The organism is Nocardia sp. CDC159, assembly GCF_023740735.1.
In the GTDB taxonomy this organism is placed as follows: Bacteria; Actinomycetota; Actinomycetes; order Mycobacteriales; family Mycobacteriaceae; genus Nocardia; species Nocardia pulmonis.
The window spans coordinates 111,110-154,484 of sequence record NZ_JAMRXH010000018.1; the positions used below are offsets into that span (position 1 = coordinate 111,110).

The 43,375-nt window shown below is 68.2% G+C and carries 44 protein-coding genes and 2 tRNA genes (1 of these 46 only partly in view); 37 read left to right on the forward strand and 9 right to left on the reverse strand.

Features of this window, described 5'->3' with window-relative positions; all coding sequences use genetic code 11:
• The 5 genes in view from NDR87_RS30600 to NDR87_RS30620 are tightly spaced (at most 37 nt apart) and all read left to right on the forward strand, a layout consistent with a single transcriptional unit that may run on beyond the window.
• Positions 1–529, forward strand: the 3' end of a protein-coding gene (locus NDR87_RS30600) for an enoyl-CoA hydratase/isomerase family protein (protein WP_251917299.1). 548 nt of this gene lie to the left of the window's left edge; 529 of the gene's 1,077 nt are visible here — the last part of the coding sequence; its start codon lies beyond the left edge, outside the window; its stop codon occupies positions 527–529.
• The gene (mmsB, locus tag NDR87_RS30605) at positions 526–1,419 is read left to right on the forward strand and encodes a 3-hydroxyisobutyrate dehydrogenase (protein ID WP_251917300.1); all 894 of its coding nucleotides are present in this window, start codon (positions 526–528) and stop codon (positions 1,417–1,419) included. Before NDR87_RS30600 ends, mmsB begins: the two co-directional genes overlap by 4 nt.
• Entirely contained in the window at positions 1,416–2,192 is a 777-nt protein-coding gene (locus tag NDR87_RS30610; protein WP_251917301.1) for an enoyl-CoA hydratase, read from the forward strand. Before mmsB ends, NDR87_RS30610 begins: the two co-directional genes overlap by 4 nt.
• A 37-nt stretch (positions 2,193–2,229) precedes the next feature.
• Positions 2,230–2,736, forward strand: a complete 507-nt coding sequence (locus NDR87_RS30615) for a DUF3558 family protein (RefSeq protein ID WP_251917302.1) — start codon at positions 2,230–2,232, stop codon at positions 2,734–2,736.
• A gap of 5 nt (positions 2,737–2,741) precedes the next feature.
• Positions 2,742–3,248: a DUF3558 family protein gene (locus NDR87_RS30620; RefSeq protein ID WP_251917303.1), complete on the forward strand. Its 507-nt coding sequence runs from the start codon at positions 2,742–2,744 to the stop codon at positions 3,246–3,248.
• 1 nt (position 3,249) lies between these two features.
• Here NDR87_RS30620 and NDR87_RS30625 read toward each other — a convergent pair whose 3' ends face one another.
• Together NDR87_RS30625 and NDR87_RS30630 are read right to left on the reverse strand one after the other, a co-directional pair.
• Positions 3,250–4,317, reverse strand: coding sequence for an Hsp70 family protein (locus NDR87_RS30625; protein ID WP_251917304.1), 1,068 nt, complete (start codon positions 4,315–4,317; stop codon positions 3,250–3,252).
• Between the two features lie 84 nt (positions 4,318–4,401).
• Positions 4,402–4,938, reverse strand: a complete 537-nt coding sequence (locus NDR87_RS30630; RefSeq protein ID WP_251917305.1) for a MarR family winged helix-turn-helix transcriptional regulator — start codon at positions 4,936–4,938, stop codon at positions 4,402–4,404.
• 96 nt (positions 4,939–5,034) lie between these two features.
• Between NDR87_RS30630 and NDR87_RS30635 the strand changes: the two genes are divergently transcribed.
• Positions 5,035–5,105: transfer RNA gene (locus NDR87_RS30635), tRNA-Cys, on the forward strand.
• Between the two features lie 87 nt (positions 5,106–5,192).
• Here NDR87_RS30635 and NDR87_RS30640 read toward each other — a convergent pair.
• The gene (locus tag NDR87_RS30640) at positions 5,193–6,575 is read right to left on the reverse strand and encodes a metallophosphoesterase (protein ID WP_251917306.1); all 1,383 of its coding nucleotides are present in this window, start codon (positions 6,573–6,575) and stop codon (positions 5,193–5,195) included.
• 274 nt (positions 6,576–6,849) lie between these two features.
• Between NDR87_RS30640 and NDR87_RS30645 the strand changes: the two genes are divergently transcribed.
• Genes NDR87_RS30645 through NDR87_RS30655 form a run of 3 tightly spaced genes read left to right on the forward strand, consistent with a single transcriptional unit; the run spans position 6,850 to position 10,516 of the window.
• Positions 6,850–7,866, forward strand: coding sequence for an iron ABC transporter substrate-binding protein (locus NDR87_RS30645; protein WP_372494341.1), 1,017 nt, complete (start codon positions 6,850–6,852; stop codon positions 7,864–7,866).
• Positions 7,863–9,410 (forward strand): iron ABC transporter permease, encoded by a 1,548-nt coding sequence (locus NDR87_RS30650; protein ID WP_251917351.1) that lies wholly within the window; start codon positions 7,863–7,865, stop codon positions 9,408–9,410. Before NDR87_RS30645 ends, NDR87_RS30650 begins: the two co-directional genes overlap by 4 nt.
• The gene (locus NDR87_RS30655; RefSeq protein ID WP_251917307.1) at positions 9,407–10,516 is read left to right on the forward strand and encodes an ABC transporter ATP-binding protein; all 1,110 of its coding nucleotides are present in this window, start codon (positions 9,407–9,409) and stop codon (positions 10,514–10,516) included. The genes NDR87_RS30650 and NDR87_RS30655 overlap by 4 nt, the downstream gene beginning before the upstream one ends.
• Here the strand turns inward: NDR87_RS30655 and NDR87_RS30660 are convergent.
• Positions 10,495–11,130 carry a bifunctional 2-polyprenyl-6-hydroxyphenol methylase/3-demethylubiquinol 3-O-methyltransferase UbiG gene (locus NDR87_RS30660; protein ID WP_251917308.1) on the reverse strand — a complete coding sequence of 212 codons (636 nt, stop codon included), beginning with the start codon at positions 11,128–11,130 and terminating at the stop codon, positions 10,495–10,497. The genes NDR87_RS30655 and NDR87_RS30660 overlap by 22 nt on opposite strands.
• A gap of 65 nt (positions 11,131–11,195) precedes the next feature.
• Positions 11,196–12,362, reverse strand: a complete 1,167-nt coding sequence (locus tag NDR87_RS30665; protein WP_251917309.1) for an NAD(P)/FAD-dependent oxidoreductase — start codon at positions 12,360–12,362, stop codon at positions 11,196–11,198.
• A gap of 106 nt (positions 12,363–12,468) precedes the next feature.
• On the opposite strand from NDR87_RS30665, the gene NDR87_RS30670 reads away from it, so the two are divergent.
• On the forward strand, positions 12,469–13,050 hold the full coding sequence (locus NDR87_RS30670; protein WP_251917310.1) for a TetR family transcriptional regulator: 582 nt from the start codon (positions 12,469–12,471) through the stop codon (positions 13,048–13,050).
• 92 nt (positions 13,051–13,142) lie between these two features.
• Positions 13,143–14,324, forward strand: coding sequence for a serine hydrolase domain-containing protein (locus tag NDR87_RS30675; RefSeq protein ID WP_251917311.1), 1,182 nt, complete (start codon positions 13,143–13,145; stop codon positions 14,322–14,324).
• A gap of 10 nt (positions 14,325–14,334) precedes the next feature.
• Here the strand turns inward: NDR87_RS30675 and NDR87_RS30680 are convergent, their stop codons facing one another.
• The 4 genes from NDR87_RS30680 to NDR87_RS30695 all read right to left on the reverse strand — a co-directional run bounded on the left by NDR87_RS30680 (position 14,335) and on the right by NDR87_RS30695 (position 16,790).
• Entirely contained in the window at positions 14,335–14,916 is a 582-nt protein-coding gene (locus NDR87_RS30680) for a nucleoside deaminase (RefSeq protein WP_251917312.1), read from the reverse strand.
• 281 nt (positions 14,917–15,197) lie between these two features.
• Positions 15,198–15,270, reverse strand: a tRNA-Arg gene (locus tag NDR87_RS30685).
• Positions 15,271–15,370: 100 nt separating this feature from the next.
• Complete coding sequence (locus NDR87_RS30690) at positions 15,371–16,036, reverse strand: DUF305 domain-containing protein (RefSeq protein WP_251917313.1); 666 nt, start codon at positions 16,034–16,036, stop codon at positions 15,371–15,373.
• 4 nt (positions 16,037–16,040) lie between these two features.
• The gene (locus NDR87_RS30695; protein ID WP_372494342.1) at positions 16,041–16,790 is read right to left on the reverse strand and encodes a DUF3105 domain-containing protein; all 750 of its coding nucleotides are present in this window, start codon (positions 16,788–16,790) and stop codon (positions 16,041–16,043) included.
• A gap of 272 nt (positions 16,791–17,062) precedes the next feature.
• Between NDR87_RS30695 and argS the strand changes: the two genes are divergently transcribed.
• From argS to murA, 26 genes are all read left to right on the forward strand, one after another.
• Positions 17,063–18,721 (forward strand): arginine--tRNA ligase, encoded by a 1,659-nt coding sequence (argS, locus tag NDR87_RS30700; RefSeq protein ID WP_251917315.1) that lies wholly within the window; start codon positions 17,063–17,065, stop codon positions 18,719–18,721.
• Positions 18,721–20,142: a diaminopimelate decarboxylase gene (gene lysA / locus NDR87_RS30705; RefSeq protein WP_251917316.1), complete on the forward strand. Its 1,422-nt coding sequence runs from the start codon at positions 18,721–18,723 to the stop codon at positions 20,140–20,142. The genes argS and lysA overlap by 1 nt, the downstream gene beginning before the upstream one ends.
• Positions 20,139–21,494, forward strand: a complete 1,356-nt coding sequence (locus NDR87_RS30710) for a homoserine dehydrogenase (protein ID WP_251917317.1) — start codon at positions 20,139–20,141, stop codon at positions 21,492–21,494. The genes lysA and NDR87_RS30710 overlap by 4 nt, the downstream gene beginning before the upstream one ends.
• Positions 21,491–22,573 carry a threonine synthase gene (thrC, locus tag NDR87_RS30715; protein WP_251917318.1) on the forward strand — a complete coding sequence of 361 codons (1,083 nt, stop codon included), beginning with the start codon at positions 21,491–21,493 and terminating at the stop codon, positions 22,571–22,573. Before NDR87_RS30710 ends, thrC begins: the two co-directional genes overlap by 4 nt.
• Before the next feature lie 25 nt (positions 22,574–22,598).
• A complete protein-coding gene (gene thrB, locus NDR87_RS30720) occupies positions 22,599–23,540 on the forward strand; it encodes a homoserine kinase (protein WP_251917352.1) in 942 nt (313 codons plus the stop codon).
• A gap of 323 nt (positions 23,541–23,863) precedes the next feature.
• Positions 23,864–25,831, forward strand: coding sequence for a transcription termination factor Rho (gene rho / locus NDR87_RS30725; protein ID WP_251917319.1), 1,968 nt, complete (start codon positions 23,864–23,866; stop codon positions 25,829–25,831).
• A 125-nt stretch (positions 25,832–25,956) separates the two neighbouring features.
• Complete coding sequence (locus NDR87_RS30730) at positions 25,957–26,262, forward strand: hypothetical protein (protein WP_251917320.1); 306 nt, start codon at positions 25,957–25,959, stop codon at positions 26,260–26,262.
• 240 nt (positions 26,263–26,502) lie between these two features.
• On the forward strand, positions 26,503–26,730 hold the full coding sequence (gene rpmE, locus NDR87_RS30735; RefSeq protein WP_251917321.1) for a 50S ribosomal protein L31: 228 nt from the start codon (positions 26,503–26,505) through the stop codon (positions 26,728–26,730).
• A 90-nt stretch (positions 26,731–26,820) separates the two neighbouring features.
• The gene (gene prfA, locus NDR87_RS30740; RefSeq protein ID WP_251917322.1) at positions 26,821–27,900 is read left to right on the forward strand and encodes a peptide chain release factor 1; all 1,080 of its coding nucleotides are present in this window, start codon (positions 26,821–26,823) and stop codon (positions 27,898–27,900) included.
• 3 nt (positions 27,901–27,903) lie between these two features.
• A complete protein-coding gene (gene prmC / locus NDR87_RS30745) occupies positions 27,904–28,776 on the forward strand; it encodes a peptide chain release factor N(5)-glutamine methyltransferase (protein WP_251917323.1) in 873 nt (290 codons plus the stop codon).
• A gap of 44 nt (positions 28,777–28,820) precedes the next feature.
• A complete protein-coding gene (locus NDR87_RS30750; protein WP_251917324.1) occupies positions 28,821–29,639 on the forward strand; it encodes an ATP-binding cassette domain-containing protein in 819 nt (272 codons plus the stop codon).
• Complete coding sequence (locus NDR87_RS30755; RefSeq protein ID WP_251917325.1) at positions 29,599–30,441, forward strand: ABC transporter permease; 843 nt, start codon at positions 29,599–29,601, stop codon at positions 30,439–30,441. The genes NDR87_RS30750 and NDR87_RS30755 overlap by 41 nt, the downstream gene beginning before the upstream one ends.
• 61 nt (positions 30,442–30,502) lie before the next feature.
• A complete protein-coding gene (locus NDR87_RS30760; RefSeq protein WP_251917326.1) occupies positions 30,503–31,168 on the forward strand; it encodes an L-threonylcarbamoyladenylate synthase in 666 nt (221 codons plus the stop codon).
• 11 nt (positions 31,169–31,179) lie between these two features.
• Complete coding sequence (locus NDR87_RS30765; RefSeq protein ID WP_251917327.1) at positions 31,180–32,373, forward strand: MraY family glycosyltransferase; 1,194 nt, start codon at positions 31,180–31,182, stop codon at positions 32,371–32,373.
• Between the two features lie 2 nt (positions 32,374–32,375).
• Complete coding sequence (locus NDR87_RS30770; RefSeq protein ID WP_251917328.1) at positions 32,376–32,837, forward strand: hypothetical protein; 462 nt, start codon at positions 32,376–32,378, stop codon at positions 32,835–32,837.
• Between the two features lie 240 nt (positions 32,838–33,077).
• Positions 33,078–33,926, forward strand: coding sequence for a F0F1 ATP synthase subunit A (atpB, locus tag NDR87_RS30775; protein WP_251917329.1), 849 nt, complete (start codon positions 33,078–33,080; stop codon positions 33,924–33,926).
• A gap of 71 nt (positions 33,927–33,997) precedes the next feature.
• The gene (locus NDR87_RS30780; protein WP_251917330.1) at positions 33,998–34,246 is read left to right on the forward strand and encodes an ATP synthase F0 subunit C; all 249 of its coding nucleotides are present in this window, start codon (positions 33,998–34,000) and stop codon (positions 34,244–34,246) included.
• A gap of 5 nt (positions 34,247–34,251) precedes the next feature.
• Positions 34,252–34,809, forward strand: a complete 558-nt coding sequence (locus tag NDR87_RS30785) for a F0F1 ATP synthase subunit B (protein ID WP_251917331.1) — start codon at positions 34,252–34,254, stop codon at positions 34,807–34,809.
• A 97-nt stretch (positions 34,810–34,906) separates the two neighbouring features.
• On the forward strand, positions 34,907–35,716 hold the full coding sequence (locus tag NDR87_RS30790) for a F0F1 ATP synthase subunit delta (RefSeq protein ID WP_251917332.1): 810 nt from the start codon (positions 34,907–34,909) through the stop codon (positions 35,714–35,716).
• Positions 35,717–35,765: 49 nt separating this feature from the next.
• Positions 35,766–37,403 (forward strand): F0F1 ATP synthase subunit alpha, encoded by a 1,638-nt coding sequence (atpA, locus tag NDR87_RS30795; RefSeq protein WP_251917333.1) that lies wholly within the window; start codon positions 35,766–35,768, stop codon positions 37,401–37,403.
• A 53-nt stretch (positions 37,404–37,456) separates the two neighbouring features.
• Positions 37,457–38,425, forward strand: coding sequence for a F0F1 ATP synthase subunit gamma (locus tag NDR87_RS30800; RefSeq protein WP_251917334.1), 969 nt, complete (start codon positions 37,457–37,459; stop codon positions 38,423–38,425).
• Positions 38,426–38,446: 21 nt separating this feature from the next.
• A complete protein-coding gene (gene atpD, locus NDR87_RS30805) occupies positions 38,447–39,895 on the forward strand; it encodes a F0F1 ATP synthase subunit beta (protein ID WP_251917335.1) in 1,449 nt (482 codons plus the stop codon).
• 6 nt (positions 39,896–39,901) lie between these two features.
• A complete protein-coding gene (locus NDR87_RS30810) occupies positions 39,902–40,276 on the forward strand; it encodes a F0F1 ATP synthase subunit epsilon (RefSeq protein WP_251917336.1) in 375 nt (124 codons plus the stop codon).
• Positions 40,277–40,599: 323 nt separating this feature from the next.
• Positions 40,600–41,022 (forward strand): DUF2550 domain-containing protein, encoded by a 423-nt coding sequence (locus tag NDR87_RS30815; RefSeq protein WP_251917337.1) that lies wholly within the window; start codon positions 40,600–40,602, stop codon positions 41,020–41,022.
• Positions 41,023–41,040: 18 nt separating this feature from the next.
• Entirely contained in the window at positions 41,041–41,646 is a 606-nt protein-coding gene (locus NDR87_RS30820) for a cob(I)yrinic acid a,c-diamide adenosyltransferase (protein WP_251917338.1), read from the forward strand.
• Between the two features lie 10 nt (positions 41,647–41,656).
• Positions 41,657–42,910 (forward strand): UDP-N-acetylglucosamine 1-carboxyvinyltransferase, encoded by a 1,254-nt coding sequence (gene murA / locus NDR87_RS30825; protein ID WP_251917339.1) that lies wholly within the window; start codon positions 41,657–41,659, stop codon positions 42,908–42,910.
• Positions 42,911–43,375: the final 465 nt, after the last annotated feature.

Sequence of the window (43,375 nt, forward strand, 5' to 3'; positions counted from 1 at the left end):
CGCGGGCTTCGCCGACTACTACGTTCCCTCCGAACAGATTCCGGCGCTGCTGGCCGCGCTGCACACCGTCGATCCGGAGGTCGCGATCGCCAAGTTCGCCCAGCCCGCCCCGGCATCGGAGCTCGCGGCCCAGCGGGATTGGATCGATGCCTGCTACAGCGCCGACAGCGTCGAGGAGATCGTGGCCCGGCTGCAGGCCCACGACTCGGCCGAGGCGAACAAGGCGGCAGCGGACGTACTCGCGAAATCGCCCGTGGCACTGAAGGTCACGCTGCGCTCGCTGCGACACGCCCGCGCGCTCGGCAGCCTGGAGGAGGCCCTGAACGAGGAGTACCGCGTGTCGGTGGCCTCGCTGTCCAGCCACGACCTGGTCGAGGGCATCCGCGCGCAGGTGGTCGACAAGGACCGCACTCCGCGCTGGCGGCCCGCCACCCTGACCGAGGTGTCCGCCGCACAGGTCGACGCCTACTTCGCCGACCTCGGCGACAAAGAACTGAATCTCGTAGCGCCGGAAGGACATTCCGCATGAGTACAAAGGTCGGCTTCCTCGGCCTCGGCCATATGGGCGGGCCGATGGCCGCCAATCTGGTGCGGGCGGGCCACGAGGTCCTCGCCTTCGACCCGATTCCCGCCGCCCAGGAGCAGGCGCGCGCCGACGGCGCCACCGTCGTCGAGACCGCCGTCGCGGCCGCCGCCGAGGCCGATGTCGTCATCACCATGCTGCCCAACGGACGCATCGTGCTCGACGTCTACCGCGAGGTCCTCGACGCCGCCAAGCCGGGCACCCTGTTCGTCGACTGCTCCACCATCGATGTCGCCGATGCCAAACAGGCCGCGAAACTCGCTGTGGCGGCAGGGCATCGAGCGTTGGACGCGCCGGTCTCCGGCGGCGTCGCGGGTGCGGCGGCGGGCACGCTGACCTTCATGGTCGGCGGCGCGGCCGAGGATTTCGCGGCCGCGCTGCCGCTGCTCGAGGTGATGGGCGGCAAGGTCGTGCACTGTGGCGACGCCGGGGTCGGCCAGGCCGCGAAGATCTGCAACAACATGATGCTGGGCATCTCCATGGTCGGTCTGTCGGAGGCGATCGTGCTGGGCGAGAAGCTGGGCCTGACACACGAGAAGTTCTTCGACGTGGTCTCCACCGCCTCGGGCCAGTGCTGGTCGCTGACCAGCTACTGTCCGGTGCCGGGACCGGTTCCGGCCAGCCCGGCCAACCATGACTACCGGCCCGGTTTCGCCACCGCCCTGATGACCAAGGACCTCGGCCTGGCCGCCAACGCGCTGCGCGACAATGGCGTGGACGGGCGGATCGGCCTGCTCGCGGCCGAGATCTACGAGCGGTTCAACCAGACCGATGCCGGACGGGACTTCTCCGCTATCGTGACCGACATCCGCCGCCGATCGGGAGAGGGACAGTGACCGACTTCGAGACCATTCTGCTGGAGCGCAAGGGGCGGGTGGCCCTGATCACGCTGAACCGGCCGAAGGCGCTCAATGCGCTCAACTCGCAGGTGCTCGCCGATATCACCGCGGCGCTGGACGAGCTCGAGGCCGATGCGGGCATCGGCGCGGTCGTGCTGACCGGTTCGGAGAAGGCCTTCGCGGCCGGGGCCGATATCAAGGAGATGCAGTCCAAGTCCTATATGGACATGTTCCTGGCCGATCATTTCGCGGGCTGGGATCGGCTGACGGCCTTCCGGAAGCCGATTATCGCCGCGGTGGCGGGATATGCGCTGGGTGGCGGGTGTGAGCTGGCCATGATGTGCGACATCCTGATCGCGGCCGATACGGCGAAATTCGGCCAGCCCGAGATCAAGCTGGGCGTCATCCCCGGCATGGGCGGCTCGCAGCGGCTGACCCGCGCGGTGGGTAAGGCCAAGGCCATGGATCTGATCCTCACCGGCCGCAATATGGATGCCGAGGAGGCCGAGCGGGCGGGGCTGGTCTCGCGCATCGTCCCGGCCGCCGACCTGGTGCCGACCGCCCTCGAGGTGGCCGAGACGATCGCGAACATGTCGCTGCCCGCGGTCATGATCGCCAAGGAGGCCGTCGACCGGTCCTTCGAGACCACGCTGTCGGAGGGGCTGCGGTTCGAGCGCCGGGTGTTCCACTCGCTGTTCGCCACCGAGGATCAGAAGGAAGGGATGACCGCCTTCGTCGAGAAGCGGGCGGCGAAGTTCACCAACCGCTGACGCGCGCGGCCGTCGGACGGCCGCTAGCCTGATCGGCATGTCGAAACGCCTCGTCATCGCGGTTGCGGCCGTCGCCGTGGCCGCGGTGGCGGGCTGTGCCGGTCCCGACGGCGGGCCGACGCCGGTAGCCACCTCCAGTCCGGTGCAGGCCGCGGGGGAGGCGCTGTCGATCGGCGAGTGCGGGGCGGCGAGCGATGCGGATATCGCGGCGGCCATCGGGTCGACGCGGGCGCGGCAGACGGTGCGCAATCCGATGCGATGCCGCTGGGAGGCCGCGGACGGGAGCGCGGTCACCTTCGCGTGGTTCCGCGGCAGTCCGATCGAGGGGCGCACGCCGAGTGGTGCGGGGGATCGGGTGAGCCGGGTGCGGCTGGGCGGGCACACCGGAAAGCTGTGGCCCGCGGACGGTTTCTGCGAGATCGCGGTCGGTTCCGGGGCGAGCGACTTCATCGACTGGCGGATCGACACCGCGCCGGGCGCTGGGGCACAAGCCTGTTCGGCGGCGCGCCGACTCGCCACCGGTACCCTGGACCGGGCGGAGTGAGCGCGATGCGGATGGTTCGACTGGCGGCCGTCGCGCTCGTGCTGTTCGTCGCGGCCGGATGTGCCTCGGGCGCACCGCAATCGGCGCACAAAGCCCCGGCCGAGGTGAATCAGCTGGACAACTGCGGTCCGCTGGCGGATACCGATATCGCGAAGCTGGCGCACGCCGAATCCGTACACCCGCAGGGCGGTCCGATCGTCTGCGGCTGGGAGGGCGAGTATCCGGACGGCGGCGGCATCGTCGATATCACCTATGCGTGGCTGGCCGGGGATTCCCTGCTGCGGGAGAGTCAGGTGGCGGCCGAATTCGGTTATCGCACCGAACATCTGGTGCTGAGCAGTTTCGGCGGGCTGCTGTGGCGGGATCCGCGCGATCCGGGCAGCTGCGGGGTCTCCGCGGCCGATTCGGGGACCGTCACCTACTGGGTGCAGAACCGCAGCCATGCCGCCGAACCCGATCCGTGTGCCGCCGCAACGGAATTGGTGCGGTCCACCGTCAAGCTCGACGGCTGACTCACCGGGGCGGCAGTCGATCGGGCGTTTCCGCGACCTCCAGCGGTGAGGCCGGGGTGCCGCCGTGGGTGGCCGGATGCGGCGATTCTCGGTCCGCCACCAGCAATCCCGCGACCGTGGCGCCCAATGTGGCGGTCACGGCGAGGGCGGCCACCAGCTTGCGCTTGGACACCGGCGACGCACCGGCCGGGCGCAGCGCGGGCACGTTCGAGAACCGCACCCCGCGCACGCGCCGTGCCGAGGGTAGCTGCGTCGCCATCAGCACCGCGCCGCGCGCGGACACGAATTCCGGTTCCGGATCGTAGATCTGGGGCATATCGAGCAGCTGGGCCAGCGAATCGCGAATGCCCGGATTGCGGGTGCAGCCGCCCAGCGGCGCCAGCACCTGCGGCGTCACCCCGGCCTCCTCGACCATCTGGCGCACGTACGACACCGAATGGTGGATCCCCGCGGCGGCCAGTTCGTTGAAATCGCTGCGGGTCAGCACCATTCGCCGTCCGGTGCGCGGATCGCCCGCGGTCACCACCGGTGAGTCGGTGAGCGCCTCCTTGTAGGCGCGGCTGGTCGGCTTGTCGATGTGCACCCCGCCGTGCGCGAGTTGCCAGCGCAGCAGGGCGTCGTGCGCGTCGCCGCCCAGCACGGTGGTCCGGCGGGTGGCCAGGATGGCGTCGGTGCGGCAGTCGGCCTCGGTGATGGTCAGGCCCGAGGCGCCCAGGTCATAGAGGACCACCGCGCCCTCGTCGGGGAGCTGGCCGCTGAACCGCAGATAGCGCAGCTGGGCCACCGGCTCGTCGACGATGGTCAGGCGGCTGCGCCCCGCGGCGTCTCGGACGGCGTCGGCATGCAGCGCGCAGCGGCAGGTGACGGCGATACCGGTGATGAATTCGTCGCGCCGGGTCGCGGCCTCGCGCATGAGCTCGATCGCCTGGAAGACGGGTTCCTCCACGCCGCCACCCGCCCGCCGCGGCACCGAGCACCGGTCGATCGGGGGCAGATGCGGCTGGTCGGAGTGCGTGAGCATCGCGCGTGCGCCACCAGCGCCCGCCGACACCCCCAGGACCAGCACCATGGCCTCCATGGTGAACCTTTTGCGGCCCGTTGGGAAGATGACGGAACGGTAATGTCGCTGGCCGGATGCTGAAAGGTTATGCCATCAGGCCCATCGCGTCGGCGTGTCGCCCGTGTCGAAGTCGCCCGCTTCCCGGCGGAACTCGGCCAGCAGGCGCAGCAGCGACTGCAGCCGGTCGGGCGGCAGACCCGGCCGGGCGAAGACCTTCGCATTCAGCGCGGTGGTCGCCCGCGCCACCAATTCGCGTCCGGCATCGGTGATCTCGATGAGGGTTGCCCGGCGATCGCTGGGATGCGGGACGCGCTTGACCAGCCGCGCCGACTCCAGCCGGTCCACGGTATTGGTCACGCTGGTGGGATGCACCTGTAAGCGGGCGCTGGCGGTGGCCATCGGCAGCGCGCCGGTCTTGGAAAAGCTGAGCAGCGCCAGCAGTTCGTATCGGGAAAAGGTCAATCCGGACGGTCGCAGCGCCTCGTCCACCCGCGCCATCACGATCTGCTGCGCCCGCACCAGCGAGGTCACCGCCGCCATACCGTCGGCGACCTCACCCCAGCCGTGCGCGGTCCATTGTCGATGGGCCTCCTCGATGGGATCCAGGGGAAGCGGACGGGGCGTAGCCATATGCCGAGTGTATTTGCTGCCCTGCCCGATTTTTCGGATCATGCTGAGAACAACCATCGGCACCCGCCCTCCCACCCGGCACGATGGGTATCGCAAGCGGGCGTGCCTGAGTGGTTAGGGAGCGGTCTGCAAAACCGTATACGCGGGTTCGATTCCCGCCGCTCGCTCTGTGTTTCTGCGGCGGCTCCGCCGCCGCGGGTTTGCGGTGGCCGCAGGCTCACCGTTCCGCAAACCTTTCGGGGTCGGCGAATTCGTCAGGTGAGCCCCGAAAGGTCCCGGAGTACAACGTGGTTGCGGTCGGCGGTGGTGCCGAGGGTGTATTCCGGGATGAGGCCGAAGTATTCGGCGCGGGTGCGGGTGCTCCAGCGGCGGGCCTCGGGGGTGCGGGTTTTGTAGAAGTTGGCCTGGTAGCCGCCCTCGTAGAGGTGGAGCAGGGTGTAGCCGCCCGGATATTCCTTCACCGCGGCGACCTCGAGGAATTCGACGGGCAGCGGGATGTCGGGGCGGGTGCGGCGATTGCGATGGGTGTGGCCGCTGTGCTGGAGGAAGACGCCGGGGGCGGATCGGTACAGGGATTGGAGTTCGGCGGCGTCGGCGCGGTTCAGCACGAAATCCGGGCCGCCGATATTGGATATCGCGGATTCGAAGGTGACGGGATGGTGGCCGAAGACCAGGGTCGGGCGGTCGGGATCGGCGGCCAGAACGGTGCGCAGCCGGTCGAACTGGGACCGGTCGATGGTTCCACCCGCCGCGTCGAGTGCGGTGGTGTCCAGCCCGAGCAGGCGCAGGCCGCCGAGGTCGTGCAGGAGCAGTTCGCCCCGGGCCGGGAACGACTCACCCCAGCAGTCGTGGTGATCGGTATCGGCGACGATCGGGCAGCCCGCATACTCCGCGCCCACATGCGGCCGATCGTGATTGCCGCGGGTGGCGAACCAGTCTCGGCCCGCGACGCCCCAATCGTCGAGCATGCCGCGGACGCCGCGGGTTTGCCCGGGTGTGGCCTCCGCGGTGAGGTCGCCCGCGAGGAGCAGCTGATCCGCACCGCGGTCGGGGCGGCGCAGATCGTCGAGCAGTGCCGCGAGCATCACCTCCGGATAGGGCGGCAGCCCGGGTTCCTGGCGCACGCCCGGCGGCAGTCCGGCCGCGATGAGCCCGCTCACCTCCTCCCCGAAATGCACGTCGTTGCACAGCGCGAGCGTCCGCAACAACCGCCCGGGCGGTGGGGTGAGCGTGGTGAATTCGCCGATACATTCGGGCGAACCGGGCATCCTGGTCGCCACATTCGGCGCGGGAACGGCGCGTACCCCGTGGGACAGAGCCTCGAAGCGATAGGCGCGGCCGGGCTCGAGGCCGGTGATCTCCGCGAAGTGATAGGGGGTCGGCTCGGGATCGGCGAACAGCACGCGCGCGGGCGCGGACGAATCCGCCGGGGCCACCCGGACTTCCGAATCGGCCGCCAGCGGCGCGCGCCCGTCGGCGGTCAGCGTCGTCCAGGTCAGCACGGCCGAGGTGGCGGTGACGGTCACCAGCTCCAGATCCGTCGCCAGCAGTGAATTCCCCTGCGCCCGAGCGGAACCCGCGCCACGCTGGACCAGCAGCGGCAGCGCGGCCGTCATGCCCAAGGCGCTCAGTACCATTCGGCGGCTCGGTCCACAGCAGCTCATTGATCCTCCCTCGACAAGCGCGACCAGGGAATCGACGGTCCATCTGCACCATACGGCCGGGTGGGCGCCGCGGTCGCGGCGTTCGCCGGGGCGATCACCGCCCGTAACCTGCCGCTCGCCGATTCCGGTTTCGACGGCGATTCGGTCTCGACACGCGAGCGCACACTGCGCACTCCCATGGCACCGAGTACGTTGGTTAGCCAAACCTCATAGGCAGCCCGATTTCCGTGCGAAAGGAGGGCCCACGGTGGCCCGATGGAAATTGCTGACCGGTGCGCTGGCGGCACTGTCCGTGCTCGCGGCCACCACGGCCTGCTCGAACGCGACCGAGGACGACAACGAGATCCTGGTCTACAACGCCCAGCACGAGTCGCTGACCAAGGAGTGGGCCGCGGCCTTCACCAAGCAGACCGGCGTCAAGGTCACCCTGCGCAACGGCGGCGACACCGATCTGGCCAACCAGCTGGTGGCCGAGGGAAAGAACTCGCCCGCCGACGTTTTCCTCACCGAGAATTCCCCGGCCATGGCCCTGGTCGAGGACGCGGACCTGTTCGCCGATATCGATAGGGACACCCTCGCGCAGATCCCCGAGCAGTACCGCCCCTCGACCGGCAAGTGGGTCGGCGTCGCGGCGCGCTCGACGGTCTTCGTCTACAACCGGGCCAAGCTGCCGCAGGATCAGCTGCCCGCCTCGCTGCTGGATCTGGCCCAGCCGCAGTGGAAGGGCCGCTGGACCGCGGGCACCTCCGGTGCGGACTTCCAGGCCATCGTCGCGGCGCTGCTGGAGCTGAAGGGCGAGGACACCACCAGGGCATGGCTGCGGGGCATGAAGGCCAACGCCCCCGCCTCGCAGAACAACACCACCGCCATGAAGAACGTCAACAACGGGCAGTTCGACGGCGCGGTGATCTACCACTACTACTGGTACCGCGATCAGGCGGCCACCAAGGAGAACAGCGGCAATACCGAGTTGCACTACTTCAAGAATCAGGATCCGGGCGCGTTCGTGTCCACCTCCGGCGGCGGCGTGCTGAAGTCCAGTAAGAAGCAGCAGAACGCGCAGAAGTTCGTCAGGTTCATCACCGGCACGGCCGGGCAGGCGGTGCTGCGCGACGGCACCTCGATGGAGTATCCGGTCTCGGTCGACGTGGCGGCCAATCCGGCGCTGCCGCCGCTGGACAGCCTGCAGGCGCCCAAGATCGATCCGAGTCGACTGGAGGCCAAGAAGGTGCACCAGCTCATGACCGAAGCGGGTCTGCTCTGACCGTCGCGGTCGGAACCGCCCGGGCCGGTCGGCCCGGGCTCGCGGTCACGGGCATCGTACTGCTGCTGGTGGCGGCGACGTTCGTGCCGCTGGGCTATATCGTGGCCACGCTGTTCTCGGTCGGGCTGGACGAGGCCGCCCGGCTGGTGTTCCGGCCGCGGGTCGGCGAATTACTGCGCAACACCGCCGGTTTGGTGGTGCTCACGGTGCCGGTGTGTGTCGCGCTCGGCGTCGGGCTGGCCTGGTTGGTGGAGCGCACCGATGTGCCCGGGGCGGGCTGGTGGGGACCGATTCTGGCCGCGCCGCTGGCGGTTCCGGCGTTCGTGAACAGCTACGGCTGGGTCAGCGTGTTCCCCGCGCTGCACGGGCTGGGGGCGGGGGTGCTGATTACCTCGATGTCGTATTTCCCGCTGGTGTATCTGCCCGTGGCGGCGACGCTGCGGCGGCTGGATCCGGCGGTGGAGGAGTCCGCGCGGGCGCTGGGGTCGGGGTCGGTGGCGGTCTTCGCGCGCATCGTGCTGCCGCAGCTGCGATTGGCGATTCTCGGTGGGGCGCTGCTCATCTCGCTGCATCTGCTGGCGGAGTACGGCGCGTTCGTGATGGTGCGCTTCGACACCTTCACCACGGCGATCTTCGAGCAGTATCAGTCCAGTTTCGCGGGGGCCGCGGGCAGCATGCTGGCGGGGGTGCTGGTGCTGTGCTGTCTGGTCCTGCTGGGTGGGGAGGCGGCCGTGCGGGGGCGGGCGCGGTATGCCCGGGTGGGCGGTGGTGCGCCGCGTGCCGCGACCCGGGTTCGATTGGGCGGCATCGCGATTCCGGCGCTGGGGGTGCTCGGCGCGGTGCTGGTGGCCGCGCTGGGTGTCCCGCTGTGGACGGTGTTGCGCTGGCTGCGGATCGGCGGGGCGGCGGTGTGGGATGTCGATTCGATCGGTGAATCCCTCGCCCAGACAGTGGGTTTGGCGGCCACCGCAGCGGTGGTCACTACGCTGTGCGCATTTCCCGTGGCGTGGATCGCGGTGCGGTCGCAATCGGTGTTCGCGCGAATCGTCGAGGGCTGCAACTACATCACCAGTTCGCTGCCCGGCATCGTGATCGCGCTGGCCATGGTCACCTTGACCATTCGCTGGCTGCCCGGCGTGTACCAGACCGCGACCATGGTGCTCGCGGCCTATACGCTCATGTTCCTGCCCCGGGCGCTGGTGAGTGTGCGGGCCGGGCTGGCACAGGTGCCCATCGGCCTGGAGGAGGTGTCGCGGGCGCTGGGGAAATCGGGCCCGGTCACCTTCCTACGGGTGACGCTGCGGCTGAGCGCGCCCGCCGCGGCGGCGTCGGCGGCGCTGGTATTCGTAGCGGTGGCCACCGAGCTGACGGCCACGCTGCTCCTGGCCCCCAATGGGACTCGTACCCTCGCGATGGGATTCTGGTCGGCCTCGGGTGAACTGGATTACGCGGGTGCGGCACCCTATGCGCTGATCATGATCGTGGTGGCGATCCCGGTGACGTATGTGCTGTTCACTCAATCCAGGAAGGCGGCCGGGCTATGAGCCGCCTGGTGGTTTCCGAGGTGGCGAAGTCGTTCGGCGGCGCGCGGGTGCTCGACGGCATCGGCCTCGAGGTGCCCGACGGCACCTCGACGGCCGTGGTCGGCTCCTCCGGCTGCGGGAAGACCACGCTGCTGCGGGTGATCGCGGGATTCGAGACGCCCGATGCGGGTTCGGTGTCCATCGGCGGGAAAGTTGTTGCCCGCCAAGGGTTTCGCAAGCCCGCGCATCGTCGCAATGTCGGGTACGTGGCCCAGGACGGCGCGCTGTTCCCGCATCTGACCGTGGGACAGAACATCGCCTACGGGCTGGGCGGCGTGGCCGGGTGGCGGCGGCATCGCGATCGGGTGATCGAACTGCTGGAGATGGTGTCGCTGGACGCCTCCTATGCACGGCGCCGACCGCACGAACTGTCCGGTGGCCAGCAGCAGCGCGTCGCGCTGGCCCGGGCCATGGCGCGGCGGCCGCAGGTGATGCTGTTGGACGAGCCGTTCAGCGCGCTGGACACCGGCCTGCGCGCGGCGACCCGCCAGGCCGTCGCGCAGACGCTGCGCACGGCCGAAATGACCAGCATTCTGGTGACCCACGACCAGGAGGAGGCGCTGTCGTTCGCCGATCAGGTCGCCGTCATGTGCGCGGGGCGGTTCACCCAGGTGGGCCCGCCCGAAGAGGTCTATGCCGCTCCGGCCGACCTGTTCACGGCCCAATTTCTCGGCGACTGCGTACTTTTGGACGCTGTGGTCGTCGACGGAGTGGCCGAAAGCGTGCTGGGCCGCACGCCCGTCCAGCCCGACGCCCCCGTCGGCGCGGTGACGCTCATGTTGCGACCGGAGCAGCTGATCGCGCACCCGGTCTCCGACAACGCCGCGGGCACCGCGACCGTGCGCTCCGCCGAATTCCGCGGTGCCGACATCATCCTCACCATCGCCCTCGACGGCCGCGCCGAACCTATCCACGTCCGTCGCATCGGCATGGGAGCCCCGCCCGTCGGAAGTCGAGTGAGCCTGGCGACAACTGGCCCGGCAACGGCTTTCGGCCCCTCCGACAGTGCGGATTCGCGCCGGACGGAGTCCGTGGGGGTCGGAACTCAATCCGGCCGACGGCAATAGACGAACAAGTGCGGCTCGGGTAGCGCGTCCTCGTGATCGGGCCGGAACGTGCTCTCCCGCGCCTCGACCACCTCCAGCCCGGCATCGCCGAGCCTGGCCACGAAATCCGCCGCGGCATAACTGCTCACCCGTGCCGGGTGGCCCATGAACACGATGTCGGCCTGCTCGGCATCGACGGGAACGGTTGCCGCGACCAGGTATCCGCCGGGGCGCAGCCAGGTCGCGATGCGGACGAGAGCCGCATCGATGTCGGCGCGGGGCATCTGCAGCAGCGGGAAGAAGGCGCAGATCGCGTCGAAGCTCGCCGGTTCGGCGGAGAACTCCCGGACATCGGCCCGATGGAAGGTGGCGGCGGGGACCCGCTGCCGGGCGAGTTCGATCATGACGGGGGACACGTCGATGCCCTCCACCCGAAAGCCGCTGTCGGACAGGATGCGTGCGGTCGGTATGCCGGTGCCGCTGCCCACGTCGAGCACGCGTGCCCCCGCCCGAAGTCGCCCGCGGAGCCAATCCAGGGCGGCATGCTGCTCGGGTAGTTCGGCGTAGGCACGCTCGTAGTCCACGCCGAGGGTGTCGAAGAGCTGGGCTGCCGACAGCGGCACATCGGGCGACATGGTGGGAAGTGTCCACCGTCGCGGTGGCGGTGGCGGGCGTTTCCCTCGAAATGACCGCGGGGCGGTCAGCGGGTGGCGAGTTCGGCGAGCCGGTAGGCGAGGGCGTGCCGCACGGCCGGGATTTGGGCCGCGAGACGGATGGCGGTGTTGCGCACGGCGCGAGCGGGGCGGGGGCGCAGGGTGGCCATTCGCGTCATTCGGTGGGTGAACGAGAGCACCCCGAGGGCGATGGGTCGGCGAGACCGCTCGTACTCGTCGAGCAGGGTCTCCGGTTCGCCGTGCAGTACGCGGGTCAGGAGCCGACCCAGTAGGGCGGCGTCCTGGATGCCGGTGTTCATGCCCTGACCGCCCGCGGGGCTGTGTACGTGCGCGGCGTCGCCGGCCAGCAGGACGCGGCCCGCGCGGTAGCGATCGGCGACGCGGTGGTGCACGCGAAAACGCGAGCTCCACAGGAGCTCTCGGATCCGGGCGCCGGGGCGGTGGGTGTCGAGGATGGCCTGGACGCGGGCCAGATCGGGGCGTTCGGGCGCGTGGGCGACGGTGGCGAAGACGCGGTACCGATCGCGCCGCTCGTCCGGCAGCGGCGCCACCACGGTGACTCCCTCGGGAGACAGGTGCATCGAGATCTCCTCGCGCGGGTCGGGCCAGTCCATCCGGACGTCGGCGAGGACGAACGACTCGGTGTAGGTCGAGCCGGTGAAGCCGATTCCGGCCTGCTCCCGAACCACGCTGTGCATGCCGTCCGCGCCGATCACGTAGTCGGCGCGGATCGAGCCCGAACCGCCTGTCGCATCGAGGAATTCGACGATGACCTCGGTTCCGGCGGCGGTCACAGCGGTGACCTCGTAGGGCCGGTGCACGTCGCCGCCCGCCTTGCGCAGCCGGGCCAGCAGCACGGCCTCGGTCGTCTCCTGACCGATCATCAGGGCGTAGGGGTATTCGGTCGGCAGTCCGGTGAAGGAGACGGTGGCCAGCCGACGTCCGCCGTCATGCAGGACGAACCGCGGGACCTCGAGGCCGCGGTCGTGCAGTTCGTCCGCGATCCCGAATTCGTCGAGCACCTCCATGGTCCGGGCGTGGACCACCGCGGCCCGCGAGGTGTTCGCGGCCTCGGCCAGTCGATCCAGCACGACCACGTCGACACCGGCGTCGGCGAGGGCGATGCCCGCGGTCAACCCGACGGGACCCGCACCGATGACGACAACGGAAGCCGCGGCCGGAACTGTGTTCATGAGTGCTCCTCGAGCCATGCCAACAATCGTTGGCCAACATTTGTTGGCATCACGGTACGGCCGGCGATACTGGTGTGTCAACGCTTGTTGGCCTACATTCGTGGGCATGACCGCCGAGACGACTCCGCGCCGCTCCGACGTGACCCGGGCGACCATCCTCGCGGCCGCCCGCCGCCGCTTCGCCGAGGAAGGTTTCCGCAAGGCGACCATCCGCGCGATCGCCGCCGATGCCGGGATCGACCCGTCGATGGTGATGCGGTACTACGGCAGCAAGGAGGGGCTGTTCGAGGCCGCCCTGGACGTGGACCTCGCGCTGCCCGATCTGGGGGCGGTGCCGCCGCAGGCCCTGGGCGAGGCGCTGGTGCGCCGATTCCTGGAGGTCTGGGAGGTTTCGCCGGGTAGCGAGACGATGCTGACCCTGCTTCGTTCCGCGTTGACCGAGGATGTGCTGGGGGGTCGCGCGCAGCAGATCTTCGCCGGACAGGTGATGCCCGTGGTCATGCGTGTCGGCGATCCATCGGACGCGCCGCGCCGGGCCGGTCTGCTCGCCACCCAGATGCTCGGACTCGCCCTGTGCCGCTACGTGTTACGCCTGCCCCCGGTCGTCGCCATGAGGCACGAGGAGATCGTCGCCGATATCGGCCCCACGCTCCAGCGATATCTGCTGGGCCAGCCGCGCATCCGGTGACCTCCAGGATGCCCATCCAGCTGGAAGGAAATAATGTTCTCGGCGAAGGGGTTTCGCCGCATCGGTGGGCCCGATCTCGCCGAGGAGGGCTGGTGGGTTTGGTGGAGGGATTCGTCGAGCGCGGATTCGAGCCGGTTCGGGATGGATTCGCGCACGCGCACGAGGGTGACGAGGGCGCCGCGCAGCTGTGCGTGTATCGCCACGGGCGCGTCGTGGTGGATCTGTGGACGGGACAGGATCCGATCTCGGGGAAGACCTGGGATGCGGGGTCGCTGTCGGTGCTCATGTCCGTGTCCAAGGGGCTGACCGCGACCTGTGTGCATATGCTCGTCGATCGGGGCCTGCTCGACCTCGCGGCCCCGGTTCGGGACTACTGGCCGGAGTTCGCGGCGGCGGGCAAGGCCGACGTCACGGTCGCCGATGTGCTGTCCCATCGCGCCGGATTGTCGAGCTTCGACCCCGAATGCGGAATCGGCACCCGAGAATTGTCCGACTGGTCGGCGTGCGTCACCGCCCTCGCCTCGATGGCTCCGCTGTGGCGGCCCGGGACGGCGTACTACTATCACTCCCTCACCTGGGGCTATCTGGCGGGCGAGCTGATCCGGCGGGTCAGCGGCAAGAGCGTGGGTGAGTTCCTCGCCGCCGAGATCGCCGACCCGCTCGGACTGAGCCTGTGGATCGGCCTGCCCGAAAGCCAAGAGCCCCATGTCGTTCCGCAGTTCACCCGGCTGCGCTCGCCCGGTCCCGCCGAAGTGGAGAAGCTGCTCGGCAGCATGGGGATCGACGTCGGCGCGCGACTGGTCCGGGCCACCCTCGCGACGGTGGCGATGCGAGAGGAGGGCCTGGAACTGCTCAACACCCGAATCGGGCACGCGGCGGAGATCCCCTCCGGCAACGGAATCGGAAACGCTCGCTCACTGGCGCGATTGTTCGCGGCCACGATCGGCGACATCGACGGCATCCGCCTCCTCTCTCCCCAGGCCCTACACCGAGCCCGCCAACCCCAAACCGAGGGACTGAACTACCCCGCCCCCCTGACCGCCCTGCCGAAGGGCAACGACTTCGCCCACGGCTACGAACTCACCCGCCCCACCCAACTCCTCGGCCCCGGAGCCTTCGGCCAGATCGGCTCCGGCGGCCGAATCGCCTTCGCCCACCCGGATTCCGGCGTAGCCGTCGGTTACACCTGCACCAATATGGTCGGCGACGACAACGGCGGCCCGGACCCGCGGTGGTCGCCGTGGACCGCCGCGCTGCGCGCCGCCCTGGCCTGAGGCGCGTCCGTCAGCGAGGACGGTTCAGGAAGATCGGGTCCATCACCTCGGCGCAGACCCCGCCTATCAGGTACCGCGGTTGATAGATCCCGTGTGATCGGGCAGCGAGTTCGATGGCGCTGATCGCGATCTGGCCGATCCCGGAACGGCCGATCACGTCGACCGAACTGGCCCAGACCACGCGTGGGATCTTCGCCCAGGCGATCATTCCCATGCACATGGCACACGGTTCGCCGGTGGTATAGAGCGTCGTATTCGGCCAGCCGGAATTGCCGTGCCGATCAATATAGGAATTGATGGCGACCACCTCACCGTGATGCCCGGGATGGAACGCGCTTTTGTTGACCCCCTCGGAAAGGATCGTCCCCGTGTCGTCGACGATGACCGCGCCGAAGGGATACTTCGGATTGCCCGCCGCCACCCGGATGGCCTGGGCCATCCGCAATGCGTGGAATCGTTGTTCTTCCAGCGTCGGGCGGTAGCCGAGCAGCCGGTCCGGGGCGCTGCGCGTCGGCTCGTCGAGTTCACATGTCGGCGTGGCCGAGCCGGTGCCCGCGGCGCCGCCGACCAAGGCCGCGACCGAGGCGGTCAATGCGAGTGCGGCCGTGCGCCGGGAGGTTTGCGCGGACACCTTTCGGGAGAATTCGGTAACCATGGGTGGTAGCCTGCCAGAAATTCGCCGAATTCTCGGTTCCGGCCAGAAGTTCTACCTCCAGCCTATCGCCACGCCTAATGCGATGAAATCGAATTGTCCGGTGTATTAGGGCGGGAATGAATCGCTGCCTTCCGAAGCCCGGTATGGGAACGGCGACGGATGCGGTATCGCGCAACGCGAGAAGGCTCGGACAGCAACGCTGTCCGAGCCTTCCTCGGTGCCCTCGGCAGGATTCGAACCTGCGGCCTTCTGCTCCGGAGGCAGACGCTCTATCCCCTGAGCTACGAGGGCGAGGTGGACCCGGTCGTCGTTGTTTGCACGTCGTCCGATCGGGCGGGGAAAGCGTATCGCATCGGCGGGCGTGGGCCAAAAGGCGAGGGTGAGCGGGGGTTCAGTTGAGGGGGAGGGGGGTGGCGGCGCGGGCGGTGAGCATCTGGGTCATGAGGCGGGACTCGCCCTCCTGGGTGGTTTTCATGCTGGCGGCCAGGGAGCGGACGGCGTCGGTTTCGGCTCGGGCGGCGGCGTATTCGATCATGGGGACGCCGCCCTGGTGGTGGCGCAGCATCAGTTGCAGGAACAGCGTGTCCTGGGCGGGGCCGGTGGCCCGGCGCAGCTGTTCGAGCTCCTGGGGGGTGGCCATGCCGGGCATGGACGGCATCGGGCCCGAGGTCTGCGAGTCGTGGCCGTGGCCGCCGGCGGCCGACATCCAGCCCATGTAGCCGTCCGGATGCAGCGTCGGCTTGCCCCACAGCTGCAGCCAGCCCTGCATGCGCCCGGCCTGGTTCTGCTGAGTGGTGAGGATGTCGTAGGCCAGGCGCTTGACGTCCGGATCGCTGCCGCCGGACAGCTCCAGGCCCGCCATCTGCACCGCCTGCGCGTGATGGACGGACATGTCCTGGCAGAAGCCGGTGTCGACCGCGCCGGGCGCGGCATCGACACTGCGCTGCAACGGAATACGCACGATCACCCCGATCGCGACGCCGACCAGCAGCACCGCGACCACGGCCAGGACGAGGACGGCCGCGCGTTGCCGCGCGGCGGGTCGGTCGCTCGTCATGGCGCTACTGCCGCGGAGGGGTTTGTCCCGGCGCGCCGCCGGGCACGCCCGGCATCCCAGGCAGTCCAGGAATGCCCGGAATGCCGCCGGGCGGACCGCCGAAGCCCTCGTCGGTGGACGGGGTCAGCCCCTTGCCGTCCATCGGCACCGCGTCCGGCCCGGGCGCGGTCGGATCGAACGGCGGCGGGTTGTCGGGGTCGAAGGTCGGATTGTCGCAGGCCGCACCGACTTCCGGATGGGTGTACTGGTTCAGCCGTAGCGCGGCGACGAACTGGCCGATGCGCTTGTCGTCGGCGCTGTCCACCTTCAGCTGATGTCCCCACGACTGCAGCGAGATCGGCGAGTCCATGCCCGGATACGGCGACATCAGCATCGCGGGTTTGTTCTGGACCTTCTGCTTCAGCGAGTCCACCGCCGCGCCGCTGATCTTGTCGGGGTTGTAGGCGATCCACACCGCGCCGTGCTCGAGCGAGTGCACCGCGTTCTCGGTGCGGATCGGTTTGGTGTAGACCACGCCGGTGCAGGCCGCCCACGATTCGTCGTGCGGCCCGCCCATCGGCGGGGCCAGGTCGTAGGCCACCCGCTGCGGGACCCGCACGTGCAGGCCCGCCGGATAGTCCTTCTTCACCACGCCCGCGATCTCGTCGGACGGATCCTTCTTCTGGGCGGTCGGTGTGAATTTCTCCGCATCCGCCTTCTCCTGATACTTCGGCACCAGATACACCGCGAGGGCGGCGACCAGGCCGATGATCACGACGGCGGCCCCTATCACGGACCACGGGACGCGGCTCCCGAGCGGCTTCTTTCCTGGGCCCCCCGTTTTGCGGGCCGGTGCGGATTTGGCGGCGGCACGAATCGCCTTGGCCGATTTCGCGCTGGTGTTCGGCATCGCTGATGTGCTCTCTTCGACATGTCGGACGGTCCCGCAATGCGGCAAGCTGGTGTTGCCCCGCCCGGTTTGCTGGGTGCCTGCCCAGAGGTGCCCGATGGCGGCGTACGCCTGCTCAGACCATAGGATAAGGACTCGTGACTCCAGCTGACCTTGCAGATCTCCTTCGTGCTACCGCCGCGAAGGTGCTTGTCGAACGTGGATCGGACCCTTCGGTCCTGCCCGACGAGGTCAAGGTGGAGCGTCCCCGCAATCCGGAACACGGTGACTATGCCACGAATCTGGCCATGCAGGTGGGCAAGAAAGCGGGATTGAATCCGCGCGAACTGGCCGGTCTGCTCGCCGACGCGCTGTCGGCCGACGAGGGAATCGAATCCGCCGAGGTCGCGGGCCCGGGCTTCCTCAACATCCGGCTGGCCGCCGCCGCACAGGGGGCTATCCTCGAGAGGATCCGCGCGGCGGGCGCCTCCTACGGCAGTGCGGCCACCCTTACCGGTACCAAGATCAACCTGGAATTCGTCTCCGCCAATCCGACCGGTCCGGTTCATCTGGGCGGTACCCGCTGGGCCGCCGTAGGCGATGCCCTCGGCCGGATCCTGGCGGCTCAGGGCGCGGCGGTCACCCGCGAGTACTACTTCAACGACCACGGCGCGCAGATCGATCGGTTCGCCAACTCCCTGGTCGCCGCGGCGACCGGTGCGCCGACGCCCGAGGACGGCTATGCGGGCGCCTACATCGGCGAGATCGCCGAGCGGATCGTCGCCGCGCATCCGGACGCGGTGCGCCTGCCCGAGGCCGAGCGGCACGAGCTGTTCCGGCGCGAGGGCGTCGAGCTGATGTTCACCCACATCAAGCAGACCCTGCACGACTTCGGCACCGAGTTCGACGTCTACTTCAACGAGAGTTCGCTGTTCGAGTCGGGCGCGGTCGACCGGGCCGTCGAGCGGCTCAAGAACATGGGCAAGCTGTACGAGAAGGACGGCGCCTGGTGGATCGCCAGCTCCGAGTACGGCGACGATCAGGACCGCGTCGTCATCAAGAGCGACGGCAAGGCCGCCTACGTCGCTGGTGACATCGCCTACTACCAGGACAAGCGCGCCCGCGGCTTCGATCTGTGCATCTACATGCTCGGCGCGGACCACCACGGCTACATCGGCCGGTTGAAGGCGATCGCCGAGACCTCCGGCGACGATCCGAAGACGGTCGAGGTGCTGATCGGCCAGATGGTGAATCTGGTGCGCGACGGGGTGGCGGTGCGGATGAGCAAGCGCGCGGGCACCGTGGTCACCCTCGACGATCTGGTCGAGCTGATCGGCGTCGACGCCGCGCGGTACTCGCTGGTGCGCAGCTCGGTCAACACCAGCATGGATATCGATCTCGACGTCTGGACCAAGCAGAGCAACGAGAATCCGGTCTACTACGTGCAGTACGCGCACGCCCGCACCTGCGCGGTCGGCCGCAATGCCGCCGATCTCGGATTCGCCGGTGTCGCACCGGATCTCGCGTTGCTGACCGCCGACGAGGAGGGCGAGCTGATCCGCACCCTCGGCGAGTATCCGGCGATCGTCGCGAGCGCGGCGACGCTGCGCGAGCCGCATCGCGTGGCCCGCTACCTGGAGGAGCTGGCGGGTGCGTACCACCGGTTCCAGACCAACAAGACGCTGCGCATCCTGCCGCAGGGCGACGATCCGGTCACGCCGGTCAATGCCGCACGCCTGGAACTGGTCAACGCCACCCGACAGGTACTCGCCAACGGCCTCGCGCTGCTGGGCGTCAACGCTCCGGAGCGGATGTGATGAGTGCACACCCCGCCGGGCCGCGTCACGCCGAGATCCCGCACGCCCCGAATCTGCCCGAGCGGCCGCGTGAGTCGGCCCAGATGATCGATCTGCCCGCGAATGTGTGGCCGCGCAACGCCTCCCGCGATGCCGACGGCGTGGTGCGGCTCGCCGGTGTGCCGGTGACCGAGCTGGCCGAGCGGTACGGTACGCCGCTGTTCGTGGTCGACGAGGACGACTTCCGTTCCCGCTGCCGGGATATGGTCCGGGCGTTCGGCGACAACGCGCGAGTTCACTACGCCTCCAAGGCATTCCTGTGCGGTGAGATCGCGCGGTGGGTTCGCGACGAGGGGCTGTCCCTGGATGTGTGCTCCGGCGGCGAGCTGGCCGTCGCGCTGCACGCGGGCTTCCCCGCGAACCGGATCGCCCTGCACGGCAACAACAAATCCGTCGCCGAACTGGAGACCGCGGTCGCCGCGGGCGTGGGCCATGTCGTAGTCGACTCGCTGATCGAGATCGATCGGCTCGAGGCCGTCGCCGGGCGCGCCGGTGTGGTGCAGGACGTGCTGGTCCGCGTCACCGTCGGCGTGGAGGCCCATACTCACGAATACATTTCGACCGCGCACGAGGATCAGAAGTTCGGTTTCTCGATCGCGGGCGGCGACGCCCTCGAGGCGCTGGCCCGGGTGTTCGAGGCGGACAATCTGCGGCTGGTCGGCCTGCACAGCCATATCGGCTCGCAGATCTTCGAAAGCGACGGCTTCGAGATCTCCGCCCGCCGCATGCTCGGGCTGCTGCGCGATGCCGTCGACAAGTTCGGCGTGGAGCGTACGGCTCAGATCAGCACGCTGGATCTCGGTGGGGGACTGGGAATCTCGTATCTGCCCAACGACGATCCGCCCGCGCTGGACGAGTTCGCGGCCAATCTGCGCCGCATCGTCGCCGAGGAGGCCGCCCGCGCCGGGCTGCCGACCCCGATCATCGCGGTCGAGCCGGGGCGCGCCATCGCCGGACCGGGCACCGTCACCGTGTACGAGGTCGGCACCGTCAAGGATGTCAGCCTGGACGGCGGCCTGCGGCGGCGCTACGTCAGCGTCGACGGCGGTATGAGCGACAACATCCGGCCCGCGCTGTATCAGGCCGAGTACGACTGCCGCCTGGTCTCGCGCGGCAGCGAATCGGGCCCGGTGGTGGCCCGGGTGGTCGGAAAGCATTGTGAGAGCGGCGATATCGTCATCCGTGACACCTGGATGCCCGCCGATGTGGGCCCGGGTGATCTGATCGCGGTGGCGGCGACCGGCGCCTACTGCTATTCGATGTCGAGCCGCTACAACCTGCTCACCCGTCCGGCCGTGGTGGCCGTGCGCGACGGGCAGGCGCGCCTGATCCTGCGCCGGGAGACGGTGGCGGACCTTTTGAGCTTGGAGGTGGAAGCATGACCGAGGTCGGGAACAGAGCCGTATTCGGATCCGATCGCCCGATCGGTGTCGCGGTCCTCGGCATGGGCAATGTCGGCACCGAAGTGGTGCGCATCCTGCGCGAGCACGCCGACGATCTGCGCTCACGCGTGGGCGCCCCGCTGGTGCTGCGCGGCGTGGCGGTGCGGCGGCTCGACGTCGACCGCGGCATCCCCGCCGACCTGCTGACCACCGACGCCGAGGCGCTGGTCACCCGTGCCGATGTGGATCTGGTCGTCGAGGTGATGGGCGGTATCGATCCCGCCCGCGGACTCATCGGAGCCGCGCTCAGTGCGGGCAAGTCCGTGGTCACCGCGAACAAGGCGCTGCTGGCCGACTACACCGGCGAGCTGGCCGCCGCGGCCGAGCGCAGCCGCGCCGACCTCTACTTCGAGGCCGCCGTCGCCGGTGCGATTCCGGTGGTGCGCCCGCTGATCCAGTCGCTGTCCGGCGACCGGGTCAACCGGGTGGTCGGGATCGTCAACGGCACAACGAATTTCATCCTCTCGGCGATGGACGAGACCGGCGCCGACTACGAGGTGACGCTGAAGGAGGCCACCCGGCTGGGCTACGCGGAGGCCGATCCAACCGCCGACGTGGAGGGCTACGACGCCGCGGCCAAGGCCGCCATTCTGGCCTCGCTGGCCTTCCACACCCGCGTCACCGCGGCCGATGTGTACCGCGAGGGCATTTCGAACATCACCGCCGAGGATCTGGAAACCGCCGCGGCCGTGGGGTGCACGGTCAAGCTGCTGGCCATCTGCGAGCGCGTGCCCGCCGGGCCGGGTGAGCCCGCGCCCGCCGACGGCGGCAAGGAGCGCATCTCGGTGCGGGTGTATCCCGCGCTGATTCCACGCAAGCATCCGCTCTCCGCGGTCAACGGCGCGTTCAACGCCGTGGTCGTGGAGGCCGAGAACGCGGGCCGGTTGATGTTCTACGGCCAGGGCGCAGGCGGTGCGCCGACCGCCTCGGCCGTCATGGGTGATCTGGTGATGGCGGCGCGCAACAAGTTCTACGGTGGTCGCGCTCCGGGCGAATCGGTTTATGCTGAGCTGCCGATCGCGCCGATCGGCGACACGCCCACCCGCTATCACGTGAATCTGCAGGTTGCCGACCGCACCGGGGTTTTGCAGGCGGTGGCCGGCGAGTTCGCCAAGCACGGCGTGAGCATCTCGACGGTCCGCCAGGAGGGATCCGACGAGGGCGCCCGACTGGTCGTGGTCACCCACCACGCGGAGGAGTCGGCGCTGGCCGATACGGTGGCCGCGCTCGCCGAACTGGAATCCGTCACGTCCGTGACCAGCGTTTTGAGATTGGAAGGCACCGAGGAATGAGTACCACTGGACTTCCGGTTCACACTGGGTGGCCGGGACTGATCGCGGCCTACCGCGATCGGCTTGCGGTGGGCGCCGACTGGGAGCCCGTCACGCTGTTCGAGGGCGGCACCCCGCTGGTGCCCGCGCACCACCTGTCCGAGCTCACCGGCTGCGAGGTCTACCTCAAGGTCGAGGGCGCCAATCCGACCGGTTCCTTCAAGGACCGCGGCATGACCATGGCGATGACCGACGCCAAGGCCCGCGGCCAGAAGGCGGTGCTGTGCGCCTCCACGGGTAACACCTCGGCCTCGGCCGCCGCCTACGCCACCCGCGCGGGCATGCACTGCGCGGTGCTCATCCCGCAGGGCAAGATCGCCATGGGCAAGCTGGCCCAGGCGGTCATGCTGGGCGCCAAGATCATTCAGGTGCAGGGCAACTTCGACGACTGTCTCGAGCTGGCTCGCAAGGTGACCGCGGAGTTCCCGCAGGTCGGCCTCGTCAACTCGGTGAACCCGGCGCGGATCGAGGGCCAGAAGACCGCGGCCTTCGAAATCTGCGACGTCCTCGGTCGGGCCCCCGACGTACATGCCCTGCCGGTGGGCAATGCGGGCAACATCACGGCCTACTGGAAGGGCTACCGCGAGTACCACGCCGACGGCATCACCGCCTCGCGCCCGCGCATGCTGGGCGTACAGGCCGCCGGCGCCGCGCCGCTGGTCAACGGGGCTCCGGTCAAGGATCCCGAAACCATCGCCACGGCCATCCGGATCGGCGCGCCCGCGTCCTGGAACGGTGCGGTCGCCGCCAAGGAGGAGTCCGGCGGCGCGTTCCGGGCCGCCACCGACGAGGAGATCCTGGCCGCGTACCGCCTGATCGCGAGCACCGAGGGCGTCTTCGTCGAACCGGCCTCGGCGGCGAGCGTGGCGGGCCTGCTGGCCGCGCGCAAGGAGGGTTGGCTCGACGCCGGACTGACCGTGGTCTGCACGGTGACCGGCAACGGCCTCAAGGATCCCGACACCGCGCTGAAGGGCATGCCCGAGGTGCAGGCGATCGCGGTGGATCCGGTCGCGGTGGCCCACGAGCTAGAGCTGGCCTGAGTTGAGTTCCCGCGAAGGTCAAGTGCTGACCCGGACCCTGCCCGCCGGGATCTCCGTCACGGCCCGGGTTCCGGCCTCGAGCGCCAATCTGGGGCCCGGATTCGATTCCCTGGGCATCGCGCTGGGTCTGTACGACGAGATCGAGGTGCGCACCACCGACTCGGGCCTGAGCATCAGGGTGGAGGGTGAGGGCGCCACCGATGTCCCTTGGGGCCCTTCGCATCTGGTGGTACGGGCCATCGAGCGCGGCCTGGAATCGGCCGGGGTGTGGGCCGACGGCCTGGATGTGGTGTGCCGCAACGTGATTCCGCACTCGCGCGGATTGGGCTCCTCGGCCTCGGCGGTGGTGGGCGGCCTGGCCGCCGGGCGCGGCCTGGCCGCGAAATTCGATGCCGAGCTGGCCTGCGACGACGCCGAATTGGTACAGCTGGCCTCGGAATTCGAGGGTCATCCCGACAATGCCGCGGCCAGTGTGCTGGGCGGAATCGTGGTGTCCTGGACCGAACTGGCCTGCGATCCGACCGTGGAGCACCACGCCCGGACCTACCGGGCGGTGCGTTTGGACCCGCATCCGGCGCTGTGCGCCACGGTACTGATTCCCGAGGAACGGTCGGCCACCGCGCATACCCGGGGTCTGCTGCCGGAATTGGTGCCACACGGCGACGCGGCCTTCAACGTCAGCCGCGCCGCCCTGGCGGTCGCGGCCCTCACCCAGCACCCCGATCTGCTGCTGCCCGCCACCGCGGACCGGCTGCACCAGCCGTATCGCGCCGCGGCGCTGCCGCTGACGACCGCGTGGGTCACCCGATTGCGGGCGGCCGGGATCGCGGCGACCGTATCGGGGGCGGGGCCGACCGTATTGGCGTTCGGCACCGAAGAATTGCCCGCCGAACTGCGCGAACAGGCCATCGACGACGGCCTGCGCGTGGTGACGCCGACCATTTCCGACGGCGTACGGGTGGATTGACGGCGCGCCTGCCTTGCTGATGAGAAAAGTGGGAGCTATCCTGGGCACGTCCGTACATCGTGCGCGTCAGACGCCGGTGCTTCATCAGGGCAATCGCTCCAGCAGGCTCCTTGCTCAGGCTCGGAACACGAGTCTCGGACATATGGGGAAAGCAACTGGAATGATCTCTCCCACCTTTGTGAACCGGTGGCCGAAGCCCAGGTGGTGACGGCCGCCGGTCCGGCGGGGCAGGCGATACGGCATCCGAGCTCGGCGCGATGATCGGGCTTCGGGACGAAACCCTCGAATAAGCACACGGCAATCGAGGGAAGGAAAGGATCTCCGTGACAGATACGGACCTGCTCGCGACACCCGGGGTGGAAACCAATGCAAGTTCCTCGGGCCGCCGCGAAAGTGACTCCGGACAGATTTCGAAGATGAGCGAACACACTGACGTCGCACGATCGGGGCTGACTGGAATGTTGTTGCCGCAGTTGCGTGCGCTTGCTGGAGAGCTCGGTATCCGAGGCACATCCGGGATGCGTAAGGGCGATCTGATCGCCGCCATCAAAGAAAATCAGGCCGCCACGTCCGGAAAGGCCACCCGTGGCCGGAACGAGACGAAGTCCGAGGCCAAGGCCGAGGTGAAGACGGACAAGCCCGCCGAGGCGCCGTCGACCGGTGGGGAGTCCGCTTCGACGAAGACCGCCGCTGCCAAGACCCAGCGGGTCGAGCAGCCGACGCTGGACAGCGTCGTGGAGGACAAGCCCGCCGAGAACGCCGAAACCGCTGCGCGCCCGGCCGATTCGGCCGAGGACGCCGGTCGCGAGGCGGGTCAGCGCGGCCGGGGCCGCCAGCGTCGGGGCCGCGAGCAGCGTGCCGCCGCCGCGAACGCCGGGGCCGAGACGAGTGCCGAGGCGCCCGCCGCCGATACCAAGGACGGCGAGGCCAAGCCGGAGCAGGAGGGCGGCGAACGCCGTCGCGACCGCAACCAGCAGAACGGCCAGAACCAGACCGGTCAGAACGGTACCCGCGCCGATCGCGGTGGCGCCGACGACGAGGAGGGCGGCCGCGGCCGTCGTGGCCGTCGGTTCCGCGAGCGTCGTCGCGGCCGCGACCGCGAGGGTGGCGAGAGCCGCGGCGGCGAGGTCGAGATCCGCGAGGACGACGTCCTGCAGCCGGTGGCCGGAATCCTGGACGTGCTCGACAACTACGCGTTCGTGCGTACCTCCGGCTACCTGGCCGGGCCGAACGACGTGTACGTGTCGATGAACCTGGTCCGCAAGAACGGCCTGCGCCGCGGCGACGCCATCACCGGCGCCGTGCGCGCGCCCCGCGAGGGCGAGCAGGGCAATCAGCGGCAGAAGTTCGATCCGCTGGTGCGGCTGGACACGGTCAACGGCGCCGATATCGAATCCGCCAAGCGCCGACCGGAATTCGGCAAGCTCACCCCGCTGTACCCGAATCAGCGCCTGCGGCTGGAGACCCAGCCCAACAAGCTCACCACCCGGATCATCGACCTGATCATGCCGATCGGCAAGGGTCAGCGCGCGCTGATCGTGTCGCCGCCGAAGGCCGGTAAGACCACGATCCTGCAGGACATCGCGAACGCGATCGCGGTCAACAACCCCGAGGTCTACCTCATGGTTGTGCTGGTCGACGAGCGCCCGGAAGAGGTCACCGACATGCAGCGCACCGTGCGCGGCGAGGTGATCGCCTCCACCTTCGACCGGCCGCCGAGCGACCACACCTCGGTCGCCGAGCTCGCCATCGAGCGGGCCAAGCGCCTGGTGGAGATGGGTCAGGACGTGGTCGTGCTGCTCGACTCGATCACCCGACTGGGCCGCGCCTACAACAACGCCTCACCGGCGTCGGGCCGCATCCTCTCCGGTGGTATCGACTCGACCGCGCTGTACCCGCCGAAGCGCTTCCTCGGCGCCGCCCGCAACATCGAGAACGGCGGCTCGCTGACGATCATCGCCACCGCCATGGTGGAGACCGGTTCGACCGGTGACACGGTGATCTTCGAGGAGTTCAAGGGTACGGGTAACGCCGAGCTCAAGCTGGATCGCAAGATCGCCGAGCGCCGGGTGTTCCCGGCCGTGGACGTCAACCCGTCCGGCACCCGCCGCGACGACCTGCTGATGTCGCCCGACGAGGCCGCGGTCATCCACAAGCTGCGCCGAGTGCTGTCCGGCCTGGACTCGCATCAGGCCATCGACCTGCTGATCGACCGGTTGAAGAAGACCAAGAACAACCTCGAGTTCCTGATGACGGTCTCCAAGACCGCACCGGGCGCACTCGAGGAGTGATTGCTCGATTCCGCACCACAGTGGCCCTGCTTCGGCGGGGCCGCTGTGGTTTCGGCGGCGCCGGGCTGTAGAAGATCAGTCCGATCGCCGCCGCGCCGACGATCATGAAGGTCAGAATCACCGCGGTGGCCGAGGTGACGGCGCCGGTGGATATCGCGGTCGCGGTGAATTCGAGTTGCGGGGTTTCGGTGGGGGGTTCGGCGGCGGCGGTCCGCGGCGCACCCGGCGCCAGCCACCAGCCGATGGCCGCCATCAGGAACAGGACCGCGAACGTCGATCCGGCCAGTCGCGTCCCCGCGGTGGCGGATGCCGGTGACCTGGATCTCGTCGCCCCCCGAGCGGCGTGGAGATGCACTGCTGTCCTTTCACGTAATCGCACGGTTCTCACCTGGGAATACTCTATGAACAACCGTGTACGCGTTCCCGAGTAGCGAACTACTCGACTTCGGCGTCACCTGCGATCCGCGGTTACGCGTGCCCGCACTTTCCGGGGCGCGCACGGGCGGGGAATGAAACGGCGACGGGGTGCGTTTTGAGAGCGTGCCAGCCGTTCTGGCATACTGGATCGCTGGTGCGTCTGCTGGTAGAACGCAGAGCATCCCGCCTAGTCGGTTCCGGTTCACGCCCTCGACTCCCGATGGCGACCCGGCGACCACATCGAAAGGACACCCATGAAGGCAGGAATCCACCCGGCATACGTGCCGACCACCGTCGTCTGTGGTTGCGGCAACACCTTCCAGACCCGCAGCACCAAGGAGTCGGGTCACATCAACGTCGAGGTTTGCTCGCAGTGCCACCCGTTCTACACGGGCAAGCAGAAGATCCTGGACACCGGCGGCCGCGTCGCCCGCTTCGAGGCCCGCTACGGCAAGCGCGCCAAGAAGGCCGACGCCAAGTAGCCGTCCCGCCGACGCCCGTCCTGCCTGGCAGGTCGGGCGTCGGCGTGTTTGGACACCCCTTCGACCTTCTTCTCCCGAGGAGCATCCGCGATGGCCGACAAGACGGCCCCGTCCGCGATCGACGACATCCTGGCGGAATATTCCGGCCTGGAGACGCAGCTGGCCGATCCGGCGCTGCACAACAACCCGGGCGAGGCCCGGCGCGTCGGTAAGCGGTTCGCCGAGCTTGCTCCGATCATGTCGACGTACAACAAGCTGGTGACCGCGCGCGACGATCTGGCGGCGGCGCGGGAGCTGGCGGCCGACGACTCCGCCTTCGCGGCCGAGGTTCCCGGGCTCGAGGAGCAGGTCGAGGAGCTCGAGAAGACGCTCACCGATCTGCTGGCCCCGCGCGATCCGCACGACGCCGACGACGTGGTGCTCGAGGTGAAGTCCGGCGAGGGCGGCGAGGAATCGGCGCTGTTCGCCTCGGATCTGGCCCGGATGTACATCCGTTATGCCGAGCGGCGCGGCTGGAAGGTCGAGGTGCTCGACGCCAACGTCTCCGACCTGGGCGGTTACAAGGAGGCGACCATCTCGATCAAGAGTCGCGAACCCAGCCGCGACGGGGTCTGGTCGCGGTTGAAGTTCGAGGGCGGCGTGCATCGGGTACAGCGCGTGCCGGTGACCGAATCGCAGGGTCGCATCCATACTTCCGCCGCGGGTGTGCTGATCTATCCCGAGCCCGACGAGGTCGAGCAGGTGCAGATCGACGAATCCGATCTGCGCATCGATGTCTACCGGTCCTCGGGTAAGGGTGGCCAGGGTGTCAACACCACCGATTCGGCCGTGCGCATCACCCACCTGCCCACCGGCATCGTCGTGACCTGTCAGAACGAGCGGTCGCAGCTGCAGAACAAGATTCGCGCCATGCAGGTGTTGGCCGCGCGGTTGCAGTCGCTGGCCGAGGAGCAGGCCGAGGCCGAGGCGGCGGCGGGCCGGGCGAGCCAGATCCGCACCGTGGACCGGTCCGAACGCATTCGCACCTACAACTTTCCGGAGAACCGGATCACCGACCACCGCATCGGTTTCAAGGCCCACAATTTGGATTCGGTGCTGGACGGTGACTTGGACGCCCTTCTCGACGCATTGGGTGAAGCGGACCGCGCGGCCCGGTTGTCGGCGGAGTGAGCGGTGACCCGGCTCCCGCTGCGCCCGGCGATCGCCGAGGCCGCTGAGACGCTGGCCGCGGCCGGGGTGCACAGCCCGCGCGTCGACGCCGAATTCCTGGCCGCACATGTGCTCGGCGTCCAGCGGCCGCGTTTGGCGCTGGTACCCATGGTGACGCCGGAACAGCTGGCGCAGTACCGGGCGCTGGTGGCCCGGCGGGCGCAACGCGTTCCGCTGCAACATCTCACCGGCACGGCGGCGATGGGTGAGATCGATCTCGCCGTCGGCCCCGGCGTCTTCGTGCCGCGACCGGAGACCGAGCTGCTGTTCGCCTGGGCGCTGGCCCGATTGGCGGCGCTCGGGCACGAGCACCCGCCCGTGGTGGTGGATCTGTGCACCGGATCGGGTGCGCTCGCACTGGCCATCGCCCATGCCCGCCCCGACGCGCAGGTGCATGCGGTGGAACTGGATTCGACCGCCCTGGGTTGGGCCCGCCGCAATGTCGACGCCCGCGCCGCGGACGGCGACACCCCGATCACCCTGCACGCCGGTGACGTCACCGATCCGCACATCCTGTCCGACCTCGACGGCCGCGTCGATGTGATCGTCTCGAATCCGCCCTATGTCCCGATCGATGCCGTGCTGGATCCCGAAGTGGCGCAACACGATCCGCACCTGGCCCTGTTCGGCGGCGCGGACGGCCTCGATATCGTACGCCCCATGATCGGCACCATCGCCCGCTTGCTCCGCGCCGACGGCGTGGCCGCGGTGGAACACGACGACTCCAACGGTTCCCAGGTCGCGGCCCTGTTCGCGGCCCACGATGGTTTCGCCGATATCGTGGACCACCCCGATCTCGCGGGTAAACCCCGCTTCGTCGCGGCCCGTCGCGGCTGAATTCCCCCGGAAATCGGCTTCGAGTCGGAGATATCCTCGACATCATGTGGGTCGGGCGGTGGGCAATCGAATGCGAAGGTCTGACGCATCGCTACGGCGATCATGTCGTGCTCGACAAGCTGGACCTGCGCATCGAACGCGGCGAGATCTTCGGTTTGCTCGGCCCCAACGGCGCGGGCAAGACCACCACGATCCGCTTGCTCACCACTTTGATGCCCGTGCGGGAGGGTTCGGTGCGCGTGCTCGGCTTCGAGGCGGGCCGCCGCGACACCGACATCCGCTACAACCTGGGCTATGTGCCGCAACAACTTTCGATCGAAGCGAGCCTGACCGGGCGGCAGAACGTCACCTGGTTCGCCCGGTTGTTCGACGTTGCGCGCCGCGAGCGCGCGCAGCGCGTCGAGGAGGTGCTCGCCGCCATGGACCTGCTCGAGGTCGCCGACCGCCCGGCGTCCGGCTACTCCGGCGGCATGGTGCGCCGCCTGGAACTGGCGCAGGCCCTGATCAACCGCCCCGCCCTGCTGATCCTCGACGAACCCACGGTCGGCTTGGACCCGATCGCCCGCGACGGCGTCTGGGAGCGGGTGCGCGACCTGCGCCGCCGCTTCGGCACGACCGTCCTGCTCACGACCCACTACATGGCCGAGGCCGACGCGCTCTGCGATCGAATCGCCCTGCTGCACAAGGGAGTGCTGCGCGCGGTGGGTGCACCGGCCGAACTACGGCACGCTCTCGGCCCCACGGCCACGCTGGAGGACGTGTTCCGCCACCACGCGGGCGCGGGCCTGGACGAGGAAAGTACCACCGAGGGAGGCCTGCGCAATGTCCGAAGCACGCGTAGATCCGCACAGCGGGCCGGTTGATTTCCCGCCGCTGCGCGCGGCCCCCCGCGGTGCGGCCCGGCTGGCCGCGCTGGGCTCGCGAATCCTCACCTTCGCCCTGGTCGAATTGCAGCGGCTGCGCCAGGATCGCAGCGAATTGGTCACCCGCGCCGTGCAACCGGCGCTGTGGATGCTGATCTTCGGCACCACTTTCGCCCGGCTGCGCACGATCCCGACCGGCGATATGCCGTATCTGGACTTCCTGGCCCCCGGCATCATCGCCCAGTCCGCGCTGTTCATCTCGATCTTCTATGGCGTCACGCTGATCTGGGATCGCGACGCGGGCATTCTCAACAAGCTCATGGTCACCCCGACCCCGCGCGCCGCGCTGATCACCGGCAAATGTTTCGCGGCTGGTGTGCGCTCGGTGGCCCAGGTGCTGATCATCGTGATCCTGGCCCTGATCATGGGCGTGAACATGACGCTGAATCCGCTGAAGCTGTTCGGCGCGGTCGTCGCGGTGCTGCTCGGCGCGGCCTTCTTCGCCTGCCTCTCGATGACCATCGCGGGTCTGGTCGCCAAGCGGGATCGGGTGATGGGCATCGGCCAGGCCATCACCATGCCGCTGTTCTTCGCCTCGAACGCGCTGTATCCGATCGACCTGATGCCCGGCTGGCTGCGCGCGATCAGCCATGTCAACCCGCTCAGCTACGAGGTCGACGCGCTGCGCGGGCTGCTGGTGGGCGGCCCGCATCACCTGTGGCCGGACTTCGGCGTGTTGATCCTGGCCGCGGTCGCCGGGATAGCCTGTGCCTCGGCCCTTCTCGGGCGGTTGGTGCGCTGAGCGCCCGGGCTCGCCACTCCGATCATGGTCCGATTGGACAGAACCAATAGACTCACTCGCCGTGAGTACCGTCTACGACTGCTCCGATCCCGACTCGCGGGCCGCGGGCATCACCGCCGCGCGGGCCACCCTGAAATCCGGGCGGCTGGCCGTCATCCCGACCGATACGCTCTACGGCATCGCCGCCGACGCGTTCGATTCGTCGGCCGTCTCCGCTCTGCTCGCGGCCAAGCGCCGCGGCCGGGACATGCCGGTTCCGGTGCTGGTCGGCTCGTGGAACACCATCGACGGGCTCGTGTTCTCGGTGCAGCCGCAGGCGCGCGAGCTGATCCGCGCGTTCTGGCCCGGCGGGCTGAGTCTGGTTGTGCAGCAGGCCCCCTCGCTGGCCTGGGATCTCGGCGACGCCCGCGGCACGGTGATGCTGCGCATGCCGTTGCATCCGGTCGCGCTGGAACTGCTGCGCGAGGTCGGCCCGCTGGCCGTGTCCAGTGCCAACGTCTCCGGTCAGCCCCCCGCGACCACGGTCGACGAAGCGCGCGCCCAGCTCGGCGATCTGGTGAACGTCTACCTCGATGGCGGTAAGGCCGAGCACGGCGTCGCCTCCACCATCGTCGATCTGACCGCCGACAAGCCGCGCATCCTGCGCGAGGGCGCGGTGACGGCCGCGCAGGTGGGCGAGGTGCTCGGCATATCCCCGGACGAGCTGTCGCCCGAGACCTCGCGGTGACGGCCTGGTAGATGCTTCTCAGTCAGGGAACGGCATACAGTCAGGGCGCGATCGTTCCGCTACGCGAGCTACTGCTGGTGCTGCTCGTGTCCGCGGTGATCACGCTGCTGTCCACCGGCGGCATTCGCGTGCTGGCCATCGCCTTCGGCGCGGTGGCGATTCCGCGCGAGCGCGATGTGCACGTCAAACCGATCCCGCGGATGGGTGGGGTGGGCATCTATCTCGGCGTGCTCGCCGCGGTGGCCTTCGCCCATCAGCTGCCCGCACTGCGCCGGGGCTTCGACTATCCGCACGATATTCCGGCGGTCGTCGTCGCCGGGACGCTGATCGTGCTGGTCGGCGTCCTCGACGACCGCTGGGGGCTGGACTGGCTGACCAAGCTGGTGGGACAGATCACCGCCGCCGGGGTGATGGCCGTCATGGGGTTGAGCTGGGTGGCCATCTACAACCCGTTCAACAACACCACGGTGGTCCTGGATCCGCTGCAGGGCGCCCTGGTCACCGTCGGCATCACCGTCGTGATGATCAATGCGATGAATTTCGTCGACGGCCTGGACGGACTGGCGGCCGGGCTGGGGCTGATCGCCGGGGGCGCGGTATTCGTGTTCACGGTCGGATTGCTCTACGAACAGGGCGGCGCCACCGACACCTATCCGCCCGCCCTGCTCGCCGCCGCGCTCGCGGGCGGCTGCCTGGGATTTCTGCCACACAATTTCTCACCCGCCCGGCTTTTCATGGGCGATTCCGGATCGATGCTGATCGGACTCATGCTGGCCGCGGTCTCCACCGGTGCGTCGGGACGAATTCCGCTCACCGGGTATGGCCCACGCGACATCGTGGGTTTGCTCTCACCGCTGCTGCTGGTCGGCGCGGTCATGTTCATCCCGGTCCTGGATCTGGTGATGGCGATCATTCGGCGGGCCCGCGCGGGCGTCAGTTTCTCCACTCCGGACAAAATGCATCTGCATCATCGGCTGTTGCAGATCGGGCATTCGCAGCGGCGCGTGGTGCTGCTCATCTATCTGTGGGTCGGCGTACTCGCATTCGGGGCGGTCGGTACGTCTTTGATGGAGTGGCGGGTGGTCGTGCTGTTGTTCGCGGCCGGACTGGTTTTCGCATTGGTGGTGACGGCCGTGCCCTCGCTGCGCGACGCGGTCGGGCTGCGGCGGCGGAGGCCGCGCGGCGACGCGGTGAGCGACGGGTAGAGTTGGCGACCGTGAGCACCGCACCCGAGTACCATCCCGACGCCCCGCTGCGCGCTGCCCTGCGCTACGGCATCGCCGGATTGGTTGTGCTGGTTGTGGTTTCGGCGGTGCTCGGCTCGATCCTCGCGGGACTGCCCGGACTCTGGGGCGCGCTGATCGGATCGGCCATCGGTGGTTTCTTCATCCTCACCACGGCGGCGCTGGTGTTGTTCAGCGCGAAATTGGATTCCGGTATCCAGGGCATGGTCATGCTCGCCAGTTGGGTCGGAAAACTGCTGGTCGTGATGGTCGTGGTGGCGATTCTCAAACAGTTCGATTTCTACGACCGCATGACGCTGTTCCTCACCGTGGTGGGCGCGCTGCTGATCGTGCTCGGCGCGGAGACCTACGGGCTGTTGCGGCAACGCGTGCCGATTGTGGCGACTCCGGACGAGCGCGCCGATCAAGATCATTCGAATGTTTGACGCGACCCCCTACACGTTGTCGTAGATAGCTTGGTAAACTCTTTACCGTAAGCAGCCGAACCACGGGGGCGGTCACTACTACCTCGAGTGGGAGGCTATGCTTACAGCCGTGTCGGACCTGAGGGGGTTCGGCCCTGCACCGTCGACGATGTCGCCGACGTACAGACGCCACGAGCGGGTGACGCCCCGCACAGCTGCTGACGAACTTCGAGCCGACCTGAGTCGACCACCAGATCGTCAATGTCCGATCGAACCGCGGGTAGCACCATACCCGCGGCCCGAACACGGGAGAGAACGCTGAGCGTCACCACTTTGGCGGGCGAGTTTCACGCGCCTTCGCTACAAGACTTCTTCCCTCCGGCTGTGCTGTTCGAGGGGACGCCTTTCGAGCTCGACCGTTTGATGCTGATTCGCATCCTGATGACGGTCGTGCTGTTGGCAGTCATGTTGCTCGCATTCCGCAGCCCCAAGCTGGTGCCGCGGGGCCTGCAGAACATCGCCGAGTACGGATTGGTGTTCGTGCGGGAGCAGATCTGTGACGAGGTGCTCGGCAAGGAATCCGGGCGGAAATTCTTCCCGCTGATCGCCACCGTCTTCTTCACGGTGCTGTTCCTGAACTTATCCAGCATCATCCCGTTCCTGAACATCTCCTCGAACGCGCGAATCGGCATGCCGCTGGTGCTGGCCGTGATCGCGTACATCGCCTTCAACTACATCGGCATCAAGAAGTACGGCTTCTGGAAGTACATGCGCTCGTCCATCGTGGTGCCGAATGTGCCGCCCGCGATGCACGTGCTGCTGATTCCGATCGAGTTCATCTCGACCTTCGTCCTGCGCCCGTTCACGCTGACCGTCCGGCTCATGGCCAATATGCTGGCCGGTCATATCATGCTGGTGTTGTTCTTCAGCGCCACGCAGTTCTTCCTGTTCGAGGGCGCCGCCTGGATGAAGGGGCTGTCACCGTTCTCGCTGGTGGGCGGATTCGCCTTCACGCTGTTCGAGATGCTGGTGATCTTCCTGCAGGCCTACGTGTTCGCGCTGCTGACCGCTGTGTACATCAGCCTTGCCCAGCACGCCGACTCGCACTGACCGCACAACCGCACAAAGACTGACCCACACGCCGCCGGGGGTGTGGGCAACAGAAAGGGAAAAGAAATCTCATGAGCCTCTCCTACGTGGCCGCTGAACTCGCCCAGACCACCGACAAGGTGAAGGGCTACGGCGCTATCGGTTACGGTCTGGCCGCCATCGGCCCCGGCATCGGCGTGGGCATCGTGGTCGGTAAGGCGATCGAGGGCATCGCTCGCCAGCCCGAGCTGCAGGGCACCATCCGGACGAACATGTTCCTGGGTATCGCGTTCACCGAGGCCCTGGCCCTCATCGGTCTCGTCGCCGGCTTCATCTTCTGATTGCCATGAACGGGATGTATTTGCTCGCGGCCGAGGCGGGGGAGGACAAGAACCCCCTCCTCCCCGAGACGTACGACATCGTTTGGTCGCTGGTTTGCGTCGCGGTCATCGCCTTCGTCTTCTACAAGTACGTGGCGCCGCGCCTGCAGAAGGTGCTCGACGAGCGCTCCGACAAGATCGAGGGCGGCATCGCCAAGGCCGAGGCCGCGCAGGCCGAGGCGCAGGCGACCCTCGAGCAGTACCAGCAGCAGCTCGCGGAGGCCCGGCTCGAGGCCGCGCGCATCCGTGAGGAGGCGCGCAACCAGGGTCAGCAGATCCTCGCGCAGATGCGGACCGAGGCCCAGGCCGAGGCCGATCGCATCGTCGCCGCCGGTCATGCGCAGCTCGAGGCGCAGCGTCAGCAGATCGTGACCGAACTGCGCGGCGAGCTCGGCCGCACCGCCGTCGACCTGGCCGAGAAGATCATCGGACAGTCGGTGTCGGATCAGGCCAAGCAGGCCGCATCGATCGACCAGTTCCTTGCAGAATTGGACGAGAAATCCGGCATCGGGGTCGGAAGGTAACCATGCCTGGGCGAGTCAGCGGTCGGAGGCGGCAGCGGAGTGTAACCACGCAGACCGCCTCGCACTGGCAGGATCCAACACAGTGAAAGTGGGAAGCATGTACGCAGCGAGCCGCGAGGCGAGCTCCCGCGCGAGGGAAGCTCTTTCGGCCGCTCTCACCGGGAGCGACACCGTCGCCGCCACGACGGGCTCCGAATTGTTCGCCGTTGTCGCCGTACTCGACGACCAGCGTTCGCTGCGTGTGGCGCTCGCGGATAAGTCGGTTGCGAGTTCGGCGCGCGCCGAACTGGCCGAACGCGTCTTCGGCGGCAAGATCAGCGCGGCCACCCTGGCCGTGCTGACCACCGCCGTCGCCCAGAACTGGTCCCGCACCCGGGACCTGGTCGACACGCTGGAATTGCTCGGGCAGGAGGCGCTGCTGCGCGCCGCGACCGATCGCGGCCGCATCGACGCCGTCGAGGATGAGCTGTTCCGGCTCGGCCGGATCGTCGAGGACAATCCGGACCTCGAACAGGCCCTCGCCGCTCGCGGTACGTCGGCGCAGGCCAAACGCGAGCTGCTGGAACGGCTGCTCAGCGGCAAGGTCGAGGACGTCACCCTGCAGCTGGCCCAGCAGGCGGTGGGCCGCTCCGTCGGCGACGTGGGTCCCGTCTTCGACCGGTTGTCCGATCTGGCGGCGGCGCTGCGCAAGCAGATCGTCGCTCATGTGCGCGCGGCGGTCGAGCTGTCGCCGCAGCAGCGCGAGCACCTGGCGGCCTCGCTGCAGCGCATCTACGACAAGCCGATCACCGTGCACGTGCAGGTCGATCCGACCCTGCTGGCGGGCGTCGTCATCCGCGTGGGCGACGACATCATCGACGGCAGCGCGATCGGCCGGCTGCAGCGCCTGCGGCAATCCCTGACCTAGCCGCACACCCCCGACATTCCTTCAGACCACAGCGAGAGCAGGAAGAACCATGGCGGAGCTGACGATCTCCCCCGATGAGATCCGTAGCGCTATCGAGAGCTACACCCAGAGCTACACCCCCGAGACCTCCATCGAGGAGGTCGGTACCGTCACCGACACCGGCGATGGCATCGCCCACGTCAGTGGCCTGCCGTCGGCGATGACCAACGAGCTGCTCGAGTTCCCGGGCGGCGTGCTGGGCGTCGCGCTGAACCTCGAGGACACCTCGATCGGTGCGGTCATCCTGGGTGAGTTCGAGAACATCGAGGAGGGCCAGGAGGTCCGCCGCACCGGTGACGTGCTCTCGGTGCCGGTCGGCGACAAGTTCCTCGGCCGCGTCATCGACCCGCTGGGCGCGCCCATCGACGGCCTGGGCGAGATCGAGTCCGAGGAGCGTCGCGTCCTCGAGCTGCAGGCCGCGACCGTGCTGCAGCGCCAGCCGGTCGGTGAGCCGATGGCCACCGGCATCACCGCCATCGACGCCCTGACCGCCATCGGCCGCGGTCAGCGCCAGCTGATCATCGGCGACCGCAAGACCGGCAAGACCGCGGTCTGCATCGACGCCATCATCAACCAGAAGGCCAACTGGGAGACCGGCGATCCGAAGAAGCAGGTCCGCTGCATCTACGTCGCCATCGGCCAGAAGGGCTCGACCATCGCGGGTGTGAAGGCCGCGCTGGAGCAGCACGGTGCGATGGAGTACACCACCATCGTCGCGGCCCCGGCCTCGGACTCCGCGGGCTTCAAGTGGCTGGCCCCCTACACCGGTTCGGCCCTGGGCCAGCACTGGATGTACCAGGGCAAGCACGTTCTGATCGTGTTCGACGACCTGTCCAAGCAGGCCGAGGCCTACCGCGCGATCTCGCTGCTGCTGCGCCGTCCGCCGGGCCGTGAGGCGTACCCGGGCGACGTCTTCTATCTGCACTCCCGTCTGCTGGAGCGCTGCGCGAAGCTGTCCGACGATATGGGCGCGGGCTCGATGACCGGTCTGCCGATCATCGAGACCAAGGCCGGTGACATCTCGGCGTTCATTCCGACCAACGTGATCTCCATCACCGACGGCCAGGTCTTCCTGGAGTCGGACCTGTTCAACAAGGGTGTGCGCCCGGCGATCAACGTCGGTACCTCCGTCTCCCGCGTCGGTGGCGCCGCCCAGACCAAGGGCATGAAGAAGGTGTCCGGCTCGCTGCGTCTGGAGCTGGCCCAGTTCCGTGAGCTGGAGGCGTTCTCCGCCTTCGCCTCCGACCTGGACGCCGCCTCGCTGGCGCAGCTCGAGCGCGGCGCCCGCTGGGTCGAGCTGCTCAAGCAGGACCAGTACTCCCCGGTCTCGGTCGAGGACCAGATCGTGTCGCTGTTCCTGGTCGACGCGGGCTACTACGACTCGGTGCCGGTCGGCGACATCCGCCGGTTCAACACCGAGCTGCTGGAGCACCTGCACCGCGGCGCGGCCGATGCCTTCAAGTCGATCGAGGGCGGCAAGGTGCTCGAGGGCGATGCCGCCGAGCAGATCAAGGCCGAGACCGACAAGTTCAAGCACGGCTTCCTCGCCTCCGACGGCAGCCGCGTGGTGAACGAGCCCGAGGCCGGTCAGCTCGACCACGAAGAGGTCGAGTCGCTGTCGGTCACCCGCAAGCACGTCGAGAAGTAACGCGGGCGAACCGATGCGACAGACCATTCGAGCGAATGAAGGGAGCGTGACCAGTGCCTAGCTTGCGGGAATTGCGCGGCCGCATTCGCAGCGTCAGTTCGATCAAGAAGATCACCAAGGCGCAGGAGCTGATCGCCACCTCGCGAATCAGCAAGGCGCAGGCCCGGGTCGCCGCCGCCAAGCCGTACGCGGAGGAGATCACGAAGGTGCTGAGCGAGCTCGCCAGCGCCTCGTCGAACCTGAACCACCCCCTGCTCACCGAGCGGGAGAACGCGCGGCGGGCCGCGGTGCTGGTCATCACCAGTGACCGCGGTATGGCCGGTGGTTACAACTCCAATGCGCTCAAGCGCGCCGAGGAACTCTTCTCGACCCTGCGCTCCGAGGGCAAGGAGCCGGTGCTGTATGTGATGGGTGCCAAGGGCCTGGGCTACTACACGTTCCGCAACCGCGAGGTGGTCGGGTCGTGGACCGGGTTCTCCCAGCAGCCGCACTACACCGACGCGTCGGCGGCCTGCAACCACCTGGTCGAGGCGTTCATGGCGGGCTCCGACAACGAGGTGCCCGCGCCGAACGGCGAGGGCACGATCGAGGGTGTCGACGAGATCCACATCGTCTACACGCGTTTCGTGTCGATGCTGTCGCAGGTTCCGGAGGTTCGTCGGCTGGCCCCGATCCAGGTGAGCTTCGTCGAGGAGAACTACGACCTCGGCGAGGATTTCGTCACCGATTCGCCGACGGCGGACCTGCACCCGCTGTACGAGTTCGAGCCCGACGCGGACACGCTGCTCGGCCGCCTGCTGCCGAAGTACATCAACACCCGGATCTACTCGTCGCTGCTCGAGGCCGCGGCGTCGGAGTCGGCCGCGCGCCGCACCGCGATGAAGGCCGCCACCGACAATGCCACCGAGCTGGTCAACGGCCTGACCCGTCAGGCGAACTCGATTCGGCAGGCGAACATCACGCAGGAAATCAGTGAGATCGTCGGCGGCGCCAACGCGCTGGCAGCCAGTTCTAGCGACTAAGCCCACCCAGGAAGAGAAACAATGACCGCAGCAGCTACTGCAGAAAACAAGAGCCGGGCGGGCGCTGGCACAGGCCGCGTCGCCCGGGTCATCGGCCCCGTCGTGGACGTCGAGTTCCCCCGCGGCGCCATCCCCGAGCTGTACAACGCCCTGCACGCCGAGATCACCCTGCCCTCGGTGGCCAAGACCCTGACCCTCGAGGTCGCTCAGCACCTGGGCGACAACATCGTTCGCTGCATCTCGATGCAGCCGACCGACGGTCTGGTCCGCGGCGTGCCCGTCGAGGACACCGGCAAGCCGATCTCGGTGCCCGTCGGTGACGTCGTCAAGGGCCACGTCTTCAACGCCCTCGGCGACTGCCTCGACGCGCCGGGCACCGGCCGTGACGGCGAGCAGTGGGGCATCCACCGCGAGCCCCCGGCCTTCGATCAGCTCGAGGGCAAGACCGAGATCCTGGAGACGGGCATCAAGGTCATCGACCTGCTCACCCCGTACGTGAAGGGTGGCAAGATCGGTCTGTTCGGTGGCGCCGGCGTCGGCAAGACCGTTCTGATCCAGGAGATGATCACCCGTATCGCGCGTGAGTTCTCCGGCACCTCGGTGTTCGCGGGCGTCGGTGAGCGCACCCGTGAGGGCACCGACCTGCACCTGGAAATGGAAGAGATGGGCGTGCTGCCGGACACCGCCCTCGTCTTCGGTCAGATGGACGAGCCGCCGGGGACGCGTATGCGCGTCGCCCTGTCGGCCCTGACCATGGCCGAGTACTTCCGCGACGTGCAGGGCCAGGACGTTCTGCTGTTCATCGACAACATCTTCCGGTTCACCCAGGCCGGTTCCGAGGTCTCGACCCTGCTGGGCCGCATGCCCTCGGCCGTCGGTTACCAGCCGACCCTGGCCGACGAGATGGGTCAGCTGCAGGAGCGGATCACCTCGACCCGCGGCCGCTCGATCACGTCCATGCAGGCCATCTACGTGCCCGCCGACGACTACACCGACCCGGCCCCGGCGACCACCTTCGCCCACCTGGACGCGACCACCGAGCTCTCGCGCCCGATTTCGCAGAAGGGCATCTACCCCGCTGTCGACCCGCTGACCTCGACCTCCCGCATTCTGGAGGCCTCGATCGTCGGCGATCGGCACTTCGCGGTGGCCAACGAGGTGAAGCGAATCCTGCAGAAGTACAAGGAGCTGCAGGACATCATCGCCATCCTCGGCATGGACGAGCTCTCCGAGGAGGACAAGGTCCTCGTCGGCCGCGCCCGTCGCCTGGAGAAGTTCCTCGGCCAGAACTTCATCGTGGCCGAGAAGTTCACCGGCCAGCCGGGTTCGGTCGTGCCGCTGGAGCAGACCATCGACGACTTCGATCGGGTCTGCAAGGGCGAATTCGATCACTTCCCGGAGCAGGCGTTCAACTCCTGCGGTGGTCTCGACGACGTCGAGAAGGCCGCGAAGAAGATCGCCGGAAAGTAGTCCACCATGGCGGAAATGTCAGTGGACCTGGTTTCCATCGAGCGGCGGATGTGGTCGGGCGAGGCGAGCTTCGTCAGCGCCCAGACCACCGAGGGCCAGATCGGTATCCTGCCCGGCCACGAGCCCGTCCTCGGTCAGCTGGCCGAGGACAGCTCGGTCACCATCGTCTCGACCGACGGTGAGCGCATCGTGGCGGCCGTGCACGGCGGATTCTTCTCGGTCACCGCGAAGACCGTGCGAATCCTCGCCGAGTCGGCGGAGTTCGCCGCCGATGTGGATGTCGAATCCGCTCGGTCGGTGCTTGCCGATCCGAACGCCTCGGAGGACGCGCAGAATGCGGCGCGGGCCCGGGTGCGTGCGGTGGAGGCCGCGAACGCCTGAGTCGGCAGGGCCGACAATTCGATCGCCGTAGTCGTGGCGGTCCCGGAGGCACTCCGGGGCCGCCACGACTCGTTTAGGGGCGAGATATACACCCGGGGGCCGCGGCATGAGCTGAAACCCCTTGTCCGCCAGAAACTTTCGATGAGGGCATTCCCGTGGCCGCGGTGGGCGGATAGGCTCGATCGGGGTATGGGCGTACCGGTCGTTTCCGCTGTAGGGGTGGTTTGTAGACTCGCCCCCACGGTGACCTTGTTCGGGATGGCACGGCACTCGCGACGGCACAGGGGCAAAAGCGAAGGGACGGACCTGGATTGCGGACCGGGATGGTGCTTCTGATCATTCTGGTGCTGCTGCTCGTCGGTTTGGCGCTGGCCTCCATCTACCGGTTCGTGATGCTGCGGCGGGGTGGGACGGCGGCGATCCTGCGGGTACTACCCGCCAAGGGCGGGCAGGGCTGGCGGCACGGCTTGATCCGCTACGACGAGGACCGCATGGTCTTCTTCAAATTGACCAGCCTCAAGTTGGGCGCGGACTCCACGATTCACCGCAGGGGTATCGAGGTGGTGGACCGGCGCGGCCCGGTCGGGGACGAATACGACATCATGACCGACGAGATCATCGTGATCGCGGTCTCCGACGGCGACGGCAGCTACGAGCTGGCACTCGACCGCGGGGCGCTGGCGGCGTTCCTGTCCTGGGTGGAGTCGCGGCCGTCCGACCGCATCCGGCGCCGCCCGACCCTGTGAGGCGGACATACTGTCTACATGAGTGTGCATCTGACGCGGATCTACACCCGAACAGGGGATGACGGCACCACCGGACTGAGCGACTTCTCCCGGGTGTCGAAGACCGACCCGCGGCTGATCGCCTACGCCGACTGTGACGAAACCAATGCGGCCATCGGAGTCGCGATCGCGATCGGACAGCCCGGGCCGGAGATTCTGCGGGTCCTGCGCGAGGTACAGAACGATCTGTTCGACGCCGGTGCCGACCTGTCCACCCCGGTCGTGGCCGAGCCCAAGTACCCGCCGCTGCGCATCACCCAGACCTATATCGACCGACTCGAGGCGTGGTGCGACGAGTTCAATGCCGAACTGGCGCCGCTGAATTCGTTCATCCTGCCCGGCGGCACCCCGCTGGCGGCGCTGCTGCACACGGCGCGCACGGTGGCCCGACGCGCCGAGCGTTCGGCGTGGGCCGCGATCGAGGCGCACCCCGACGACACCAGTGCGCTTCCGGCGAAATATCTGAATCGGCTCTCGGATCTGCTGTTCATCCTCGGCCGCGTGGCGAACCCGGAGGGCGATGTGCTGTGGCGCCCGGGAGCCTCGGGGAGTGGAGACGCCGCGACCGACGGCCCCGACCATTAGGCTGACCCCCGTGAGTGAACGGTTTCTGGTGACCGGTGGCAGTCGCCTTGCCGGCGAGGTCGCGGTCGGTGGCGCCAAGAACAGCGTCCTCAAACTGATGGCCGCCGCCCTCCTGGCCGAGGGCACGACGACCATCAGCAACTGCCCCGACATCCTCGACGTGCCGCTGATGGCCGAGGTGCTGCGGGGTCTGGGCTGCGATGTGGTGGTGGACGGATCGGTGGTCACCATCACCACGCCGCCGGAGCCGAAGTACCACGCGGACTTCCCGGCCGTCACCCAGTTCCGCGCCTCGGTCTGCGTGCTCGGGCCACTGATGGCGCGGTGCAAGCGGGCCGTGGTCGCGCTGCCCGGCGGCGATGCGATCGGTTCGCGTCCGCTGGATATGCATCAGGCCGGGCTGCGGCTGCTCGGCGCGACGAGCGAGATCGAGCACGGCTGCCTGGTCGCCCGCGCCGACGAGCTGCAGGGTGCGCGCATCCGGCTGGACTTCCCGTCGGTCGGGGCGACCGAGAACATCCTGATGGCCGCGGTGCTGGCCGAGGGCGAGACGGTCATCGACAATGCCGCGCGGGAACCGGAGATCGTCGATCTGTGCACGATGCTCACGCGGATGGGTGCGCGCATCAACGGTGCGGGGACCTCGGTGCTGACCATCGAGGGCGTGCAGAAGCTGGCGCCGACCACCCATCGTGTGATCGGCGACCGGATCGTCGCCGCCACCTGGGGCATCGCCGCGGCCATGACGCAGGGTGATGTCCGGGTGACCGGGGTCAATCCCAAGCATCTGTCGCTCGTGCTGGACAAGCTGCGCTCGGCCGGTGCGCGAATCTCGTTCGAACCGGATGGTTTTCGGGTGGTGCAGGGGGAGCGGCCGCGCGCGGTGAACTTCTCGACCCTGCCGTTCCCGGGCTTCCCGACCGATCTACAGCCGATGGCGATCGGGCTGGCGGCGATCGCCGACGGCACCTCGATGATTACCGAGAACATCTTCGAGGCCCGATTCCGGTTCGTGGAGGAGATGATCCGGCTGGGCGCCGACGCCCGGACCGACGGCCACCACGCGGTGGTGCGCGGAATCCCGCGGCTGTCGAGCGCACCGGTGTGGTCGTCCGACATTCGCGCCGGCGCGGGTCTGGTGCTCGCGGGTCTGGTGGCCGACGGCGTGACCGAGGTGCACGACGTGTTCCACATCGACAGGGGCTACCCACATTTCGTGGAGAACCTGCGGTCGCTGGGCGCCGAGGTCGAACGCGTGCGCTGAAAACCCTTCGTGACCAGGCGATTTGACATCGTATCGGGCGGCACGTAACTTATTCCAGGTCAGAGCGACACGGACACCGACCCGGAGCCGAAAGGACCGGGACACGAGGTTGGACGGAAGAGCGCCTGATGATCACACTGGCCCCGCCAAGATCACGGATTTGGATCCGCGTTCGAGGTTGAGCTAAGCTTAGAAAGTTGCCTCACCGATCCAGCGGGCTCACCGCCCGGGGGATGGTTTGTGCGTGTGTTCTTTGAGAACTCAATAGTGTGTCGATGAATGTCAGTGCCAATTAATTTTGGTTCCGGTGCTCATACCCCCGTGTGGGTGTCGGACATTTTTGTCAGCTAATTTCCGGCTGGCGTTTATAGTTAGGTTTTCGGACTCTGGTTCGAGATACTTCCGATTGGTCCTTCGGGGCTGGTTGAGAGTCTTCAACGGAGAGTTTGATCCTGGCTCAGGACG

Bases quoted from the DNA above. Each gene is read 5' to 3' on its own strand.
- NDR87_RS30630 (WP_251917305.1), bottom strand. From the start codon at position 4,938: ATGGCTACGCCCCGTCCGCTTCCCCTGGATCCCATCGAGGAGGCCCAT.
- NDR87_RS30755 (WP_251917325.1), top strand. From the start codon at position 29,599: ATGTCCGAAGCACGCGTAGATCCGCACAGCGGGCCGGTTGATTTCCCG.
- NDR87_RS30655 (WP_251917307.1), top strand. From the start codon at position 9,407: ATGAGCCGCCTGGTGGTTTCCGAGGTGGCGAAGTCGTTCGGCGGCGCG.
- thrC (WP_251917318.1), top strand. From the start codon at position 21,491: ATGAGTACCACTGGACTTCCGGTTCACACTGGGTGGCCGGGACTGATC.
- NDR87_RS30820 (WP_251917338.1), top strand. From the start codon at position 41,041: ATGAGTGTGCATCTGACGCGGATCTACACCCGAACAGGGGATGACGGC.
- NDR87_RS30750 (WP_251917324.1), top strand. From the start codon at position 28,821: ATGTGGGTCGGGCGGTGGGCAATCGAATGCGAAGGTCTGACGCATCGC.
- NDR87_RS30670 (WP_251917310.1), top strand. From the start codon at position 12,469: ATGACCGCCGAGACGACTCCGCGCCGCTCCGACGTGACCCGGGCGACC.
- NDR87_RS30640 (WP_251917306.1), bottom strand. From the start codon at position 6,575: ATGGTACTGAGCGCCTTGGGCATGACGGCCGCGCTGCCGCTGCTGGTC.
- NDR87_RS30810 (WP_251917336.1), top strand. From the start codon at position 39,902: ATGGCGGAAATGTCAGTGGACCTGGTTTCCATCGAGCGGCGGATGTGG.
- rpmE (WP_251917321.1), top strand. From the start codon at position 26,503: ATGAAGGCAGGAATCCACCCGGCATACGTGCCGACCACCGTCGTCTGT.
- prfA (WP_251917322.1), top strand. From the start codon at position 26,821: ATGGCCGACAAGACGGCCCCGTCCGCGATCGACGACATCCTGGCGGAA.
- NDR87_RS30765 (WP_251917327.1), top strand. From the start codon at position 31,180: ATGCTTCTCAGTCAGGGAACGGCATACAGTCAGGGCGCGATCGTTCCG.
- NDR87_RS30790 (WP_251917332.1), top strand. From the start codon at position 34,907: ATGTACGCAGCGAGCCGCGAGGCGAGCTCCCGCGCGAGGGAAGCTCTT.
- lysA (WP_251917316.1), top strand. From the start codon at position 18,721: ATGAGTGCACACCCCGCCGGGCCGCGTCACGCCGAGATCCCGCACGCC.
- NDR87_RS30625 (WP_251917304.1), bottom strand. From the start codon at position 4,317: ATGGTGCTGGTCCTGGGGGTGTCGGCGGGCGCTGGTGGCGCACGCGCG.
- NDR87_RS30660 (WP_251917308.1), bottom strand. From the start codon at position 11,130: ATGTCGCCCGATGTGCCGCTGTCGGCAGCCCAGCTCTTCGACACCCTC.
- NDR87_RS30690 (WP_251917313.1), bottom strand. From the start codon at position 16,036: ATGACGAGCGACCGACCCGCCGCGCGGCAACGCGCGGCCGTCCTCGTC.
- mmsB (WP_251917300.1), top strand. From the start codon at position 526: ATGAGTACAAAGGTCGGCTTCCTCGGCCTCGGCCATATGGGCGGGCCG.
- NDR87_RS30710 (WP_251917317.1), top strand. From the start codon at position 20,139: ATGACCGAGGTCGGGAACAGAGCCGTATTCGGATCCGATCGCCCGATC.
- NDR87_RS30615 (WP_251917302.1), top strand. From the start codon at position 2,230: ATGTCGAAACGCCTCGTCATCGCGGTTGCGGCCGTCGCCGTGGCCGCG.
- atpA (WP_251917333.1), top strand. From the start codon at position 35,766: ATGGCGGAGCTGACGATCTCCCCCGATGAGATCCGTAGCGCTATCGAG.
- atpD (WP_251917335.1), top strand. From the start codon at position 38,447: ATGACCGCAGCAGCTACTGCAGAAAACAAGAGCCGGGCGGGCGCTGGC.
- NDR87_RS30785 (WP_251917331.1), top strand. From the start codon at position 34,252: ATGAACGGGATGTATTTGCTCGCGGCCGAGGCGGGGGAGGACAAGAAC.
- NDR87_RS30780 (WP_251917330.1), top strand. From the start codon at position 33,998: ATGAGCCTCTCCTACGTGGCCGCTGAACTCGCCCAGACCACCGACAAG.
- NDR87_RS30665 (WP_251917309.1), bottom strand. From the start codon at position 12,362: ATGAACACAGTTCCGGCCGCGGCTTCCGTTGTCGTCATCGGTGCGGGT.
- atpB (WP_251917329.1), top strand. From the start codon at position 33,078: ATGTCCGATCGAACCGCGGGTAGCACCATACCCGCGGCCCGAACACGG.
- NDR87_RS30620 (WP_251917303.1), top strand. From the start codon at position 2,742: ATGCGGATGGTTCGACTGGCGGCCGTCGCGCTCGTGCTGTTCGTCGCG.
- NDR87_RS30815 (WP_251917337.1), top strand. From the start codon at position 40,600: ATGGTGCTTCTGATCATTCTGGTGCTGCTGCTCGTCGGTTTGGCGCTG.